This window comes from Mycobacterium europaeum, from assembly GCF_034555895.2.
Taxonomy (GTDB): Bacteria; Actinomycetota; Actinomycetes; order Mycobacteriales; family Mycobacteriaceae; genus Mycobacterium; species Mycobacterium europaeum.
Map to the genome: position 1 here is coordinate 739,068 of NZ_CP157315.1, position 57,671 is coordinate 796,738.

General features: G+C 69.0%; 45 protein-coding genes and 1 pseudogene (2 of these 46 cut by a window edge). 21 read left to right on the forward strand and 25 right to left on the reverse strand.

Features of this window, described 5'->3' with window-relative positions:
* Positions 1-520 carry the 3' end of an ABC transporter ATP-binding protein gene (locus U8D42_RS03655; RefSeq protein ID WP_322859195.1) on the forward strand. Its footprint begins 656 nt before the window's first position, so only the last 520 of its 1,176 coding nucleotides appear in the window; its start codon lies beyond the left edge, outside the window; its stop codon occupies positions 518-520.
* The gene (locus U8D42_RS03660) at positions 517-1,110 is read left to right on the forward strand and encodes a suppressor of fused domain protein (RefSeq protein WP_322859194.1); all 594 of its coding nucleotides are present in this window, start codon (positions 517-519) and stop codon (positions 1,108-1,110) included. Before U8D42_RS03655 ends, U8D42_RS03660 begins: the two co-directional genes overlap by 4 nt.
* A 14-nt stretch (positions 1,111-1,124) precedes the next feature.
* Here U8D42_RS03660 and corA read toward each other — a convergent pair whose 3' ends face one another.
* Positions 1,125-2,228: a magnesium/cobalt transporter CorA gene (gene corA / locus U8D42_RS03665; RefSeq protein ID WP_322859193.1), complete on the reverse strand. Its 1,104-nt coding sequence runs from the start codon at positions 2,226-2,228 to the stop codon at positions 1,125-1,127.
* A gap of 192 nt (positions 2,229-2,420) precedes the next feature.
* On the opposite strand from corA, the gene U8D42_RS03670 reads away from it, so the two are divergent.
* The 3 genes from U8D42_RS03670 (at position 2,421) to U8D42_RS03680 (ending at position 5,544) form a co-directional block, all read left to right on the forward strand.
* Positions 2,421-3,410, forward strand: a complete 990-nt coding sequence (locus U8D42_RS03670) for a malate dehydrogenase (RefSeq protein ID WP_322859192.1) — start codon at positions 2,421-2,423, stop codon at positions 3,408-3,410.
* 74 nt (positions 3,411-3,484) lie between these two features.
* Entirely contained in the window at positions 3,485-4,684 is a 1,200-nt protein-coding gene (locus U8D42_RS03675) for an NAD(P)-dependent malic enzyme (RefSeq protein ID WP_085241576.1), read from the forward strand.
* Complete coding sequence (locus U8D42_RS03680) at positions 4,681-5,544, forward strand: glycine betaine ABC transporter substrate-binding protein (protein WP_322859191.1); 864 nt, start codon at positions 4,681-4,683, stop codon at positions 5,542-5,544. Before U8D42_RS03675 ends, U8D42_RS03680 begins: the two co-directional genes overlap by 4 nt.
* A gap of 60 nt (positions 5,545-5,604) precedes the next feature.
* Here U8D42_RS03680 and U8D42_RS03685 read toward each other — a convergent pair whose 3' ends face one another.
* From U8D42_RS03685 to U8D42_RS03700, 4 genes are all read right to left on the reverse strand, one after another.
* A complete protein-coding gene (locus U8D42_RS03685) occupies positions 5,605-6,456 on the reverse strand; it encodes an SDR family NAD(P)-dependent oxidoreductase (RefSeq protein WP_322859190.1) in 852 nt (283 codons plus the stop codon).
* Positions 6,457-6,524: 68 nt separating this feature from the next.
* Entirely contained in the window at positions 6,525-7,352 is an 828-nt protein-coding gene (locus tag U8D42_RS03690; RefSeq protein WP_090421053.1) for an SDR family NAD(P)-dependent oxidoreductase, read from the reverse strand.
* A gap of 83 nt (positions 7,353-7,435) precedes the next feature.
* Positions 7,436-11,170 (reverse strand): multifunctional oxoglutarate decarboxylase/oxoglutarate dehydrogenase thiamine pyrophosphate-binding subunit/dihydrolipoyllysine-residue succinyltransferase subunit, encoded by a 3,735-nt coding sequence (locus U8D42_RS03695; RefSeq protein ID WP_322859189.1) that lies wholly within the window; start codon positions 11,168-11,170, stop codon positions 7,436-7,438.
* 192 nt (positions 11,171-11,362) lie between these two features.
* Positions 11,363-12,139 (reverse strand): hypothetical protein, encoded by a 777-nt coding sequence (locus U8D42_RS03700; protein ID WP_322859188.1) that lies wholly within the window; start codon positions 12,137-12,139, stop codon positions 11,363-11,365.
* Between the two features lie 222 nt (positions 12,140-12,361).
* Between U8D42_RS03700 and U8D42_RS03705 the strand changes: the two genes are divergently transcribed.
* The gene (locus tag U8D42_RS03705) at positions 12,362-14,296 is read left to right on the forward strand and encodes an MFS transporter (RefSeq protein ID WP_322859187.1); all 1,935 of its coding nucleotides are present in this window, start codon (positions 12,362-12,364) and stop codon (positions 14,294-14,296) included.
* A gap of 19 nt (positions 14,297-14,315) precedes the next feature.
* Here U8D42_RS03705 and U8D42_RS03710 read toward each other — a convergent pair whose 3' ends face one another.
* Together U8D42_RS03710 and U8D42_RS03715 are read right to left on the reverse strand one after the other, a co-directional pair.
* Positions 14,316-17,723 (reverse strand): TM0106 family RecB-like putative nuclease, encoded by a 3,408-nt coding sequence (locus U8D42_RS03710; protein WP_322859186.1) that lies wholly within the window; start codon positions 17,721-17,723, stop codon positions 14,316-14,318.
* 44 nt (positions 17,724-17,767) lie between these two features.
* Positions 17,768-18,364, reverse strand: a complete 597-nt coding sequence (locus U8D42_RS03715; RefSeq protein ID WP_322859480.1) for an LppP/LprE family lipoprotein — start codon at positions 18,362-18,364, stop codon at positions 17,768-17,770.
* A gap of 142 nt (positions 18,365-18,506) precedes the next feature.
* Here U8D42_RS03715 and U8D42_RS03720 point away from each other — a divergent pair, with 142 nt between their 5' ends.
* Positions 18,507-20,207 (forward strand): DEAD/DEAH box helicase, encoded by a 1,701-nt coding sequence (locus U8D42_RS03720; RefSeq protein WP_090421042.1) that lies wholly within the window; start codon positions 18,507-18,509, stop codon positions 20,205-20,207.
* Positions 20,204-21,346 carry an acyltransferase family protein gene (locus U8D42_RS03725; protein ID WP_085241567.1) on the forward strand — a complete coding sequence of 381 codons (1,143 nt, stop codon included), beginning with the start codon at positions 20,204-20,206 and terminating at the stop codon, positions 21,344-21,346. The genes U8D42_RS03720 and U8D42_RS03725 overlap by 4 nt, the downstream gene beginning before the upstream one ends.
* Positions 21,347-21,381: 35 nt before the next feature.
* Here U8D42_RS03725 and U8D42_RS03730 read toward each other — a convergent pair whose 3' ends face one another.
* The 5 genes from U8D42_RS03730 to U8D42_RS03750 all read right to left on the reverse strand — a co-directional run bounded on the left by U8D42_RS03730 (position 21,382) and on the right by U8D42_RS03750 (position 27,377).
* Complete coding sequence (locus U8D42_RS03730; protein ID WP_322859185.1) at positions 21,382-22,728, reverse strand: cation:proton antiporter; 1,347 nt, start codon at positions 22,726-22,728, stop codon at positions 21,382-21,384.
* A gap of 115 nt (positions 22,729-22,843) precedes the next feature.
* Positions 22,844-23,422, reverse strand: coding sequence for a TetR/AcrR family transcriptional regulator (locus tag U8D42_RS03735; protein ID WP_322859184.1), 579 nt, complete (start codon positions 23,420-23,422; stop codon positions 22,844-22,846).
* Positions 23,422-24,663, reverse strand: a complete 1,242-nt coding sequence (locus U8D42_RS03740) for a cytochrome P450 (protein WP_322859183.1) — start codon at positions 24,661-24,663, stop codon at positions 23,422-23,424. Before U8D42_RS03740 ends, U8D42_RS03735 begins: the two co-directional genes overlap by 1 nt.
* Positions 24,664-24,750: 87 nt before the next feature.
* Positions 24,751-26,118, reverse strand: a complete 1,368-nt coding sequence (locus tag U8D42_RS03745) for an FAD-binding oxidoreductase (RefSeq protein ID WP_322859182.1) — start codon at positions 26,116-26,118, stop codon at positions 24,751-24,753.
* A gap of 11 nt (positions 26,119-26,129) precedes the next feature.
* Positions 26,130-27,377, reverse strand: coding sequence for an MFS transporter (locus U8D42_RS03750; protein WP_322859181.1), 1,248 nt, complete (start codon positions 27,375-27,377; stop codon positions 26,130-26,132).
* 82 nt (positions 27,378-27,459) lie between these two features.
* Between U8D42_RS03750 and U8D42_RS03755 the strand changes: the two genes are divergently transcribed.
* The 3 genes from U8D42_RS03755 (at position 27,460) to U8D42_RS03765 (ending at position 30,616) form a co-directional block, all read left to right on the forward strand.
* Entirely contained in the window at positions 27,460-28,287 is an 828-nt protein-coding gene (locus U8D42_RS03755; RefSeq protein WP_322859479.1) for a uracil-DNA glycosylase, read from the forward strand.
* Complete coding sequence (locus tag U8D42_RS03760; protein WP_322859180.1) at positions 28,284-29,414, forward strand: FAD-binding protein; 1,131 nt, start codon at positions 28,284-28,286, stop codon at positions 29,412-29,414. Before U8D42_RS03755 ends, U8D42_RS03760 begins: the two co-directional genes overlap by 4 nt.
* 170 nt (positions 29,415-29,584) lie before the next feature.
* Entirely contained in the window at positions 29,585-30,616 is a 1,032-nt protein-coding gene (locus tag U8D42_RS03765; RefSeq protein ID WP_322859478.1) for an LLM class flavin-dependent oxidoreductase, read from the forward strand.
* Between the two features lie 4 nt (positions 30,617-30,620).
* Here U8D42_RS03765 and U8D42_RS03770 read toward each other — a convergent pair whose 3' ends face one another.
* The 3 genes from U8D42_RS03770 to U8D42_RS03780 form a co-directional block, all read right to left on the reverse strand.
* Positions 30,621-34,544, reverse strand: coding sequence for a bifunctional diguanylate cyclase/phosphodiesterase (locus U8D42_RS03770; protein ID WP_322859179.1), 3,924 nt, complete (start codon positions 34,542-34,544; stop codon positions 30,621-30,623).
* An 89-nt stretch (positions 34,545-34,633) separates the two neighbouring features.
* Positions 34,634-35,080, reverse strand: a complete 447-nt coding sequence (locus U8D42_RS03775; RefSeq protein WP_322859178.1) for a nitroreductase family deazaflavin-dependent oxidoreductase — start codon at positions 35,078-35,080, stop codon at positions 34,634-34,636.
* Positions 35,081-35,090: 10 nt separating this feature from the next.
* Positions 35,091-35,519, reverse strand: coding sequence for an HIT family protein (locus U8D42_RS03780; protein ID WP_322859177.1), 429 nt, complete (start codon positions 35,517-35,519; stop codon positions 35,091-35,093).
* 37 nt (positions 35,520-35,556) lie between these two features.
* Between U8D42_RS03780 and U8D42_RS03785 the strand changes: the two genes are divergently transcribed.
* Positions 35,557-36,957 (forward strand): amidase, encoded by a 1,401-nt coding sequence (locus U8D42_RS03785; protein WP_322859176.1) that lies wholly within the window; start codon positions 35,557-35,559, stop codon positions 36,955-36,957.
* Here U8D42_RS03785 and U8D42_RS03790 read toward each other — a convergent pair.
* The gene (locus U8D42_RS03790; RefSeq protein WP_322859175.1) at positions 36,952-37,446 is read right to left on the reverse strand and encodes a DNA-deoxyinosine glycosylase; all 495 of its coding nucleotides are present in this window, start codon (positions 37,444-37,446) and stop codon (positions 36,952-36,954) included. The two genes, U8D42_RS03785 and U8D42_RS03790, sit on opposite strands and share 6 nt — an antisense overlap.
* A gap of 137 nt (positions 37,447-37,583) precedes the next feature.
* Here U8D42_RS03790 and U8D42_RS03795 point away from each other — a divergent pair, with 137 nt between their 5' ends.
* Both U8D42_RS03795 and U8D42_RS03800 read left to right on the forward strand, forming a co-directional pair.
* The gene (locus U8D42_RS03795; protein ID WP_085241586.1) at positions 37,584-38,702 is read left to right on the forward strand and encodes an adenylate cyclase regulatory domain-containing protein; all 1,119 of its coding nucleotides are present in this window, start codon (positions 37,584-37,586) and stop codon (positions 38,700-38,702) included.
* A gap of 310 nt (positions 38,703-39,012) precedes the next feature.
* Positions 39,013-39,588 (forward strand): hypothetical protein, encoded by a 576-nt coding sequence (locus U8D42_RS03800; RefSeq protein WP_322859174.1) that lies wholly within the window; start codon positions 39,013-39,015, stop codon positions 39,586-39,588.
* Positions 39,589-39,653: 65 nt separating this feature from the next.
* On the opposite strand, the gene U8D42_RS03805 is transcribed toward U8D42_RS03800, so the two are convergent.
* Genes U8D42_RS03805 through U8D42_RS03815 form a run of 3 tightly spaced genes read right to left on the reverse strand, consistent with a single transcriptional unit; the run spans position 39,654 to position 43,500 of the window.
* On the reverse strand, positions 39,654-39,803 hold the full coding sequence (locus U8D42_RS03805; protein ID WP_322859173.1) for a hypothetical protein: 150 nt from the start codon (positions 39,801-39,803) through the stop codon (positions 39,654-39,656).
* A gap of 35 nt (positions 39,804-39,838) precedes the next feature.
* Entirely contained in the window at positions 39,839-41,737 is a 1,899-nt protein-coding gene (locus tag U8D42_RS03810) for an ABC transporter ATP-binding protein (protein ID WP_322859172.1), read from the reverse strand.
* Positions 41,734-43,500, reverse strand: a complete 1,767-nt coding sequence (locus U8D42_RS03815; RefSeq protein WP_322859171.1) for an ABC transporter ATP-binding protein — start codon at positions 43,498-43,500, stop codon at positions 41,734-41,736. The genes U8D42_RS03810 and U8D42_RS03815 overlap by 4 nt, the downstream gene beginning before the upstream one ends.
* A gap of 181 nt (positions 43,501-43,681) precedes the next feature.
* On the opposite strand from U8D42_RS03815, the gene U8D42_RS03820 reads away from it, so the two are divergent.
* A complete protein-coding gene (locus tag U8D42_RS03820) occupies positions 43,682-44,194 on the forward strand; it encodes a DUF3558 domain-containing protein (RefSeq protein ID WP_420845673.1) in 513 nt (170 codons plus the stop codon).
* Complete coding sequence (locus U8D42_RS03825; protein ID WP_085241553.1) at positions 44,191-44,736, forward strand: DUF3558 domain-containing protein; 546 nt, start codon at positions 44,191-44,193, stop codon at positions 44,734-44,736. The genes U8D42_RS03820 and U8D42_RS03825 overlap by 4 nt, the downstream gene beginning before the upstream one ends.
* A gap of 58 nt (positions 44,737-44,794) precedes the next feature.
* Here U8D42_RS03825 and U8D42_RS03830 read toward each other — a convergent pair whose 3' ends face one another.
* Positions 44,795-45,295, reverse strand: a complete 501-nt coding sequence (locus tag U8D42_RS03830) for a SixA phosphatase family protein (protein WP_142278401.1) — start codon at positions 45,293-45,295, stop codon at positions 44,795-44,797.
* Positions 45,296-45,300: 5 nt separating this feature from the next.
* Positions 45,301-45,601: pseudogene (locus tag U8D42_RS03835) on the reverse strand (HNH endonuclease signature motif containing protein); the annotation flags it as partial.
* A 125-nt stretch (positions 45,602-45,726) separates the two neighbouring features.
* Between U8D42_RS03835 and U8D42_RS03840 the strand changes: the two are divergent.
* From U8D42_RS03840 to U8D42_RS03850, 3 genes are all read left to right on the forward strand, one after another.
* Complete coding sequence (locus tag U8D42_RS03840; protein ID WP_322859170.1) at positions 45,727-46,878, forward strand: metallophosphoesterase family protein; 1,152 nt, start codon at positions 45,727-45,729, stop codon at positions 46,876-46,878.
* Positions 46,875-49,496 carry an AAA family ATPase gene (locus U8D42_RS03845; RefSeq protein ID WP_348636937.1) on the forward strand — a complete coding sequence of 874 codons (2,622 nt, stop codon included), beginning with the start codon at positions 46,875-46,877 and terminating at the stop codon, positions 49,494-49,496. Before U8D42_RS03840 ends, U8D42_RS03845 begins: the two co-directional genes overlap by 4 nt.
* A gap of 95 nt (positions 49,497-49,591) precedes the next feature.
* Positions 49,592-50,833, forward strand: coding sequence for an alpha/beta hydrolase (locus tag U8D42_RS03850; RefSeq protein WP_322859168.1), 1,242 nt, complete (start codon positions 49,592-49,594; stop codon positions 50,831-50,833).
* On the opposite strand, the gene U8D42_RS03855 is transcribed toward U8D42_RS03850, so the two are convergent.
* Genes U8D42_RS03855 through U8D42_RS03870 form a run of 4 tightly spaced genes read right to left on the reverse strand, consistent with a single transcriptional unit; the run spans position 50,823 to position 56,215 of the window.
* On the reverse strand, positions 50,823-52,454 hold the full coding sequence (locus U8D42_RS03855) for an ABC transporter family substrate-binding protein (RefSeq protein ID WP_085242741.1): 1,632 nt from the start codon (positions 52,452-52,454) through the stop codon (positions 50,823-50,825). The genes U8D42_RS03850 and U8D42_RS03855 overlap by 11 nt on opposite strands.
* A 25-nt stretch (positions 52,455-52,479) precedes the next feature.
* Complete coding sequence (locus U8D42_RS03860) at positions 52,480-54,318, reverse strand: ABC transporter ATP-binding protein (protein WP_322859167.1); 1,839 nt, start codon at positions 54,316-54,318, stop codon at positions 52,480-52,482.
* Positions 54,315-55,241 (reverse strand): ABC transporter permease, encoded by a 927-nt coding sequence (locus U8D42_RS03865; protein ID WP_322859166.1) that lies wholly within the window; start codon positions 55,239-55,241, stop codon positions 54,315-54,317. The genes U8D42_RS03860 and U8D42_RS03865 overlap by 4 nt, the downstream gene beginning before the upstream one ends.
* Positions 55,238-56,215, reverse strand: coding sequence for an ABC transporter permease (locus U8D42_RS03870; RefSeq protein ID WP_085242779.1), 978 nt, complete (start codon positions 56,213-56,215; stop codon positions 55,238-55,240). Before U8D42_RS03870 ends, U8D42_RS03865 begins: the two co-directional genes overlap by 4 nt.
* A gap of 191 nt (positions 56,216-56,406) precedes the next feature.
* On the opposite strand from U8D42_RS03870, the gene U8D42_RS03875 reads away from it, so the two are divergent.
* Entirely contained in the window at positions 56,407-56,898 is a 492-nt protein-coding gene (locus tag U8D42_RS03875) for a beta-class carbonic anhydrase (protein WP_085242780.1), read from the forward strand.
* A gap of 213 nt (positions 56,899-57,111) precedes the next feature.
* Positions 57,112-57,671, forward strand: the 5' portion of a protein-coding gene (cysD, locus tag U8D42_RS03880) for a sulfate adenylyltransferase subunit CysD (protein ID WP_322859165.1). Its footprint extends 370 nt past the window's final position; only the first 560 of its 930 coding nucleotides appear in the window; the start codon lies at positions 57,112-57,114; its stop codon lies beyond the right edge, outside the window.

A 57,671-nucleotide genomic window follows, 5' to 3' on the forward strand; every position in this document is an offset into this window, starting at 1 on the left:
GGACGAGCTCTACGAGCACCCTGCGAACCTGTTCGTCGCGGGGTTCATCGGTTCGCCGGCCATGAACTTCTTCCCCGCCACGTTGACACCCATCGGTGTGACGCTGCCCTTCGGTGAAGTGATGCTGTCACCGGAAGTCCAACAGGCGATCGCGCAGCATCCGGCGCCCGAGAACGTCATCGTGGGGGTGCGCCCCGAGCACCTGGCCGACGCCGCGTTGATCGACGGGTACCAGCGCATCAGGGCGCTGACCTTCGAGGCGAAGGTCGACCTCGTCGAGTCACTGGGCGCCGACAAGTTCGTGTACTTCTCCACCGGGGGCTCGGCGGCGCGGTCGGTGCAGCTGGAGGCGCTGGCCGCCGAGGCCGACGCGCACGAGAACCAGTTCGTGGCAAGGGTTCCCGCGGAGTCCAAGGCGGCGATCGGGCAGTCCATCGAGCTGGCGTTCGATACCACCAAGCTCGCCGTTTTCGACGCCGGCTCCGGGGCGAACCTGACCGTCGCGTCTGCGGATCAGTGAGCCTGCTCCTGGACCAGGTGCGCGCGCACCTGCGCCGTCACTTCGCCGACGTCGAGCCCGATTCGGCGAGCGTGACCTTTCTGGGCACCGAACCCATCGAGGTGTTGCGTTTCCGCGGCGGCGACGGGTTGGTGCACTACGTGTCACTGGGTTGTTCGCGCTACCCGATGACCGACCCGGCGCAGGTCATCGATGACCAGACTCGGGGCCCGCGCGCCGAAGTGGTGCTGCGCCTGCGGGATCCGGGGCCCGTCACCGGCATCGCCCGCAGTCTGGCGGTGCTGGCGGCGACACCGGCCGTCGAGGGTTTGGTGTTGACCGCCGACGCGTTGGTCGACCTGGGATCGCCGCTGTGGGCGCGGCCGGCGGGGCGCGTGCCGTTCACGGCGGTGTTGTTGGGCCCCAGCGACATCGAGGATCTGCCATTGGAGCCGCCGCGTGACCCGGTGCAGTTCCTGGCGGCGACGCCCATCACCGCGACCGAGGCGGCCTGGGTGCGGTTGAAGGGCGCCGAAGCCATGCGACAGGCGTGGCAGAACGATGGAGTCGACGTGCTGAACCCCGATCGGCCTGCGGCACAACCGAACTGACGGCCCTGCTTGCGTCAGAGCCAGTTGAGTCGTCGGAAGCTGAAGTACAGGCTCAGGCAGGCGGTGATCATGATGGCGACCACCACCGGGTACCCCCAGTGCCACTTCAGCTCGGGCATGAACTCGAAGTTCATGCCGTAGATGCCCGCGAACATGGTCGGCACCGCGATGATGCCGGCCCAGGCCGATATCTTGCGCATGTCGGAGTTCTGCTGCATTCCGACGCGGGCCAGCGCGGCCTGGATCAGCGAGTTGAGCATGTCGTCGTAGCTGGCGATGTGCTCGGCGACCTCGGAATGGTGGTCGCCGAGGTCGCGCAGGTAGCGACGCACCTCTTTGGAGATCAAGTCCTTGTTCTCCTGCTGGATTCGCAGAAACGCGCCGGACAGTGGGTTGACGCACCGGCGCAGTTCGACGACCTCACGCTTGAGCAGGTAGATCGGTTCGACGTCGAGCTTGTGGCCCGGGGCGAACGCCAGACCCTCGATGCTGTCGATGTCGGATTCGATCAGGTGGCTCACCTTGAGGTAGTGGGTCACCACCTCGTGGGCGATGGCGTGCATCACCGCGTACGGACCCAGGCGCAGCTGCTCGGGGTCGGCCTCCATCCGCTTGCGCAGATCGGACAGCCCGCCGTGCTCGCCGTGGCGGACGGTGATCACGAAGTCCTTGCGGACGAAAACCATCACCTCGCCGGTCTCGACGATCTGGCGGGCGGCCACCACCGACTCGTGCGGCACATACGCGACCGTCTTCAGCACCAGGAACAGCGTCTCGTCGAAGCGTTCCAGCTTGGGTCGCTGGTGGGCGCAGACGGCGTCCTCGACGGCCAGCGGATGTATCCCGAAAACGCCCGCGACTTCCTGCATCTCGGTCTGGTCGGGTTCGCGCAGGCCGATCCAGACGAAAGCCTCGTGTCCGAGCATCTCGATCTGGCGCACTTTTTCCAGGGCCATGGCGTAGCTGTATGTCCCGGGCAGGCGGTGGCCTTCGACGTAGACGGCGCAGTCGACCAAGGTCTCGTCGGGGGAGCGCGGCCGGGTATCGGGTTGCACGGGATGCGGCTCGTGCGCGAGCGGCCGAAGAGCCTCGGGCAAGGCGTCGAAACCCTGGAACACATCCACCTCCGATCGCAGCGCAGGTCTGACCGGCGGTGCTCCATGCTACGCGCCCCGGTTTCCCGAAGCGCGACGATCCGATGACGGGGCGAAGGCCGGGTGTCGGACCGGAGGTAGGCGGCCAGGACCGGTGCGCTAGTTTCGAGCCGAGACCCGATCCTGCATGACTATCTCCATAAGGAGTATTTCGACGTGAGCGCAAGCCCTCTCAAGGTTGCCGTCACCGGCGCCGCCGGCCAGATCGGCTACAGCCTGTTGTTCCGCCTGGCGAGCGGTTCGCTGCTGGGCCCCGATCGCCCGATCGAGCTGCGCCTGCTCGAGATCGAGCCGGCGCTCAAGGCGCTCGAGGGCGTCGTGATGGAGCTCGACGACTGCGCGTTCCCGATGCTGGCCGGCATCGAGACCGGTTCGGATCCGAACAAGATCTTCGACGGTGCCAACCTCGCCCTGCTGGTCGGCGCCCGGCCGCGCGGGCCGGGCATGGAGCGCAGCGACCTGCTCGAGGCCAACGGCGCGATCTTCACCGCGCAGGGCAAGGCCCTCAACTCGGTGGCGGCCGACGACATCCGCGTCCTGACCACCGGTAACCCGGCCAACACCAACGGCCTGATCGCGATGAGCAACGCGCCCGACATCCCGAAGGAGCGGTTCTCGGCGCTGACCCGCCTGGACCACAACCGGGCCATCTCGCAGCTGGCCAAGAAGACCGGCGTTGCGGTCACCGACATCAAGAAGATGACCATCTGGGGTAACCACTCGGCCACCCAGTACCCCGACCTGTTCCACGCCGAGATCAACGGCAAGAACGCGGCCGAGGTCGTCAACGACGAGGCGTGGATCGAGAACGACTTCATCCCGACCGTCGCCAAGCGCGGCGCCGCCGTCATCGACGCGCGCGGCGCTTCGTCGGCCGCCTCGGCCGCGTCGGCCACCGTCGACGCCGCCAGGGACTGGCTGCTGGGCTCGCCCGACGGCGATTGGGTCTCGATGTCGGTGATCTCCGATGGGTCCTACGGCGTGCCCGAGGGCTTGATCTCGTCGTTCCCGGTGACCACCAAGGACGGCAACTGGAAGATCGTCACCGGCCTGGAGATCAACGAGTTCTCCCGGGCCCGGATCGACAAGACTACCGCCGAACTGGCCGACGAGCGCAAGGCGGTCACCGAGCTGGGTCTCATCTGAGACCCAGCGGGCGTGGCCGGTGAGACGCACATCACCATTAGGCCTACTAATCGGTAGTCAGTACCCTGAAGCGCGTGTCCGACTTGGTTGAATCGATACAGACGCGCGCCGAAGCCGGTGCGATCACCGACGCGGAGATCTTCGAGGCACACGTAGGCGGCAAGCTTTCGGTAGGCCTGACGGCCCCGCTGGACACCCAGCGCGCCCTGTCCATCGCCTACACGCCGGGTGTGGCGCAGGTCAGTCGCGCGATCGCCGCCGACCGCGGCCAGGCCGCCCGGTACACCTGGGCGAACCGCCTGGTCGCCGTGGTCAGCGACGGCAGCGCCGTGCTGGGCCTGGGTGACATCGGCCCGGCGGCCTCGCTGCCGGTGATGGAGGGCAAGTGCGCCCTGTTCCAGGCGTTCGGCGGCCTGAACGCGATCCCGATCGTGCTGGACACCAAGGATCCCGACGAGATCGTCGAGACCCTGGTGCGGCTGCGCCCGACGTTCGGCGCCGTCAACCTCGAGGACATTTCCGCGCCGCGCTGCTTCGAGATCGAACGGCGCGTCATCGAAGCGCTGGACTGCCCCGTGATGCACGACGACCAGCACGGGACGGCGATCGTCGCGCTGGCCGCGCTGATGGGTGCCACCAAGTTGCTCGGCCGCGACATGACCTCGCTGCGGGTGGTGGTCTCCGGTGCCGGCGCGGCGGGTGTCGCGTGCACGAACCTCCTGCTGGCGATGGGTGTTTCCGACATCACCGTGCTGGACTCGCGCGGGATTCTGCACACCGGGCGCGACGACATGAACAGCGTGAAGAGCCTGCTGGCCCAGCGCACCAACCCCGACGGTCTGACGGGCAGCATGGCGGAAGCGCTGCGCGGCGCCGATCTGTTCCTCGGGGTGTCGGGCGGGGTGGTGCCCGAGGAGATGATCGCCACCATGGCGCCCGACGCCATCGTGTTCGCGCTGTCCAACCCCGACCCCGAGATCCACCCGCAGGTCGCGGCCCGGTACGCCGCGGTGGTGGCCACCGGCCGCAGCGACTTCCCCAATCAGATCAACAACGTGCTGGCCTTCCCGGGTGTGTTCCGTGGGGCGCTCGACGCCGGGGCGCGCCGGATCACCGAGAAGATGATGGTTGCCGCCGCCGAGGCGATCTTCTCGGTCGTCAGCGACGACCTGGCTTTCGACCGGATCGTCCCCAGCCCGCTGGACCTGCGCGTCGCGGATGCCGTCGCCACGGCGGTCGCCCTGGCCGCAGACCCCGCAGACATCGCGGGGTGAGAACCGGCCGGCTGGCGGCGTCGCTGCTCGCCGCCATCCTCGCGGTGGCCGGCTGCGGCACCGGCGACCACCGCCCGCGTCCGGAACTGGTGGTCGGTTCCGCGGCGGATCCCGAGTCGGCGTTGCTGGCCGGCGTGTACGTGGCCGCCTTGCGGTCCTACGGTTTCCCGGCGCACGCCGAGACGGCCGACGATCCGATGGCGCGCCTGGACTCGGGCGCGTTCACCGTCGTCCCGACCCTGACCGGGCGCGAGCTGCAGAGCCTGCAGCCCGGCGCGGTGGCGTTGTCCGACGCGGCGGTCTACCGCGCGATGGTGGCCGCGCTGCCCGAGGGCGTCGCCGCGGGCGACTACACGACGGCGGCAGAAGACAAACCCGTGCTGCTGGTGACCGGGTCCACCGCCGGGGCGTGGGGTGGCAGTGACGTCAGCGCGGACTTGAGCACGCTGCCCAAACACTGCGCCGGCCTGGTCGTCGGCGCCGTCACCGGGCGTCCGGCCCCCTCGACGGTGGGCACGTGCGGGCTCCCGACGCCGCGCGAATTCCCCGCTGAGACAACCATGTTCGCCGCGGTGCGGGGCGGGCAGCTGACGGCGGGCTGGACGACCACCGCCGACCCCGGGCTGCCCGCCGACCTGGTCGCGCTCGCCGACGGCAAGCCGGCACTGATCCGGGCCGAGAACGTGGTGCCGCTGTATCGGCGCAACGCGCTGAGCGATCGCCAGCTGCTGGCCATCAACGAAGTCGCCGGCGTGCTGGACACGGCCGCTCTGGCAGGCATGCGCCGCCAGGTGGGCGGTGGGGCCGACCCGCAGGCGGTAGCCGGCGGGTGGCTGGCGGAGCATCCGCTGGGGCGGTGAACCCTCAGGGCCAACGGACCCCGGCTCTTTTCGCGCGATTCCCGCGCTGATCGACCGGCGTCAGCGTTTGGGCATGAGCTTGTGCACCAGCTGCTGCACCCGGCTCATGATGGGCCCGCCCAGCAGCCGCTCGGGTCTCGAACCCGTCAGCCGCACCACCAGGTCCATGGCCTTGACGTCGGGGCCGACGAGCACGCGGGCCTTGTTCTTGGCAACGGCGCCCAGGATGACCTGGGCCGCCCGCTGCGGGGTGGTCTTGGCCTGTTGCTCCTCGAACAGTTCCGCCAGGCCGTCCTGGTCGAGGCCGTCGGCGAAGACGGCGTTGCGGGCGAAGCCGGTCTTGACCCCACCGGGGTGCACCGTCGTCACCCGCACCGGGTGGCCGGCCAGCACCATCTCCTGTCGCAGCGCCTCGGTGAAACCGCGAACGGCGAACTTGGCCGAAACGTATGCCGCCTGCCCGGGGGCCGAGAACAGGCCGAGCGCGCTGGAGATGTTGATGACGTGGCCGTCGCCGGAGGCGATCAGGTGGGGCAGGAACGCCTTGGTGCCATTTACGACGCCCCAATAGTCGACGTCCATCACCCGCTCGAGGTCCTTGAACCGGCTGTCCTCGATGGAGCCGACGAACGTGATGCCCGCGTTGTTGTAGATCTGGTTGACCCGGCCGAAGTGCTCGTGGACGGCGTCGGCGTAGGCCAGGAACGCCTCGCGCTCGGTCACGTCGAGCCGGTCGGCTTTGACCTCGGCGCCGATCGCCGTCAACTGTGCCTCCGTCTCGGCCAGTCCCTCGATGTCGACGTCGCTGATCGCGACCTTGGCGCCCTCGCGGCCCAGTTCCAGGGCCAATGCCTGGCCGATCCCCGAACCCGCGCCGGTGACGACGGCGACCTTGCCGGCGAACTCATGCATTGGTACTCCCTTGTGGCAGCATGACCGCGTTGAGGCTATCCGTTACGCGCGATTACCGCTACGGCGCGTCACGGCTTGGGCATCAGGCGGCCCATCACGGGCCCGAACAGCTGCTGATATCCCGGGCCCGTCAGCCGCACCAGGGCGTCCAACACCTTGGCGTCCGTGCCGACCAGCACCCGGGCCTTCTTCTTGCGCACCGCCTCGAGGATGATCTGGGCGGCCCGTTGCGGGCTGGTCCTGGCCAGCCGTTTGTCGAACAGGCTGGCCAGTTCGGCCTGGTCGAGCCCCTCGGCGGCCGTGGCGTTGCGGGCGATCGCGGTCTTGATGCCGCCCGGGTGCACCGTGGTCACCGCCACCGGGTGGCCGGCCGCCACCATCTCCTGCCGCAGCGCCTCGGTGAAGCCGCGGACCGCGAACTTGGCGGAGTTGTAGGCCGCCTGACCGGGCACCGAGAAGAGCCCGAACACGCTGGAGACGTTGATCACATGCCCGTCGCCGGAGGCGATCAGGTGGGGCAGGAACGCCTTGGTGCCGTTGACCACGCCCCAGAAGTCGACGTCCATCACCCGTTCGATGTCCTTGAACTGGCTGACTTCGACGTCGCCGGTGAACGCGATGCCCGCGTTGTTGTAGATCTGGTTCACCTTGCCGAAGTGGTCGCGGACCGCGTCGGCGTAGGCGAGAAACGCCTCGCGCTCGGTCACGTCGAGCCGGTCCGCCTTGACCTCGGCTCCGATCGCCTTCAGCTTGGCCTCGGTTTCCGCCAGGCCCTCGACGTCGACGTCGCTGATCGCCACCTTGGCGCCCGAGCGCCCCAATTCGATGGCCAGCGCCTGCCCGATACCCGAACCCGCGCCCGTCACCACGGCGACCTTGCCGGCGAACCCTTGCATGAGCACCCTTCCCTGTCGGCCCCCGTTGCGTCGAGGCTAGCCGGTACCGGCGGTCCCCCGTATCGGTGGGTGGGGCGACGCGATCAGCGGAACGCCGTGTCGAGGATCTCCTGCTGCTCGACCGCGTGCACCTTCGACGAACCCGACGACGGGGCCGACATGGCCCGCCGCGAGATGCGCTTGAGTCCGGTCAGCTTGTCGGGCAGCAGCTCCGGGAGCTCGAGGCCGAACCGCGGCCACGCGCCCTGGTTGGCCGGCTCCTCCTGCACCCAGAAGAACTCCTCGGCGCTGGGGTAGCGGTCCAGCGTCTCGTTGAGCCGGCGCTTGGGCAGCGGGGCGAGCTGCTCGATGCGCACGATCGCGACGTCGTCGCGGTTGTCCTTGGCCTTGCGCGCCACCAGCTCGTAGTAGATCTTCCCGCTGGTCAGCAGGATCCGCCTGACCTTGCTCCGGTCCCCGATGCCGTCCTCGTAGGTCGGCTCCTCGAGCACCGAGCGGAACTTGATCTCGGTGAAGTCCCTGACGTCGCTGACGGCGGCCTTGTTGCGCAGCATCGACTTCGGCGTGAACACGATCAGCGGCCGCTGCACCCCGTCGAGGGCGTGGCGGCGCAGCAGGTGGAAATAGTTGGACGGCGTCGACGGCATCGCGATCGTCATCGAACCCTCCGCCCACAGCTGCAGGAAGCGTTCGATGCGGCCGGAGGTGTGGTCGGGGCCCTGGCCTTCGTGGCCGTGCGGCAGCAGCAGCACCACGTTGGACAGCTGGCCCCATTTGGCCTCGCCGGAGCTGATGAACTCGTCGATGATCGACTGCGCGCCGTTGACGAAGTCGCCGAACTGCGCCTCCCACAGCACCAGGGCGTCCGGGTTACCCACGGTGTAGCCGTATTCGAAGCCGACGGCGGCGTACTCGGACAGCGGGGAGTCGTAGACCAGGAACTTGCCCCCGGTGGGCGTGCCGTCGGGGTTGGTCGCCAGCAGTTGCAGCGGCGTGAACTCTTCGCCGGTGTGGCGGTCGATGATCACCGAATGCCGCTGGGAGAAGGTGCCGCGGCGGGTGTCCTGGCCCGACAGCCGGACCAGCTTGCCCTCGGCCACCAGCGAACCGAGCGCCAGCAGCTCGCCGAACGCCCAGTCGATCTTGCCCTCGTAGGCCATCTCCCGCCGCTTTTCCAGCACGGGTTGCACGCGGGGGTGTGGGCTGAAACCCTCGGGCACGGCGAGGAACGCGTCCCCGATCCGGGACAGCAACGCCTTGTCCACGGCCGTGGACAGGCCCGCGGGCAGCATCTGGTCGGCTTCGACCGATGCGCTGGGCTGCACGCCGTGCTTCTCCAGGTCCCGGACCTCGTTGAACACCCGCTCCAGCTGCCCCTGGTAGTCGCGCAGCGCGTCCTCGGCCTCCTTCAGCGAGATGTCGCCGCGGCCGATCAGCGCTTCGGTGTAGCTCTTGCGGACCCCGCGCTTGATGTCGACGACGTCGTACATCGCGGGGTTGGTCATCGACGGGTCGTCGCCCTCGTTGTGGCCGCGCTTGCGGTAGCACAGCATGTCGATGACGACGTCCTTCTTGAACTTCTGCCGGAAGTCGACGGCCAGCTTCGCCACCCACACGCAGGCCTCGGGGTCGTCGCCGTTGACGTGGAAGATCGGCGCCCCGATCATCTTGGCGACGTCGGTGCAGTACTCGCTGGATCGCGAATACTCCGGTGCGGTGGTGAAGCCGATCTGGTTGTTGACGATGATGTGGATGGTGCCGCCGACCCGGTAACCGGGCAGGTCCGCCATGTTGAGCGTCTCGGCGACGATGCCCTGGCCGGCGAAGGCGGCGTCACCGTGCATCATCATCGGCACCACCGAGAAGGCCTTCTCGCCCCCGTCGTCGTGGGCGCCGTGGTTCAGCAGGTCCTGCTTGGCCCGGACCAGGCCCTCGAGCACCGGGTCCACGGCCTCGAGGTGCGAGGGGTTGGCGGTCAACGAGACCTGAATGTCGTTGTCGCCGAACATCTGCAGGTACACGCCGGTGGCGCCGAGGTGGTACTTGACGTCCCCGGAGCCGTGGGCCTGCGACGGGTTGAGGTTGCCCTCGAACTCGGAAAAGATCTGGGAGTACGGCTTTCCGACGATGTTGGCCAGGACGTTGAGCCGGCCGCGGTGCGGCATCCCGATGACCACTTCGTCGAGGCCGTGCTCGGCGCACTGGTCGATCGCCGCGTCCATCATCGGGATCACGCTTTCCGCGCCTTCCAGCGAAAAGCGTTTCTGCCCAACGTATTTGGTTTGCAGGAAGGTCTCGAACGCCTCGGCGGCGTTGAGCTTACTCAGGATGAACTTCTGCTCGGCCACCGTGGGCTTGACGTGCTTGGTCTCGACGCGCTGCTGCAGCCACTCCTGCTGCGAGGGCTCGAGGATGTGGGTGTATTCCACCCCGATGTGGCGGCAGTAGGCGTCGCGCAGCAGGCCCAGCACGTCGCGCAGCTTCTTGTATTCGCAGCCGGCGAAGCCGTTGACCTTGAACACCCGGTCGAGGTCCCACAGCGTCAGGCCGTGGTTGAGGATCTCCAGGTCGGGGTGGCTGCGGAATCGGCTGCCGTCCATCCGCAGCGGGTCGATGTCGGCCATCAGGTGGCCGCGGTTGCGGTAGGCGGCGATCAACTCCATCACCCGGGCGGTCTTGTCGACGATCGAGTCCGGGTTGTCGGTGCTCCACCGCACCGGCAGGTACGGGTTGCCCAGTTCACGGAAGATGTCGTCCCAGAACGCGTCCGACAACAGCATCTCGTGGATGGTGCGCAGGAAGTCGCCGGATTCCGCGCCCTGGATGATGCGGTGGTCATAGGTGGAGGTCAGCGTGATCAGCTTGCCGATGCCCAGTTCCGCGATGCGTTCCTCGCTGGCGCCCTGGAACTCGGCGGGGTATTCCATGGCGCCGACACCGATGATGGCGCCCTGGCCGTTCATCAGCCGCGGCACCGAGTGCACGGTGCCGATGGTGCCGGGATTGGTCAGCGAAATGGTCACGCCCGCAAAGTCTTCGGCGGTCAGCTTGCCGTCGCGGGCGCGGCGGACGATGTCCTCGTAGGCGGTGACGAACTGCGCGAACCGCATGGTTTCGCAGGCCTTGATGCCGGCCACCACCAGCGAGCGCTTGCCGTCTTTGCCCTGCAGGTCGATGGCCAGGCCCAGGTTGGTGTGCGCCGGGGTGACCGCCGTCGGCTTGCCGTCGATCTCGGCGTAGTGCCGATTCATGTTGGGGAATTGCTTGACAGCCTGCACCAGCGCGTAACCCAGCAGGTGGGTGAAGGAGATCTTGCCGCCGCGGGTGCGCTTGAGCTGGTTGTTGATGACGATCCGGTTGTCGATGAGCAGTTTGGCCGGAATCGCGCGGACGCTGGTGGCGGTCGGCACGTCCAGCGAGGCGGACATGTTCTTGACGACCGCGGCCGCGGCGCCGCGCAGCGTCTGCAACTCGTCGCCTTCGGCCGGCGAGGGAGTCGGGGCCTTGGCTTTGGCCGGCGCCGCCGTGGGGGCCGGGGCGCCGTTTCCGGCGGCGGGCTTGGCGGGCGGGGCGGGCTGGGCGGGCTGGGCGGGCTGGGGGGACGGCTGGGCGGCCGGCGCCGCCTTTGCCTGCGCGGCGGCCCGGCCGTCAGCGGTGGCGGTGGCGCTCGAGGGCGATTCGCCGGACGGCTCGGGGTTGTAGTCGACCAGGAACTCGTGCCAGCTCGGATCGACCGACGAGGGGTCGTCGCGGAACTTGCGGTACATCTCCTCGACCAGCCACTCGTTTTGCCCGAATGGTGAACTTATGTTGCTCACGACCGCCGTTCGCCTCAATTCCTCTGTCCTGCAAGCGCTTTAAGCAGCTGGTGCGTGGCGCCTGTGCGTTTGTCGACCCCGGATTGTGGAGCACGTCACATCGGTGTCGATGCTCAACCTATCCGCCCTATAAAGGCTAACCTTTCGCCGGCGATTCGCCAGGCAGACGGGGGTAGCTGGGCTGGCGGTTCGCTAGCCGGCTTCGTGGAACGGCGGCACCACGTGCAGGGCGCGGGGCCAGCGCGCCGGAGGGGTGCCGAACGCCCGGTTGGCGTTGCCGACGATCTTCTTGCCGGCGAAATAGTTGCCGACCGCCCCGACGACGATCCCGATGCCCACCGGCAGCAGCTTGCCGAACATCAGGGCGCCGCGGCGCAGGGTGTACCGCTTGACCCACGACTTGAGCAGCCGCGAGTTCAGCCGCGACATCGAGGACAGCGGCACGGCTGCCACGCTCTCGGAGATCCAGCCGCCGTTGGTGCGCGCGGGGCCGAACAGCTGGGCGACCGCGTCCTTGCTGTTGTCGCCGACCAGCACGGACAGCACCAGCGCCCGGCGCCGTTCCCGGTGTTCGGCGGGGACGTCGTGCACCACCGCGACCGCCAGGACGAAGAACGCGGTGGCTTCCAGGAACGTCACCGTCTCAGCGGCGGCAGCGGACAGCGCGCTCAGGGTGCCGATGCCGGGGATGGTCGCCGCCGCGCCCACCGCCATGCCGCTGGCCGTGACCGTGCCGACATACCGCTTCTGCAGCTTGGCCAGGACGTCGGCGGGGGTGCTGCTCGGGTGGGCGTTGCGCAGCCGGGACACGTAGGCCTCGGCCGCCGGGCCCTGGATCCGCGAGCTTCGCTCGATGACCTGGGCCAATGCCCGCGCGGACACCTTGGGCCGGCCGTCGGTGGGCGGCTCCTGATCCGCATGCGACATGCTGAAAAATCGGTTCGAAGACCGCTTCCGTCGGGCCCGCATCTTGCCTCTCCTGCGAATGGCGTGCTACCAGGCTAACGTGCCCGCTGCCGAACACCGACCGGACACGAAGCCTTCCGCCTGGTGTACCCAGGATCGGATCCGTGCCCGCCCCCGGTTTCCGCAGCGGCAATAATGCAGGCTGGATGTCGTGACGGTCCGGGCCGGTCGATGAGACCGGGGCGGTGCGGTCGCGCATCGTCGGAGCGGAAACGAGGTGGGCAGATGACCGCGGTGACGCCTCCGTCGGCCGGCGGGATGCGGGGCCCGGCGCACGTCACCAACCGGTGGAACTTCCTCACCCAGAATTCGCCGCATTCCCAGAAGCCCTGGAACGCCCTCTGGGCGATGATGATCGGCTTCTTCATGATCATGGTCGACTCGACCATCGTCGCCATCGCGAACCCGACGATCATGACCAGGCTGCACATCGGCTACGACACCGTGGTGTGGGTGACCAGCGCCTACCTGCTGGGCTATGCGGTCGTGCTGCTGGTGGCCGGTCGGCTCGGTGACCGGTTCGGCCCCAAGAATCTGTACCTGATCGGCCTGGTGGTGTTCACCGTCGCCTCGGTCTGGTGCGGGCTGTCGGGCAGCGCCGCCATGCTGATCTCCGCCCGGGTCGTCCAGGGTGTCGGCGCCGGGCTCCTCACCCCGCAGACCTTGTCGACCATCACCCGGATCTTCCCGCCGGAGCGGCGCGGTGTCGCGGTGAGCCTGTGGGGCGCCACCGCGGGGGCGGCCAGCCTGGTGGGCCCGCTGGTCGGCGGCGTGCTGGTCGACGGGCTGGGGTGGGAGTGGATCTTCTTCGTCAACGTCCCGATCGGCGTGCTCGGACTGGCGCTGGCGTACTGGCTCGTCCCGGTGTTACCCACGCAGTCACACCGGTTCGACGTGGCCGGCGTCGTGCTGTCCGGGGCGGGCATGTTCCTGATCGTGTTCGGGCTGCAGCAGGGCCAGGCTGCGCGCTGGGAACCCTGGATCTGGGCGATGATCGTCGCCGGCATCGGGTTCATGACGGTATTCGTGTTCTGGCAGTCGATGAACACCGACGAGCCGCTGGTTCCCCTGGCGATATTCCGTGACCGTGATTTCGGCCTGTGCAACGCCGGGGTGGCCATCATCTCGTTCGCCGCAACGGGGATGATGCTGCCGCTGACGTTCTATGCGCAGGCCGTGTGCGGGCTGTCGCCGACGCGTTCGGCCCTGCTGATCGCGCCGATGGCGATCGCCAACGGCGTGTTCGCGCCGTTCGTCGGCAGGATGGTCGACAAATACCATCCCCGGCCGGTCCTGGGTTTCGGCTTCTCGGTGCTGGCGATCGCGCTGACCTGGCTCAGCTTCGAGATGGCGCCGGGGACGCCCATCTGGCGGCTGGTGTTGCCGTTCTTCGCGACGGGCGTCGGGATGGCGTTCGTGTGGTCGCCGCTGACCGCCACCGCGACGCGCAACCTGCCGCCACGCCTGGCGGGTGCGGGCTCGGCCGTGTACAACTCCGTCCGACAGCTCGGCGCCGTGCTCGGAAGCGCGGGCATGGCCGCGTTCATGACGGCACGGATCGGCGCCGAGATGCCGCCGCAGCCGTCGGAAGGCGTCGGCGGCGCGGCGCGCGCCGGCCTGCAATTGCCCGGATTCCTGCGCGACCCGTTCGCGGCCGCCATGTCGCAGTCGGTGCTGCTGCCCGCGTTCATCGCGCTGTTCGGGATCGTGGCCGCCCTGTTCTTGGTCGGGTTCGCGCCGTCGGCCAGGGCCGACGGGCCGCCCGAGGCGATCGACGCGATCGACGACGATGACGAGTATGACGACGACGCGTACGTCGAATGCATCCTCGTGCGCGAACCGGAACCCGAGCCGGTGTCCGCGCCGCGCGCGGCCTACGCGCGCGACAGCCGCGAGCCCCCGGGTCGGGTCGCCCAGCCGGCGCCCGTCGACGTGGGGACCGGACCGATCGGACACGCGCACAACGGATCTCATGTCGACACCGGCCGGCGCTTGCGCCCGGTCACCGACCACTCGGAGCGCGCCTACCGGTCCGCGCCGCGGGATCGGCTCGCGCCGCCGGCGGAACGGCAGCAGAACGGTTCGGCGGGAGGCCGGCGTCACCGCCGCGATCCCGATGATGACCCGATTGGCGGCGGCCGCCACTCGTCCGGCAGCTAGGGCGGGCCGGCGCCGGCCGTCAGGTCGGCTCGGTCAACGCCAGAAACGCGCCCAGGTCGGTCAGGCCCGCGGGGGTGGTGGGCAGGTACTCGGTCAGCGACCCCGAACGCACGATGACGGCCGCGTATTGGGCCCGGCTGATGGCGACGTTGAGGCGGTTCCTGTTGAGCAGGAACGAAATCCCGCGCGGTACCACGTCCGCGGAAGATGCCGTCATCGACATGAACACGACCGGCGCCTGCCCGCCCTGGAACTTGTCGACCGTCCCCACCCGGATCCCGCCGAGCCCCGCCGCGGTCAGCCGTCGGCGCAGCAGCGCCACCTGGGCGTTGTAAGGCGCCAGCACCAACACGTCGGAGGCGGTCAGCGGCCGGGTACCGTGCTCGTCGGTCCACGGCGCGCCGAGCATGCGACCGATCTCCACGGCGATCGCGTCGGCCTCCTGAAGGCTCTCCGTCGAGTTGCCGTGGTGTCCGACGACGAGCGTCTGAACGCCGGGCCGGTATCCGGCGAGGTGCCGGGCGGCGGCGCACTCGTGGGAATGCAGCCTGCCCTCGTAGGACAGCGCCGAGACCGCGGCGCAGACCGCCGGGTGCATGCGGTACGAGCGGTCCAGGAAGTAGCCGCGTTCGTCGGGCAGGGTGCGCTGGCCGTCCACCAGCCAGTCGAGCGCCGACGTGTCGACCGGGTCGGGATGGGTTCCCTGGCTGACCTGCGGCAGCTGTTGAGGGTCGCCGAGCAGCACCAGGCTGGCGGCCGCGGGCGCGACCGCAATGGTGTTCGCCAGACAGAACTGGCCCGCCTCGTCGATCACCAATAGGTCGAGGCTGCCCGGCGGTATCCGGTTGGCGTTGGCGAAATCCCACGCCGTCCCGCCCACCACGCAACCCGCGGTGTCGGCGATGAACGCGGTGTAACCGCTGCCGTCGACCTCCCGCCAGCGCGGCGCGCCGTGGTCGTTACGTTTCTTCGCGACTCGCGCCGGGTCCAGCCCGGCGTCGATGACGCAGTCCAGCAGGTTCTCCACCGTGGCATGCGATTGCGCCACCACGCCGATGCGCCAGCCGTGGTCGGTTACCAGCCGCTGGATGACGCGGGCGGCGGTGTGCGTCTTGCCGGTGCCCGGCGGCCCATGCACCGCCAGGTAGGAGGAGTCCAGATCCAGCACGGCGGCGGCGATGTCGGAGACCGCGTCGGCGCCACGGGGCAGCGCGTCGCCGCTGCGGGTGCGCGGCGCGCGGCGCAGCAGGATGTCCACGACCGCGCTGCGGGGCAGCTGCGGCAAGCCGGTCGCGACGGCGGCGGCGGAGGCCTCGATCGACTCCCGCAGTGCGGTCGTGGGGATCGGCGGTCCGGGGGTGAGGGCGAACGGCAGCTGATGAAATGGCTTGCCGTCGTTGCCCACTCGTTCGACGATGGTCACCTCGGTGGGCAGCGCCGGATCGTCGGTCTCGACCACCCTGGCGCGTCCGGCCGCCCGCCGATCGGGATCGTCGGACATCCCGGGCGGGGCCGGGGGGTCATAGAGCGCGAAGACGTCGGCCATCAACTCGCCGCGCGCCAACCCGCCCCGCAGTCGCACCCGTCGCTGCGGCTTGCGAGCGCGGGGCGGGACGTTCCAGTCCACGCTCACCGACGCGTGCTCGGCGATGAAGACGTCGGTGTCGTCCGCCCACTCTTCGACGGGGAAGTTGAGGCGGTCGAAGTGCGCCCACCAGAACGGTTTGTCCTCGCGCCGGTGGTAGCCGCGCGCGGCGGCCAGCAACGCCACGGCCGTCTGCTCCGGCGTGCGCTGACCGACGGCCGCGTCACCGGTGAACGTCGACAAGGCCACCGCCAGCTGGTCACGGTCTTCGACGGTGTTGCCGTCCCGGACGGGCTGGGCGCCGACCGGTACCACGCCGGATTCGTAGGCCCGCAACATCAACCAGTTGCGCAGCTCCTGGGTCGAGCGGCAGTCGTAGTGGTTGTAGTCCTCGATCTCCTTGAGCACGGAGGCGGCTTCATCGCCGCGGCCGTCGGCCTGCAGGTCGCAATAGCGGGCGTAGGAGGTGATCGAACCGGTGGCGGTGGTGACGTCGCCGGCCCGCAGCTGCGCGCCCATGTAGAGCGGTTCGAGCGCCTTGAGGCTGAACGACTCCGCGCCCACGCGAATGCTCTTGCGCACCAAGGGGTAGAGGTCGACCAGCGTTCCGGTGCGCAGCAGTTCGTCGACCTGATCCTCGCCGACGCCGTAGCGGCCGGCGAGCCGCAGCAACGCGGTCTTCTCGTACGGCGCGTAGTGGTAGATGTGCATGTTGGGCCGGCGCTTGCGGCGCTTGGCGACCATGGTCAGGAAATCGCCGAGGGCCTTGCGCTCGTCCACCCGGTTGTGCGCCCACAGCGGGCGGAACGCGCCGGCGGGCCCGGCCTCCAGGACCCCGAACAGGTATTCCAGACCCCAGTCCTTCCCGTCGACCGTCCACAGCGGGTCGCCCTCGAAGTCGAAGAACAGGTCGCCAGGGTCCGGTTCGGGCAGCAGCGTCAGCGGCTGGGGGTCGACGATCTCGAAAAGCGGTGTGCCGGTTTCACGTTGGCGGACCTGGAGCTTCGCTTGGGCGGTCAGCTTGCCGACCGCGGCGGGTGCGAGGTCCGGCACGGGACCGGCATGCCCCGCCAGTGCGGGCACCGTGGTGATCCCGGCGTCGATCAGCTTGTCCCGCTGGCCCACCCGCATGCCGGCGACCAGCAGCAGGTCGTTGGCGGCGCGTAGCTGCTCGGTGCACAACGCACAACGGAGACAGGCGTCGACGCCCTCGTCGTCCCAGCGGACCGCGGTGCCGCCGGCGTGGTGCTCATCGAGGAGCCGCTGCAGTCGCGCGCGCTGGGAGCGGTAGACCGGGATGAGCTCGCGGACGCGGTAGCGGGCGGCGGTCCCGTCGCCCAGGTGCAGTTCGGCCTCGGGCGCCACCGGGACCCCCGAGGCGGCCAGCGCGTCGGCGTAGGCGGCGAGCTGCAACAGCGCGGTGACATTGGCCGAACGGGCCAGCTTGGTGTCGACGACCCGGTACTGCTCGTCATCTCGAACCAGGAAGTCGGCGAAGCCGACGAAGCGGCCGTCGAACATCGCCGCCTGATACACCACGGGTGCGCCGCCCGCGATGGCGCGCCGGGTCGCTTCGCTGGCCGCCGCGAAGCCTGCGGGCGTGTAGGCCGGGCGGCCGATGACCGCGACGCCGCTGCCGAACTCGCCGCGCAGCCGGTCCAGTTCGCGTCGCTCGTGGTCATTTCCGAGGGCCGCGGTCCGCTCGAGCAGGTCGTCCTCGGCCGGGGCGGCGGGGCCCCAGCCCAGCTTCGCGTCGAAATCGCGCAGCAGCGCGTACTCGCAGCCGGCCGCCGCGGCCAGATCCGACGCGCTGTACACGATGCTGTCGCCGGTGACGAACACAGCAGCAACTGTAGGGGAGGGGACCGACGCAAAGACGGTTCCGGCTAGCGGCCCGGGGCGTTACCGATCAGCTCGACGCCGTTGCCGTTCCAGTGGAACCGCACATCGGTGGTCAACCCGCTGATGCCGCTGGGGTAGGTCAGCGCCACCGTGTCGCCGGTGGTCTGCGCCGCGTCGACGCCGTTGAACCCGTAGGTGTCGGGGACCCCTTGCGGGATGAACTGCCCGAGGTGGAACAGCACCGCCCGGGTGGTGGGGTTGGCGGCGTTGGTGTTGGCCTTAATGATCACCGCCGACAGCTGGGCGCACTGGTTGTAGTTGCCGGCCAGCGGCTCCGGGTTCCAGCCTTGCTGGCTGCGCGGATCGCGCGGCAGCTCGGAGACCACCTTCGCGATGGTGGGCGAGGCGAGGTTGACCGCGCACGGGTCGGCCGGCGGGGCACTGCTGCCGGGCGCGGCGGCGCCGGAGGGCAGGGCCGGTGCGGTGATGGACGGGGTCTCGGTGGTCGTCGCAGCCTGCGGCGTCTTCGCGACCGTGGAGTCCCCCGACCCACAGCCGGTCAACGTCATGGCGACCAACGCGACGGCGGCGGAGCCGGTCAGTGGCTCGGTACGGCGGGGTAGCGACCACACATCGGGCACCGTACCGAAATCGCGCGCGCAGGTGTGACAGGCACGGCCGGGCCGGGCTGTGCTCATGATCACGGACCCGCAGCGCTCAGGCCCTGGCAAGCGGGCGGTTCCCCCACCGCTGCGCGCGCGATCACCACTAGACTCCCTGGCGATGACCACTCCGGACAGCTCGCCCGAGGCTGCCTCTCCGACGTTTGCCGACCTGCAGATCCACCCCTCGGTCCTGCGGGCGATCGCCGACGTGGGTTACGAGTCACCGACGGGCATCCAGGCCGCCACCATCCCGGCGCTGATGGCGGGCTCGGACGTCGTCGGGCTGGCGCAGACCGGCACCGGCAAGACGGCGGCGTTCGCGATCCCGATCCTGTCCAAGATCGACGTCACCAGCACCGCGACCCAGGCGCTGGTGCTGGCGCCCACCCGGGAGCTGGCCCTGCAGGTGGCCGAGGCGTTCAGCCGCTACGGGGCCCATCTGCCGAAGGTCAACGTGCTGCCGATCTACGGCGGCTCGTCGTACAGCGTGCAGCTGGCCGGCCTGAGACGCGGCGCGCAGGTGGTGGTGGGGACCCCGGGCCGGGTCATCGACCATCTCGAACGCGGGACGCTGGACCTGTCGCGGGTGGACTACCTGGTGCTCGACGAGGCCGACGAGATGCTCACCATGGGCTTCGCCGAGGACGTCGAACGCATCCTGGCCGACACCCCCGAGTACAAGCAGGTCGCCCTCTTCTCGGCGACCATGCCGCCCGCGATCCGCAAGCTGACCACCAAGTACCTGCACGACCCGTTCGAGGTCACCTCCAAGGCCAAAACCGCCACCGCGGAGAACATTTCGCAGCGCTACATCCAGGTCGCCGGGCCCCGCAAAATGGACGCGCTGACCCGCGTCCTCGAGGTGGAGCCGTTCGAGGCGATGATCGTGTTCGTCCGGACCAAGCAGGCCACCGAGGAAGTGGCGGAAAAGCTCAGGGCCCGAGGTTTTTCCGCGGCGGCCATCAACGGTGACATCCCCCAGGGGCAGCGGGAACGGACCGTCGCCGCGCTGAAGGACGGCGGCATCGACATCCTGGTCGCCACCGATGTGGCCGCGCGCGGGCTCGACGTGGAGCGCATATCGCATGTGCTCAACTACGACATCCCGCACGACACCGAGTCCTACGTGCACCGCATCGGCCGCACCGGCCGGGCCGGGCGTTCGGGGACCGCGCTGCTGTTCGTTTCGCCGCGGGAGCGCCACCTGCTCAAGGCGATCGAGAAGGCGACGCGGCAAACGCTCACCGAGGCGGAGTTGCCCACCGTCGAGGACGTCAACGCCCAGCGGGTGGCCAAGTTCGCCGATTCCATCACCGCCGCGCTGGGCCGTCCGGGGATCGACCTGTTCCGCAAGCTGGTCGAGGACTATGAGCGCGAGCACGATGTCCCGTTGGCCGACATCGCGGCCGCGCTGGCGCTGCACTCCCGCGACGGCGAAGAGTTCCTGATGGCGCCCGAGCCGCCGCGCGAGCGGCGCGAGCGGCACGTCGAACATCGCGAGCGTCCCGAACGGCCCAGGCACACAAGGTCTTTCACTACCTACCGCATCGCGGTGGGTAAACGGCACAAGGTCGGCCCGGGCGCGATCGTGGGCGCGATCGCCAACGAGGGCGGCCTGCATCGCAGCGATTTCGGGCACATCGCCATCGGCCCGGACTTCTCGCTGGTGGAGCTGCCGGCCAAACTGTCCCCGTCGACGCTGAAGAAGCTCGAGCGCACCCGCATCTCCGGGGTGCTGATCAACCTTCAGCCGGATCGGTCGGCGACCAAGCCGCGCGGCCGTGACGGCGGGAAGCCGCGCAGGAAACACCCCGGATGACCCTGTCCGAAGAACAAGACGCCCAGGGCGGGCTCGAGCAGACCGCCCACGTCGACCGGGTGGCGTCGCTGACCGGAATACGCGCCGTCGCCGCCCTGCTCGTCGTCGGCACGCACGCGGCCTACAGCACCGGCAAGTACACCCACGGCTATTGGGGCCTGGTCGGCTCCCGCATGGAGATCGGCGTGCCGATGTTCTTCGTGTTGTCCGGCTTCCTGCTGTTCCGTCCGTGGCTGAAATCCGCCGCCACCGGAGCGCCACCGCCGTCGCTGAGTCGCTATGCGTGGCACCGGGTTCGGCGCATCATGCCGGCCTACGTCATCACCGTGCTGTTCGCGTACGTGCTTTACCACTTCCGGCAGGCGGGACCCAACCCCGGGCACACGTGGCTGGGACTGGTGCGCAACCTGACGCTGACCCAGATCTACTGCAACGGGTACCTGGGTAAGTACCTGCATCAGGGGCTGACCCAGATGTGGAGCCTCGCGGTGGAGGCGTCGTTCTACGTGCTGCTGCCGCTGCTGGCATACCTGCTGTTGGTGGTCCTCTGCCGCCGGCGCTGGCAGCCCCGGCTCGTGCTGGGTGCGTTGGCCGGGTTGACGTTGGTCAGCCCGGCCTGGCTGGTCCTGGTCCACACCGACCACTGGTTTCCCGACGGCGCGCGGCTGTGGCTGCCGACCTACCTGGCCTGGTTCCTCGCCGGGATGATTTTGGCCGTCCTGCAGGCGATGGGTGTCCGCGGTTACGCCTTCGTGGCCATACCGCTGGCCGTCGTCTGCTATTTCATCGTCTCGACGCCCATCGCCGGCGCGCCGACCACCTCGCCGGCGACGCTGAGCGAGGCCCTGTTCAAGACCTGCTTCTACGCGGTGATCGCCGCGCTCACGGTGGCGCCACTGGCCCTGGGGGATCAGGGCTGGTATTGGCGGCTGCTGGCGACCCGGCCGATGGTCTGGCTGGGAGAGATCTCCTACGAGATCTTTCTGATCCACCTGATCACCATGGAGTTCGCCATGGTCTACATCGTTCGCGCCCACGTTTACACCGGCTCGATGCTGTACCTGTTTGTCGCGACGATGGTGCTGACGATCCCGTTGGCCTGGCTGCTGCACCGCTTCACCCGCGTTCGGCAGATCTAGCTGCCCCTCCCACGACACACAGGGTTGAGGTCCCCTCAGTCCTTGCCCTGAGCCTGCTTTGCCGGCTCCAGCCACTTGGACTGCGCGGCCTCGCGCAGTCGCTCCTCGGCGTTGGCGTCGACCCCGGCCATCGCCCGGCGCAGCAGGGGTGGGGCCATCAGCGAGGTGATAATCGCGACCAGCACGATCGCCGTGTAGGTGGCGCTGCTGATCACGCCGAGCCGCAGGCCGACCAGTGCGACGACGACCTCGACCACACCACGGGCGTTCATGCCGGCGCCGAGCGCCAGGCCCTCACGCCGGGTGAGCCGGGAGCTGCGGGCGCCGATGTAGGCGCCGGCGAACTTGCCGATGATCGCGATGGCCAATACGACCACGGCGGCCGACGCCACCGACGGGTTGGCCAGTGCGGTCAGATCCATCCGCAGGCCCGCGGTTGCCAGGAATATCGGCGCGAACACCCACATCACGCTGGTGCGCAACGAGGCCAGCCGGGCGGGCTCCCCGGCGCCGGGGGCGCCGACGAGCACGCCGGCGACGAACGCGCCGAAGACCGCCTCGAGGCCGAGCGACTGGGTGATCGAGGCGCCGGCGATGATCACCAGGACGGCGGTGACCACGGACGCGCCGGAGTCGCTGCTGCGTCCCGCGAGCCGGAACGCCCGGCGCACCAGCGGGCGGCCCGCGAGCGCGGCGAGCACGACGAAGGCGATCAGCAAGCCGACGGACAGGGTGACTTTCCAGCCGTGCACGCCGCCCACGGCCATCGCGGACACGACGGAGAGCAGGAACCAGCCGACCGCGTCGTCCACCATGCCGGCGGTCAGAATGAGCTGGCCGGTGTCGCGGTGGGTGAGGTTCAGGTCGGCCAGCGTCTTGGCGATCACCGGGATGGCGCTGACGCACATGGCGACGCCGAGGAACATCGCGAACGTCGGCCGCGTGGTTGAGCCGGCCATCATGGTGGCGGGCAGCAGGAATGCGACGCCGATGCCGAGCGCCAGCGGGACGAGCAGACCGGCAAGGCTGACCTTCACCGCGGTGGCGCCACGCCGGCGGAGGCTCTTCAGGTCGAGGTGCGCGCCGGTGATTCCGACCAGCAGCAGCACGCCGACCTGGCCGACGACGTCGAGCAGGTGCGCCTGCTCGGTCTGCGCTGGGAAGAGCCAATGCTGGATGCCGGGTGCGGCGTGCCCGAGTATGGATGGGCCCAAGACCACGCCGGCCAACAGCTCACCGACGACCGCCGACAGGTTCAGCTTGACCGCGAGCCTGCCGAGCACCGTTGCGAGCAACAGCAGCAGGCCGATCTGCAGCAGGAACACCTGAATCTGGTGTGGGGCGATTTGGGTGTTGGGGACGAACGTGGCCGCCAGGTTCATCGAGCTCTCCGACTCTGAAAGCGGTGGGCACAGAAGTTGCCGAACGAAAGTACCGCGACCTCAGTTTGCTGTCGCGTTGTGTGTCCACTCGCGCCCGGCCCTGCGGCGCAGCGAGCTAGCGACGGACGGCGGCCGGCGTCACGATCGGGACGACGAACTCTTCGATCATCGCCCGCTCGTCGGCGTCGTCTCGACCCGGGAACAGCAGCAGCGACGTGATGACCCGCACCACCCAGCGTGCCCGGCGCTTCACGATGGCGGGGTCTTCGGGCCCGAGCGAGCCGACGAGCGCGGCGGCCAGGGCGGTGATGACCTCGGATCGGCCGGCCACCTCGGCGCCGATCGGCGGCCGGGTGATGGCGAACCACGACGCCAACGCTCGGCTGCCGCGAACCATCCGCAGCGCGGCGGTGATGCTTGCGACCAACCGTTCCCGGGCATCGTCGATGCCGCCGATCTCCTCCCTGATTGCACGTCCGAGCCTGCGGGTCTCGCGATGCACGTAGGCGGTCCGCAGCGCTTCGCGGTTTTCGAAGTACCGGTACAGGGTCGCGCGGGAACAGCCTGCGGCCCTGGCGATTTCGTTCATGCCGATCGAGGCGTGGTCGCGCTCGGTGTAGAGCCGCTCAGCGGCGTCGAGGATGCGGTCCGCGGCCGCTTCGGTGCGGTGCGCGCCCAGCCAGTCGTTCGGCATCAGGACTTCACCCGGATCGGCACCGACACCGGGCGGCGCACATAACTGCCGCCCGACCAGACGATCGCGGACTCGTCGACCTCGAAATCCGGGCAGCGGGAAAGCAGCTCGGTCAGGGCGACCCGGGATTGCATGCGTGCCGCCGCCGCGCCCAGGCAATGGTGGGCGCCGTGGCCGAAGGTCAGGATGTTGCGGGGGCGACGGGTGACGTCGAGTTCGCCGGCGTCCGGCCCGTGTTGGCGCTCGTCTCGATTGGCCGACCCGTACAGTAGCAACGCTTTGCGCCCAGCGGGGATGGTGGTGTCGCCGACCGTCACGTCGCGGGTGGTGGTGCGGGCGAGTCCCTGCACCGGCGAAGTCAACCTGAGCAGCTCCTCGACCGCGTCGGGGATCAACCCCGGATCGTCGACGAGAAGCCGCCGCTGGTCGGGGCGTTGATGCAGCAAAGGCATTGAGCCGCCGAGCATTCCGGTGGTGGTGTCGTTGCCGCCGGTGACCATGGTGAATGTGAACGCCAGCACCGACAGGGTGCCGGTGAGGTCGCCGTCGGCTCCGACACCGGCGGCCACCAGATGGGAGATGGTGTCGTCGGCGGGCTCCGTTCGGCGCCGCTCGATCAAACCGGTGAAGTAGGCCATCATCGATCCGACCGCGTCGCCAACCGTCTCCAGTGCCCCGGCGACGCCGCCTTCGACGGTGTTGGCCGCGACGATCACATCGGTCCACCGGTCGAATTGCGCTCGATCCGCTTCGGGAACGCCCAGGTAGTGGGCGACCACCATCGACGGCAGCGGTTTGAACAGCTCGGTGACGATGTCGCCGCCGCCGGCCGCGCGCAGCCGCTCGATGCGTTCGACGACGAACTCGCGCACCTTGGGTTCCACCGCCTCCACCTGGCGAGGCGTGAAGCCACGCGACACCAGCTTCCGAAATTCGGTGTGCACCGGCGGATCCTGCATCACCATCGGTGGATTGTCCTGCAGACCAATCATTTCGAGGTCACCGTAATTGACCGTCAGCCCCTGCGCGGAGGAGAAGGTCTCGTGGTCGCGCGCCGCGGCCCACACGTCGGCGTGCCGGGACAGCACGTAGTAGTCGTGCTCGGGCCGTCTGGCCGGGACGACGTGGTGCACCGGATCGTGGTCGCGAAGCGCGCGGTACATCGGCCAGGGGTCGGGCCAGGTGTCGGCGGTGGCGAGCTCGAATATGACCGGCGCATTGTGAGACATAACCGCAGTCATGTCTCATTGGTACGACAATGAGACATCAATGTCAATGCTGGGGGGCCTCGGGTGTGCGCGCATTCGCAGACCCGGAAGAAGACGGCGCTAGATGCCCGCGCCCGGGTTCAGGATGCCGTGCGGATCCAGGGCCTGCTTGATGCGCCGGTTGAGATCCATCACCTCGGGGCCGAGGTAGCCGGCCAGCCACGGGCGCTTCAACCGGCCCACGCCGTGCTCGCCGGTGATCGTGCCGCCGAGCCCGACGGCCAGGTCCATGATCTCGCCGAAGGCGAGGTGAGCGCGCTCGGTCATTGCGGAATCCGCGGGGTCGTACACGATCAACGGGTGGGTGTTGCCGTCACCGGCGTGGGCGATCACCGAGATCGTCAGGTCACGCTCGGCGGCGATGCGCGCGATGCCGGTGACCAACCGGCCCAGCGCCGGGAGTGGGACCCCGACATCCTCGAGCAACAGCGATCCCTTCGCCTCGACCGCGGGGATGCAGAACCGGCGGGCGGCGACGAACGCCTCGCCCTCGTCGGCATCGTCGGTCGAAAACACTTCCGTCGCACCGTTTTCGGCGAATACCGCGGCCATGATCTCGGCGTCCTCGGAGCTCGCCCGTCCCCTTTCGTCGGAGCCGGCCACCAGCATGGCGGCCGCGCCCCGGTCCAGGTCCATGCGCAGGGTGTCCTCGACGGCGTTGATGGCGACCGAATCCATGAACTCCAGCATCGACGGGCGGAGCCGGGCGGTGACCCCGAGCACCGCGTCCACGGCGGCCTCCACCGACGCAAACGAGGCCACCACGATGCTGGACGCGTTCTGCTTGGGCACCAGGCGCAGCGTCACCTCGGTGACGACACCCAGCGTGCCCTCGCTGCCGACGAACAGCTTGGTCAGCGAGAGCCCGGCCACGTCCTTCAAACGCGGACCGCCGAGCCGGACCGCGGTGCCGTCGGCCAACACCACCTGCATGCCCAGCACGTAATCGGTGGTGACGCCGTATTTCACGCAACACAGTCCGCCGGCATTGGTGGCGATGTTGCCGCCGATGCTGCAGATCTCGAACGACGAGGGGTCCGGCGGATACCACAGGCCGTGCTCGGCGACGGCCTTCTTGACCTCGGCGTTGAACAGCCCGGGCTGACACACCGCGGTGCGCGTCACCGGATCGACGGCGATATCGCGCATCTTCTCCGTCGACAAGACGATGCCGTCGTCCAGCGCCGTCGCCCCGCCGGACAGGCCGCTACCGGCTCCCCGCGTCACCACCGGCACCCGGTGGGCGGTGGCCCAGCGCAACACCGTCTGCACGTCTTCGGTGCACCGCGGCCGGACCACCGCCAACGGTTTGCCGGCCGACGGGTCGAAGGCGCGGTCCTGGCGGTAGCCCTCGGTGACGGCCGGGTCGGTGACGACCATCCCGTCGGGCAGGCCGGCAATCAGCCCGGCCAGGGCATCTGGGCTCACAGCCTTTGATCCTAGGACCCGGACTCCCCGGCCAGCTCCGGAGCGCGGTCCAATTCGCGCAGCGACGGCAGCCTCACGGCGACCAGCCCGATCATCACGATCGGCACCGCCAACGCCAGGAAGGTGGCCTTGAGCCCGGCGGTGTCGGCCAGGGGTCCGGCCACCAGCAAGCCCAACGGGCCCGCGGCGTACATCAGGCCCGTCATCACCCCGACCACCCGGCCGCGCAGATGGTGCGGCGCGCGGGTTTGCATCACGTAGTTGTAGATCGGCTGGATCGGCCCGTAGACCAGTCCGGTCACCCCGCACAGCGCGAGGATCACCGGCAACGGCGGCAGGAAGGCGATACCGGCCGTCGCGGCGCCGAAGGTGAGGGTCGCCGTCAGCACGGCCGTGCGCCGGCGGGTGCGTTTGGACAGCACCGCATAGCCCAGCGCGCCCACGACGCCCCCGACCCCGAGCGCCATCAGCGCCCAACCCAGCTGGGCGGGCTGGTGCCGGTCGGCGAAGTACTTGGGGAACAGCACGCTTTCCATCGGCAGGTAGAGGGCGGTCACGGCCAGGTCGATCAGGCCGAGCGTCCGCAGCACCCGCAGGTTCCAGACGAACCGCAGCCCTTCGACGATGCCGGACATCAACCCGTCGGGCCGGCTCGCGTGGCGCGGCTTGCCGGCGCCCTCGAGGCGCAGTGCGCCGATCGCCAGGAGGGACAGCCCGAAGCAGCCCGCCGTGACCCACATCGTGTTGATGCCGCCGACCGCGGCGATCATCAAACCGCCGATGCCGGGGCCCAGGATGTAGGCCAGGTTGAGAATGGCCTCGTAGACGCTGTTGGTGCGGTCCAGCGACCAGGCGGCGCGGCCGGCGGCCTCGGGCAGCATGGACTGGCGCGCCGTCGCCCCGGCCGGGTCGAAAGCGGCCGCGCAGAAGGCCAGCACGGCCAGTTCGGCGACGCTGATGGCGTCCGTTCCGAGCAGCCACGCGGTCAGCGGGATGACACTGACCGCCGCGCCGGACAGCGCATCGGAGACGAGCGAGATCCGGCGGCGCCCGAAAAGGTCGACCGCGGTCCCGGCGACCAGGGTGGACAACACGAGTGGCAGCGTCATCGCGGCGGCCACGATGGACGCGTCCTTCGCGCTCTGATGGTGCTGCAACGCCAGCCACGGGAACGCGACTATCGAGATGCCGGTACCGGCCGTCGCCATCAGCGTGGCGAACAGGATCAGAAGCGCCGGGCCGCGGCTCGTATGGCTCATGGGTATTCGGTGCGAACTTAACGGCTGATCCGCGGCGCTACCACCGATTATTCGGGGACTTCAACCGTCGTCCACCGGATGGCTGCAGGATGTTGATGTGCTCGTCCACCCTCGTACCGGCCAGCCGTTCGATTCTCCGGTGGTCCCCGGCACCGGCTGGCCGGGCGATCCGGCCACCCCGGAGACGGAGGTGGCCGCCGACGCCGCACAGGTCGCCGCGCTGGCGCACGACGCCGCGTCGATCCGCGAACTCGACGCCGTGATCAGCGTCTGCCGCGCCTGCCCGCGCCTGGTCGACTGGCGCGAGGACGTGGCCGTGCTGAAACGACGTGCCTTCGCCGACCAGCCGTATTGGGGCCGCCCGGTGCCGGGCTGGGGGTCGGAACGGCCCTGGCTGTTGATCGTCGGGTTGGCGCCCGCCGCGCACGGCGCCAACCGGACGGGCCGCATGTTCACCGGCGACCGGTCCGGCGATCAGCTCTATGCCGCGCTGCACCGGGCCGGGCTGGTGAACCAGCCGACCAGCGTGGATGCGGCGGATGGCTTGCGGGCCAACGGGGTTCGCATCGCCGCGCCGGTGCGGTGCGCGCCCCCGGCCAACGCGCCGACGCCGGCGGAGCGCGACACCTGCTGGCCCTGGCTGGAGGCCGAATGGCGGCTGGTCGCCGAGCACGTGCGCACGATCGTGGCGTTGGGCGGGTTCGCCTGGCAAATCGCGCTGCGGCTGCCGGGCGCGTCCGCGATGCGCAAGCCGCGATTCGGCCACGGGGTCGTGGCGCAATTCGCGCCCGGCGTGCGATTACTCGGCTGCTACCACCCCAGCCAGCAAAACATGTTTACCGGTAGGTTGACACCAGCAATGCTCGACGACGTTTTTCGCGACGCGAAAAGGCTGGCAGGGATCAAGTGACCGACGTTCTGATTTCCGGCGCCAGCGTCGCCGGTGCGACGACGGCTTATTGGCTTGGGCGGCATGGCTATTCGGTCACCGTGGTGGAGCGCCACCCCGGGCCGCGGCCGGGTGGTCAGGCGATCGACGTGCGCGGGCCGGCGCTGGGGGTGCTGGAGCGCATGGGCCTGCTGGCCGCCGCCCAGAAACGAAAGACGCAAATCCGCGGCGCCTCCATCGTCGACCGCGACGGCAACGAACTGTCCCGCGACACCGAGTCGACGCCCACGGGCGGGCCCATCGACAGCCCGGACATCGAGCTCCTGCGTGACGACCTGGTCGAATTGCTGTACGGCGCAAGCCAATGGACGGCGGAATACATCTTCGATGACACCATCACCGGGCTGGACGACGACGGTGCGGCCGTCCACGTGACCTTCGAACGTGCCCCCGCGCGCAGCTTCGACTTGGTCATCGGCGCGGACGGATTGCACTCGAACGTGCGCCGGTTGGTCTTCGGCCCCGAGGAGCGATTCATCGAGCGGCTGGGCACGCACGCGGCGATCTTCACCGTGCCCAATTTCCTCGACCTGGACTACTGGCAGACCTGGCATTACGGGGACGCCAGCATGGCCGGGGTCTACAGCGCCCGCAACAACACCGAGGCCCGCGCCATGCTCGGATTCATGGACGCCGATCTGCGGATCGACTACCGCGACACGGAGGCGCAGTTCGCCGAGCTGCAGCGGCGGATGGCCGACGACGGGTGGGTGCGTCCGCAGTTGCTGGAATACATGCGCAGCGCACCGGATTTCTACTTCGACGAGATGTCGCAGATCAAGATGGACCGTTGGTCGGTAGGCCGGGTCGCGCTGGTCGGCGACGCCGCATATTGCTGCTCGCCGTTGTCGGGCCAGGGGACCAGTGTCGCCCTGCTGGGCGCCTACATCCTGGCCGGCGAGCTCGCGACGGCCTCCCACGACGGCACGGTTGATTACGGGCTCGGCTTCGCCAACTACCACAAAGAATTCAGCGACTACGTCAAGCGCAACCAATGGCTGGTCGTCGACAACATCCCGGGCGGGGCTCCCATACCGCAGGAGGTCTTCGACCGCATCGTCAGCTCGATCACGCTCAAGGACTACTGAGCCTGAAGCGCCTGGCGGTGATTGTGAAACGTGGGCTTTGATTGTGCAACGTGGGCGCAAGACCGGCCGGATTCCCGCCCCGCGTTCACACCCAAAGCCGTGAGCGCACGATCACTGCCGTGCCGCTGAGCCGAGGGAACGTTCGCGGGCCGCACGGCGTTGACGCGAACGTGCGTCTTTCCGTCCTCGATCTCGTCCCGGTGCGCTCGGATCAGACGAGCGCCGACGCGCTCGCGGCAACCGTGCAGTTGGCGCAGGCGGCGGATCGGCTGGGTTTCACGCGCTACTGGGTCGCCGAGCATCACAACATGCCCTCCGTCGGCGCCACCAGCCCGCCGGTCCTGATCGCCTATCTGGCCGCGCAAACCTCGCAGCTGCGTCTCGGGTCCGGCGGCGTGATGCTGCCCAATCACGCGCCGCTGGCGGTGGCCGAGCAGTTCGCGCTGCTGGAAGCCGCCGCGCCGGGCCGCATCGACCTGGGCATCGGCCGAGCGCCCGGGTCCGACCCGGTGACCTCCTATGCGCTGCGCGGCGGCCGCGGCGACGAAGACATCGAGAACTTTCCGGAATACCTCGACGACGTGGCGGCGCTGATGAGCGCGCGCGGCGTCGTGGTGCCGCTGCGCTCGGGCGACTACCGGCTCAAGGCCACCCCCGCGGCCGCCGGTGAGCCGCGCCTGTGGCTGCTGGGCTCGTCGATGTACTCGGCTCACCTGGCCGCCGCCAAGGGGCTGCCCTACGTGTTCGCGCACCACTTCTCGGGCCAGGGAACCGAGGAGGCGCTCGAGGTGTACCGTTCCCGGTTCAAGCCCAGCGCCCTCACGCCCGAGCCGCTGACGTTTTTGACGGTGAACGCCGCGGTGGCCGAAACCCGCGACGAGGCAACGGCATTGATGCTGCCCAATCTGCAGATGATGGCGAAGCTGCGCACCGGACAGCCCCTGGGGCCCGTGCCGCTGGTCGAGGAGGCCGAAGGCGCGGAGCTGACCGAACAGCAGCAGCGGATCGTGGAGAGCGGACTGCGGCGAGCCGTCCTCGGTACGCCCGCCGAGGCCGCCGAGCAGTTACGGGCGCTCGCCCAACGGTTCGAGGTCGACGAGGTGATGGTCAACCCGGTGGCCTCGGCTCGCCGCGGCACCGGTCCGGCAACCGCGCCGGCGCGGGTGGCGACGCTGGAACTGCTCGCCAAGGAATTGTTCTAGCCGCTCACTCCGGCACACCGGATTTCTGCGAATCGATGGGGCCCGCGACCGCGCTCCTGCCGGTGATCCAGCGCCGCAGTTCCTCCGGCGGCAACGGCGGGCTGTGCACGAAACCCTGGGTGATGGTGCAGCCGTAACGCCGCAGCGCGCTCAGGGTGGCGTCGTCTTCGACGCCCTCGGCGACGAGGTCGGCACCCAGGTTCTGCGCCAGGTCCACGGTGGACTGCACGATGGCCACCGATCGGGGATCCTGCGCCAACCGCGCCACGAATCGCCGGTCCAGCTTGAGCTCGTCGACCGAGACATCCTGCAGGCGGGCCAGCGACGACCATCCGGTGCCGTAGTCGTCCAGCGAGATGCGAACGCCGAGTAGCTGCAGGGCGGCGACGGTGTTGCGGGAGCGCTCCGAGTCGACGAGGGCGCTCTCGGTGATCTCGATGATCAGTGCGTCGGGGGGCAGCCCGTGGGTCCGCAGCAACCGTTCGATGGTGACCGCGAGGTCGAGGTCGAGCAGGTTCGTCGTCGACAGGTTCACCGCGACGGTCAGCGCAATGCCCTGGTCGCGCCACAACCGGATCTGTTCGAGGGTGAGGTTGATGGTCCGATTGGCCAACGTGCGCATCAAACCGGCGCGTTCGGCGGACGGGAGGAACTCCTCCGGCAACAGCAGCCCGCGGGCGGGGTGTTGCCAGCGCAGCAGCGCCTCGACGCTGTGCACGCTCCCGTCGCTCGCGTTGACCTTGGGCTGGTAATGGAGCGTCAGCTCGTCGCCATCGATGAGCGCGGCGCGTAGTTCCCGGATGAGGTTGGGATCGTGGTCGCGATCCACCTCGAAGCCGGACTCGTACACCGCGATCTTGCTCAGTGCGGACTTGGCGTACGGGATCGCGGCCTCCGCCCGATTCAACAGCTCCTGCGGGTGGTCGCAATGATCGGGGTACAGCGCGATGGCGACGCAGGCGTCGATCTGCACACTGATCGCGTCCAGTTCGAACGGGATGCTGATGGCCTCGAGTAACCGACTCGCCTGGGCCCGCGCGGCGGTGAGGTCGGATCCCACCCCGAGCAGGATGGCGAATTCTTCATCGCTCACGCGGGCGAGCAGGTCGTCGCGACGCACGTTGTGCGCGAGCCGGTTTGCGACGCGCCACAACAGCTCTTCGCCGAAGTGGCGACCAACCGAGGCGTTGATCTCCCGCAGCTTGTGGAGATCCAGCAGGAGCAGCGCACGACGCGACGACGTTCCCACGGGCGAGTCCGAAGCCGACAGCGCGGTGAGCGCCGTTGCCAGCGATCGCCGATTCGGCAGGGTGGTCAATTGGTCCGTCATGGCCTGTTTGTGGCTTTCGGCCAGCAGGCTGACATCCCGGAACGTCACCGAGAATCGCGCGGCGACGGCCACCAGGCTCAGGGCGGCGAGCGTCGATGCGAGCCGCGAATCGTGCCCCAGAATGGTGACGCCGAGTGCCACGACGGTGCACGTCACCGGAACGGCATAGGAGTCGAGTCCGCGCCGCGTTGCCGGTGCCGCCGATGACCCACGGGCCCAGCTGGCCATCGCCACCAACAGCGAGGACGCCGGCCAGAGCGCGTCGAGCGAGGTACCCACCCGGTATGAGCCCGCCGACGTCTGGAAGAGGTATGCCGTGTCCGCAACCGCGAAACCCACCAGCCCGGCGACCAGCAGGGCCCACCGGAACTCGCTGCGCCAGCCCAGGATCGGCAGCATGCCGACGGCCAGGGCCAGCAGCACCAAGTCGCCCCAGGGATAGATCAGGCCGACCAACACCGTCGCGGGCGTGCGGTCCGCGGCGGCGTGCATGGGTCCGGCCCGCAGCGCCGCGGCCAGCGCGGCCACGGCCAACGCGCACACCAGGGAATCGAGGCGTACCGGCATCGGTACCCGCTTCAGGCGGGCCCGCATCAGCAGCAAGATCCCGGCAAAGACGAACGGGTAGAACGCCAGGTACTCGGGATCGGCGACCGACGGCGACTGCGCGTTCGGCACCCACAACGCGTACACGACGTCACCGAGCGCCGAGAGCGCCATGCCCGCGGCGATCAAAGACCACGCCCGCCGGTCGGCTTTGAGGCGGTATGCGCGAACGGCGATCAGCCCGGCCGCCAGCAGGTTCAACGCCGAATACAGGGATTTGGTGAAGAAGACGCTGTGACTGGCAATCGGCGAGACGACGCTGGCCACCGTGAAGGAGACCACGCCGATGATCAAGGCCGCCAGGGCAATCCGGATTGGCGTCGGGGGCCAGCGGACGCCGTCGATCCCGCCCTGCGGTCGCGCGGGTCTTGACACGGCCACGTCGGCGGCCCGCCTGAGCATCGGCTCGGCGCTCCTCACGGCGGCCTCCACCGCCGCGGCGGCCGACTCGGCGGGCGGGATGGCCGGGAGGGAATAGGACAGGGGCAAATCGGGCACGAAGCTCCGAACACATTGGCCCCCTTCCCGTTTGGCCGTGTACATGGCCAGGTCGGCGTGCCGGAGGAGCTGCTCGACGGTGCAGTCCGACGCGGCGGTGGCGACGGTGAAACCGACACTCGGCCGGACCGCTATGGGAACCCCGTCGACCACGATCGGGGTGTTGAACGCGTCGAGGACCCGATGGGCCGTCCCGTGTGATTCTTCGATGGGACCCTCGAGGAGGACGGCGAATTCGTCGCCACCGAGGCGAGCGGTGACGCACTTGTCGCCCAGGGTGGTGGTGAGTCGTCCGGCGACCCGGACCAGCAGTTCGTCACCGGCCGGGTGGCCCAGGGCGTCGTTGACCGACTTGAAGTTGTCGAGGTCGAGGCACAACACCCCGATGGGCGCGATGCCGCAATCCTGCCGGGCGACGGCCTGTTCCAGCCGGTCAAGGAAATACGCCCGGTTGGCCAGTCCCGTCAGGCTGTCGCGAAACGCCTCCCGCGCCACCTCGGACAGCAGGCTCTGGTTCTCCGTCAACATGACGAACTGACGCACGAGCACCGCGGCGACGAGAACGCCCAGCGCGGCCAGCAACGGGCCGTGCGCCATCAAGCCCGCCACGTGGCCCATCCCCACCGCGGCGGCCACCAGCAACGGCAGGTAGGGAAGCCACAGCCGGGTACGCGACCGTATTTCGTCGGCGCGCGAGGGCGGCGACGGGACCTCGTGGACGCTCGACAGCGCGGCCAGCGCGATCATGCCCAGCCCACCCACTCTGCCCAGGTCCACGAGATCGCTGACCTGGTAGCTGCCGATCCCGCTCTTGAACACCATCGCGATGTCGGCGACGCTGATCATCAGCACGCCGCCGGCCAGCAGGTTGCGGCTCGGCGGGTCGCCGCGACGAACCCGCGACAACATCAAGATCGCGGTGGTCAGCAGGACGATGTCGTTGAATACCTCGGCGAGGGTCGTCACCCGCGAGCCGCTGTCCTGGCGCAGCTGCTGGTCGACGACGAAGACCCACGACACCACGAACAGCGACGTCGCCACGATGAGGCCGTCCAGCACCAGACGCCGCGGACTGTGGCGGGAAAAGCGCGACAACAGGACCAGCGACGTGAAGGTGCCGAACGGCCAGAGCAACAGGACGATCTCGGCGGCGGCGGGATGGGTGGCGTGGGCCAGTTCCGGACGCACGTCGTACACGGCCCAGATGACCTCGCCCGCCGCCCAGCCCAGCTGGGCCGTCACCATCGCCAGCCATCCGTACCTGTGCCGGCCGGCCGCGGACCGGGCCGCGTAGCCGGCGAAACCCGCCCCCGACAGCAGGCAGACCGCCAGCGCGATTTCATCGACCGGCCGGGTCGCGTAGACGCCCCGCCAGCCCCCGATCGAGGATGCGACCACCAGCGTGGCCGCCAGACCATACACGCCGACGACGAGCCAACCGACTCGCGGGGGCAGCCTGAATCGCCGCCAGGGATTGCCCGCCCAGGGTTGCATACCGCTCCAGCCGATCCGCGCCGTGCGATGACCAATCGAGGAGATCACCGCACGCTAGTGGAGAATAAACCCCCGCGCCAGGCTCGGGGTCAGCGCCGTGTGAGCACGACGACGGGAATCGGCCGCGACGTCTTCTGCTGGTAGGCGGTGTAGCGGTCGCCGTTGTTCTTGTTGACGATCTGCCACAGCCGCGGGTAATCGGCGTCGTCGGGCAGCACCGGGCGAGCGGTGACCGCAAAACGTTTTGGGCCGACGTTGATTTCCACGTCCGGATTCTTCCGCAGGTTGTGGTACCAGCCGGGCGCGCGCGGGTCGCCGCCCTTGGAAGCGACGACCAAATAGTCATCGCCGTCGCGCGCATAGGTGAGCGCCGCGGTTCGCGGTTGGCCGGTCTTGGCGCCCACGGTGTGCAGCAGCAGGCTGGGTATCAGCAGGAAGCGGTGACCGATCCAGCCGTTCGTCTTGCGATACACGCTGTCGTGCAGGCGCAACATCGGGGGCAGTACACGCTGTTCGACCCAGGACGGAAATGCCATCAGCCCAGTATTACTGGCTGGCGTCGATGCGGGCCAGCGCCGAACGCAGGATGTGCGCGGTGGCGTCCCGGTCGGGGTCGCGCCTCAGCAGCATCCCCTTGGCGACCGACAGCTTGTCGCCGTTGCGTCGGGGCAGCACGTGCAAATGAATGTGGAACACCGTCTGGAAGGCGGCGCTGCCGTCGTTGATGGCGATGTTGGTCGCGTCGGCCAATTCCGTTGTGCGGGCGGCACGGGCGATCCGCTGGCCGATGGTGATCATCCCGGCCAGCGTCTCGGGCGGGGTGTCGGTGAGGTCCACGGTGTGGCGTTTGGGGATGACGAGGGTGTGCGCTCGGGCGAACGGGCGGATGTCGAGGATGGCCAGATAGTCGTCATCTTCACAGATCCGGATGGCCGGGGCCTCCCCGGCGATGATCGCACAGAACACGCAGGACATGTCGCCCACGGTACTGGCCGGGGGATACGCTGCCGCAGTGGACGCTCGCGATGTGGCTTATGCCGGCGCGGCCACTCAGGCCCGGATGCTGGCCGACGGTGAGCTGACCGCGCCCGGGCTGCTCGAGATCTACCTGGAGCGGATCGCGCGGCTGGACAGCCAATTGCGCTGCTATCGCGTGGTGTTCTCCGACAGCGCGCGTGATGAGGCCGCCGTCGCGCAGGACCGCCTCGACGCCGGCGAGCGGCTGCCGCTGCTCGGGGTGCCGATCGCGATCAAGGACGACGTCGACGTCGCAGGCGAGGTGACGACGTACGGCAGCGGCGGACACCGGCCCGCGGCGACCTCCGACGCGGAGGTGGTCCGCCGGCTCCGCGCCGCCGGCGCCGTCATCCTCGGCAAAACCAATGTGCCCGAGCTGATGATGTTTCCCTACACCGAGTCGCTGGCCTTCGGGGCTACCCGCAATCCGTGGAACCTCACCCGCACGCCGGGCGGCAGCAGTGGCGGCAGCGCGGCCGCGGTGGCCGCCGGCCTGGCTCCGCTGGCGCTGGGCTCGGACGGTGGCGGCTCGATTCGCATCCCGGCGATCTGGTGCGGCCTGTTCGGTGTCAAACCGCAACGGGATCGGGTGTCGTTGGAGCCGCACGACGACGCGTGGCACGGGCTCAGCGCCAACGGCCCGCTGGCCCGGTCGGTGCTGGACGCCGCGCTATTCCTCGACGCGACGGCGACGGTTTCCGAAGTGTCCGGCCCGAGCGGCGAGTTCGCGGCCGCGGCGACGCGTGACCCCGGCCGGCTGCGCATCGCCTTGAGCACGAAGGTCCCCACGCCGCTGCCCGTCAGGATCGGCAAGCAGGAGCTCACGGCGGTCGAGCAGGCCGGCGCGTTGCTGCGCGACCTGGGCCATGACGTGATCCGCGCCGACCCCGACTATCCACCGTCGGCCATCATGACCAATTACCTTCCCCGCTATCTGCGGGGCATCAGCGACGACGCCGACGCGCTGGGGCATCCCGAACGTCTCGAAGCGCGCACCCGCAACCTGGCGCGCGCCGGCTCGCTGTTCTCCGATCGCCGGATGGTTGCCCTCCGCGAGGCCGAGGCGGCGGTGAGCGCCCGGATTCAGTCGATCTTCGACGACGTCGACGTCGTCGTCACGCCGGGCAATGCCACGGGCCCGTCCCGCATCGGCGCTTACCAACGCCGCGGCGCGGTGTGGACGCTGCTGGCGGTGGCGCAGCGCGTGCCCTACCAGCAGGTGTGGAACCTGACCGGTCAGCCCGCCGCGGCCGTGCCATGGGACTTCGACGGCGACGGCCTGCCGATCGGCGTCCAGCTGGTGGGCCGGCCGTTCGCGGAGGCGACGTTGTTGTCGCTGGCCGCCCAGATCGAGTCGGCGCGGCCGTGGGCGCACCGGCGACCGCCGGTGTCATGAAGGAAGGATTTCGCGCCAGGCGGCCAGCTTGACGCCCGGCCGGACGGCGTGGGCCGGGCTCGTCGACGGTAGCCGCCGGTAGTGAATCCGCTTGTCGGCCTCGGCCAGCCTGCGGTACAACTCGGCGGCCTTGGCGCCGTTGAAGTAGACGCGTGTGATGGCGGGGTACCGCGCGAACAGTTCGCCGAAGTCGTTGACCACCACGCTCTTGGGTTCGATCGCCGAATCCGCGCTGCCGGCCCGGCGGCACGCGCCCACCACGTCCCAGAGGGCCACGCCGGCCGATTGCAGGGCGGCCAGCCGCTTTTCGTACGGCGCCGCCGCGTCGAACCCGAACAGCTCGGCGGTGATCGCCCAGAACGCGTTTCGCGGATTGCCGTAGTACTGGCCCGCCTCCAGCGACTGGGGGCTCGGGAAGGAACCCAGGATCAGCACCCGGGCGTGCTCGTCGACGACCGGCGGGAATCCCCGCAGCAGCGGTGCGCTCATCACTGCCCATCATGGCGCGCATCTCGGTTCGCCGGCGTCGACCCGCTTCGCCCGGCTTCGCCGCGCTCGCGATCGATGGGGCCGATTTGCGTCGACCCGCTTCGCCCGGCTTCGCCGCGCTCGCGATCGACGCGGGCCTGTACGTTGGCGACGTGGACGGGGACCTGCTCGGCGGACTCGAGGGCAGCGCACGCGCTGAACGGGCGGAGCTGGTCGAGTGGCTGCTCGAGCAGGGCATCACCGCCGACGAGATCAGGGCCACCAACCCGCCACTGTTGCTGGCCACCCGCCACCTGATCGGTGACGACGGCACCTACGTGTCCGCCCGCGAGATCAGCGAGACGCACGGCATCGACCTGGAGCTGTTGCAACGGGTGCAGCGCGCGATCGGCCTTGCCCGGGTGGAGGATCCCGACGCGGTCGTGCACATGCGGGCCGACGGCGAAGCGGCCGCCTACGCGCAGCGTTTCGTCGAGCTCGGCCTGGATCCCGAGCAAGTGGTGCTGGTGGTCCGGGTGCTCGCCGAAGGTCTGTCGCGCGCCGCCGAGGTTATGCGCTATACGGCGCTTTCGGCGATCATGCGGCCCGGGGCCACCGAGCTGGAAATAGCCAAGGCGTCAAAGGCTTTGGTCGGCGAAATCGCGCCCGAGCTCGGTCCGATGATCCAGCACATGCTGTTCATGCAGCTGCGCCACATGATGGAGACCGAAGCGGTCAACGCGGCCGAACGCGCCGCCGGCAAGCCGCTGCCGGGCGCGCGCCAGATCACCGTCGCCTTCGCCGACCTCGTCGGCTTCACCCGGATCGGTGAAGCGGTGTCGCCGGAGGAACTGGGACATCTGGCCAATCGACTGGCGGTCCTGGCCCGAGACATCACCGTCCCGCCGGTGCGATTCATCAAGACGATCGGCGACGCGGTGATGTTCGTCTGCCCCGACCCGCTGCCCATGCTCGACGTGGTGGTGAAGCTGGTGGACGCGGTGGACACCGACAACGACTTCCCGCGGCTACGGGCGGGCGTGGCCTCCGGCATGGCCGTGAGCCGGGCGGGCGACTGGTTCGGCAGTCCGGTCAACGTCGCCAGCCGGGTCACCGGCGTGGCGCGTCCGGGCACCGTGCTCGCGGCGGATTCGGTCTGGGAGACGGTGGGGGACACCGGCGAGTTCAACGGATCGTTCGCAGGTGCGCGCCGCCTCAAGGGCATCAAAAACGAGGTCAAGCTCTTCCGTATTCGCCGGGGCGACGGCGGAAACTGAGTCGCAAAGCCGGCCGACATGGGCAGGCCCGGACGACTCTGGGGGCGTGGGCTCCGTCATGCGCGGGTCCTACGCGGCCGGTCTTCTACCCTGACTTCCGGCGCTTTGAATTGGTCGTATCCGGGCCTGCTTCGCTACCAAAAATACAACGCCGAACAGCCCATATCAACGGGTCTTGCGCACTTAAACACAGCTTTCGCGGACGGAGGTCGGCGGCTTCGTCGCCCACCGCGCGCCTGCCGTCGCCTCGCGGCGTTCGCCGCCGGTGAACGCTGTTCCCTAACATATGTAACGGTGTAATCATGTAATGATGAAATCTCATCACACGCACGGCCGGCGCTACGGCCGCCCCGGTGGCTGGCAGCAAGCTCAGCAGCCCGACGCCAGCGGCGCCGCGGAATGGTTCGCCGGGCGCCTGCCCGAAAGCTGGTTCGACGGGGACCCAACGGTCATCGTCGACCGCGAGGAGATCACCGTCATCGGACGGCTGCCCGAGCCCCAGGGCCCGGAGCAGGAGACCGAGGCGCGCGCGGAAGGGCGCGCCTCCCGGTTCCGCGAGGAATCCCGTTCGGAGCGAATGCACATCGCCGACGAGGCGCAGGATCGCTACGGGCGCAAGGTGTCCTGGGGCGTCGAGGTCGGTTCCAAATCCGGCACGGAACGAATCCTGTTCACTCACATCGCGGTACCGGTGATGACGCGGCTGAAGCAACCCGAACGGCAGGTGCTCGATACGCTGGTGGATGCCGGTGTCGCCCGGTCTCGCGCCGACGCGCTGGCGTGGTCGGTCAAGCTGGTCGGTGAACATGCCGAGGAATGGCTGGCCAAGCTGCGTAGCGCCATGTCGGCGGTCGACGACTTACGCGCCGAGGGGCCGAACCTTTAGCCCCAGGCCGGTGCCCTTACCCGCTGAATCGTAACGAGTTGTCCCGGTTGGGTTTTGACCATATCTCACCCGCCGTAGTTGGTCCACCAGGTGTGCAGGTCCTCGAGCGCGGGCGGATCCCCGTAGACGTCGCAGAGCATGAGTTTGGCCTCGTTGGTCCAGATCACGTTCGGATGGTTCTTGTAGGTGCCGCACGCGATCATGCCGGCGGTCACCGCCGGGGTGGTGTCGTGGTGCCAGCCGCAAGGTGCTATGCCCGTGTCATGGCGTAGTAGGCGCCCCGGCGGGCCAGCAACTCGGCATGGCTGCCTTGCTCGACGACCCGGCCGTCCTCGACCACGACGATGCGGTCCGCGTCCCGAATAGTCGAAAGACGGTGGGCGATGATGAAACTCGTGCGGTCTCGGCGCAGCTCCGACATGGCGCGGGCGATGAGCGCCTCGGTGCGGGTGTCGACCGAACTGGTCGCCTCGTCGAGGATCAACAGCCGGGGCCGGGCCAGGAAGGCGCGCGCGATGGTGATGAGCTGCTTCTCGCCGGCGCTGATGTTGCCACCGCCACCGCTGACCCGTGTCTGGTAGCCGTCCGGCAGGGTGTGCACAAACCGGTCGACGTAGGCCGCCTTCGCGGCTTGCACCACCTCGTCCGCACTGGCGCCGGGCCGCCCGTAGGCGATGTTCTCCGCGATCGTCCCGTCGAAGAGCCAGGTGTCTTGCAGGACCATGCCGATCCGCGACCGCAGCGACTGCCTGCTCACGGTCGTGATGTCGACGCCGTCGACCAGGATCCGGCCGGAATCGACGTCGTAGAACCGCATCAGCAGGTTCACCAGTGTGGTCTTGCCGGCGCCGGTGGGCCCGACGATCGCCACCGTGGTTCCGGGTTCGGCCACCATCGACAGGTCGTGGATCACCGGGGTGTTCGGGCGGTAGCCGAAGCTGACGTGCTGGAACTCGACTCGGCCGGTGAGGGCCGCGTGCGGCCGCGGCACGGCGCCCGCGGCGTCGGGTGATTCCTCGGGTTCGTCGAGCAGATCGAATACCCGCTCGGCGCTGGCCACCCCGGACTGCAGGGTGTTGTACATCCCGGCCACCTGGCCGAGCGGGCTGTTGAACTGCCGCACGTATTGGATGAAAGCCTGGATCCCGCCGAGGGTGATGTGGCCGGTGGCGACCTGCAGGCCGCCCACCACGGCGACGGCCACGTAGCCGAGGTTGCCGATGAACCCCGTCGCCGGCGCCACAAGGCCCGAGAAGAACTGGGCGCCGAAACTGGCCCGGTACACGTCGTCGTTGCAGTCGCGAAACTGCGCGCGCGCCGCGGCCTGGTGGCCGAACGTCTTGACCACCGTGAAGCCGCTGTACGTCTCCTCGATATGGGCGTTGAGGCGACCGATGCTCGTCCACTGCGCCACGAACAGGCGCTGGGCGCGCCGCGCGATCGCGCGTGTCGCCAGCAGGGTCAGCGGCACCGTAGCGACGGTGATCAGGGCCAACAGCGGCGAGATGGACACCATCATCGCCAGCACGGCGACCACCGTCAGGATCGACGTCACCAGCTGGCTGATGGTCATCGACAGCGACGACTGCACGTTGTCGATGTCGTTGGTCACCCGGCTCAGCAGCTCACCGCGTTGCCGGCCGTCGAAGTAGGACAGCGGCAGCCGGTGGATCTTGTCCTCGACGTCCGAACGCAGCGCGACCATGGTGCGCTGCACGGTGACGTTGAGCAGCCGCGCCTGCGCCCAAATCAGCAACGCCGAAACCAGATACAGGCCCAGCGCCAGCGCCAGTGTTCGCGCCACCGCGCCGAAGTCCACGCCCTTGCCCGGCACCACGCTCATCCCCGACAGCAGGTCGGCGAAGGTGCCCTCGCCCCGCGCGCGGGCCGCGGCGACGGCCTGGGCCTTGGTGATGCCCACGGGCAGCTGTCGCCCGATGACGCCGTTGAACAACAGATCCGTGGCGTGGCCGAGGATGCGCGGGACGATGACCCCGATCACCGTCCCGGTGACCCCCAGGCCGATCACGGCGACGCTCAGCCGGCGTTGCGGTGTAAGCCTTTTCACCAGCCGGGTGGCCGACCCCCAGAAGTCACGAGACCGGCCCGCGGGGGCCGGCGCCACACCGCGAGTCACCGCCGCGGTCATGGCAAGCCCCCCGCGTGGCCCGATCCCACGGCGCTCACCGACTGCGAGTCGGCGAATTCCGCGTAGGTGGGGCAGTCGGTGAGCAACGATTCGTGGGTGCCGGTGCCCACCAGTCGTCCGTTGTCGATGACGATCACCTGATCGGCCTGGGCGGCGGTCGAAACCCGTTGGGTGACAACGATGACGGTCGCCGCGGCCGCTACCTGTTGCAGCGACGCGCGGACCCGCGCGTCGGTGTGCACGTCGAGCGCGCCGAACGAGTCGTCGAAAAGATAGATGGCGGGGCGGCGGATGACCGCCCGGGCGATCGCCAGTCGTTGCCGCTGACCGCCGGAGAAGTTGATACCGCCCTGGGCCACCCGCATCCGGAGCCCGTCGTCGTGTGCGCGCACGAATCCGTCGGCGTCGGCCACCCGCAACGCTTCCCACATCTTGTCGTCGGTCACCACCTGGTTCGGGGTCGCGCCGATGCGGAGATTGTCGGCCACGGTGCCGGAGAACAGGTAGCCGCGTTGGGGAACCAGCCCGATCGCGGACCACAGCCGCTCGGTGTGGTAGTCGCGGACGTCGATGTCGTCGACCAGCACGGCGCCGCCGGTCACGTCGTAGAGCCGGCAGATCAGCGACACCAGCGTCGACTTGCCCGACCCGGTGCTGCCGACGATGGCCGTGGTGGTGCCGGGACGTGCGGTCAACGAAACATCTTGCAGCACCGGGCGGTCAGCGCCCGGATAGCTGAAGGTGGCGCCGTCGAGGCGCACCACCCCGGTGATCCCGCCGGGCGGGAACGCCGGCCGCTGCGGATCGGTCACCGCGGCCCGGGTGGAGAGCACCTCGGTGATCCGTTCGGCGCACACGGATGCTCGCGGCAGCACCACTAGCGTCATGGTGGCCATCAGCACCGCCATGAGGATCTGGGTGAAGTAGGCCAGGAAGGCGGTCAGCGAGCCGACCTGCATCTGGCCGCGATCGATGCGCAGCCCGCCGAACCAGATCAGCGCGACGCTGGACACGTTGACGGTCAGCGTGGTCACCGGCAGCATCACCGCCTGCCAGTTGCCGGCGGTGAGCGCGGTGTGCGACAGCGCGGCGTTGGCGCGGGCGAATCGGTCGCGCTCATAGCGTTCGCGGGCGAACGCACGGACGACGCGGACGCCGGAGAGTTGGTCGCGCATCACCCGGTTGATGCCGTCGATCAGGCCCTGCATCCTGCGGAACAGGGGCAGCATGTGCGACATCACCCAGTAGTTGGTCAGCGCCATGATGGGAACGCTGACCAGCAGGAGCCAGGTCAGCGCGGCCTCCTGGTGGATCGCCATCAGGATTCCGCCCACGCACATGATGGGCGCAGTGACCAGCACGGTGCTCGATATCTGAACCAGGTATTGAATCTGGCGGACGTCGTTGGTGCTGCGCGTCAACAGCGTGGGCGCGCCGAAGCGGGCGGTCTCATGCTCGGAGAAGGTCGTGATGTGTTCGAACATCGCCGCGCGCAGGTCGCGACCGAAGCCCATCCCGGTTCGCGACCCGAAGTAGATCGCCCCGACCGCGCACAACACCTGCAGTCCGGTGACCGAGAGCATCACCATGCCGAGCCTGACGATCGTGGACGTGTCGCCCTTGGCGACGCCCTCGTCGATGATCGCGGCGTTGACCGTCGGCAGGTACAGCGACGCCAGGGTGCTGGTTGCCTGGAGCACCATCAGCACCGCGACCAGCCGCCGGTACGGCCGGATGTACTGGCGCAGCAGTGCCAGGAGCATTTCGTAACTGTCGCACACGGCGCGTCTGGCGGCGTAACTGAAACGCCTGCTCAGGCGCGTCGGTGGTTGACCCGGTGAGCTGCCGCTACAGTGCATCGTGTGGACCGGGAGCAGGCTGAGCAAGAGCAGGGTAGCGGTGCGGCGTAACGCGAGGGCGCTCGCCGTAGCGGCGTCAGCCTTGATGATCCTGGTGCCCGCGGTTGCCGCGTGCTCCGCCTCCGGCGGCAACAAACCGGGTGCGACGTCCTCGTCGGCGCCCGCGAACTCGGAGGGCCATCACGGGCCGATGTTCCCCCAGTGCGGGGGCATCAGCGACCAGACCGTGGCGGAACTGACCAAGGTGACCGGCCTGATCAACACCGCCCGGAACTCCGTCGGCTGCCAGTGGCTGGCGGGCGGCGGCATCCTCGGTCCGCACTTTTCCTTTTCCTGGTATCGCGGCAGCCCGATCGGGCGTGAACGCAAGACCGAGGAGTTGTCGCGCGCCAGCGTCGACGACATCAACATCGACGGACACGGCGGATTCATCGCCATCGGCAACGAGCCCAACCTCGGTGACTCGCTCTGCGAGGTGGGCATCCAATTCCAGGACGACTTCTTCGAATGGTCGATCAGCTTCAGCCAAAAGCCCTTCCCGCCGCCATGCGACATAGCCAAGGAACTGGCACGTCAGTCGATTGCGAACTCGAAATGACCAGAAGAAGCGTCCGCGCAGTTGTAGCGATCTTGATCACCGCGCTGGTGTTGACCGGATGTTCGCGGTCCATCGCCGGCAACGCCGTGAAGGCCGGGTCGGGCGGCGTCCCCCGCAACAACAACTCCCAGCAGCAGTATCCGAACCTGCTCAAGGAGTGTGAGGTGCTCACCAGCGACATCCTCGCCAAGACGGTGGGTGCCGACCCGCTCGACATTCAGAGCACGTTCGTCGGCGCGATCTGCCGGTGGCAGGCGGCCAACCCTGCCGGGCTGATCGACATCACGCGGTTCTGGTTCGAGCAGGGCAGCCTCAGCAACGAACGCAAGGTCGCCGACTTCCTGAAGTACAAGGTCGAGTCCCGCAACATCGCCGGGATCGATTCGATCGTGATGCGCCCGGACGACCCGAACGGCGCATGCGGAGTCGCCAGCGACGCCGCGGGCGTGGTCGGGTGGTGGGTCAACCCCCAGGCGCCCGGCATCGACGCCTGCGGGCAGGCGCTCAAGCTGATGGAGCTGACCCTGGCCACCAACTCCTAGGTCAGCGCGGCGACGATGCGGCCCGCGAAGCGGGGCGAGGAGGAGCCGGGCAATCGGACTAGCGCGGGATTTCGAAGGCGATCAGCGCGGCCCGGCCGAGCTCGAGGTCTTTCCATGTGAACGGCACCGTCAGCACCGCGATCGCCGACGTCGGGAACTTGGCCGAGATCCGTTCGGCGGCAGCGGCGTCGGTGCCAGTGCCGGCCAGGCCGAGAGCCAGGCCGGACATCGTCGGCTCGTGACCGACCACCAGCAGCGTCTGAACGTCGTCGCCGACCGCGTTGATCTCTTCGATCATGGTGCCGGGCGTGGCGCCGTAAAGCCGCTCGCGGTACCGCACCGGGCCGTCAATGCGGGTGTTGGCCAACGTCTGACGCGCACGCGTCGCGGTGGAGCACAGCACGGCGTCGATGGCTGGAGCGTTGGCGCGCAGCCAATCGCCGGCGAGTCCCGCTTGCTTGACACCGCGGGGCGCCAGCGGCCGGTCGTGGTCGGCGACCCCGGGCGGGTAGTCAGACTTCGCGTGACGCATCAACAGCAATGTGCGCGGATCTTCCACGCGAGTCACGCTAACGCCTGGGCCGCGTCGTCGTCATCGTCGTCGTTGCGGAGGAGGAGTTTTTCTCCGGTGGTGGTAGGTGTTGGTGCGGGGTTGGCCGGTGTCTTGGTGGGGTGGGGGGATCCATTCGGTGTCGCCCTTGGTGTTTTTGCGGGTGGTCCAGCCGTCGGGTTCGAGCATGCGGTGGTGGGGTCCGCAGGCGAAGGTGAGGTTGTCGATGTCGGTGCGCCGGCACGGGGTCCAGTCGGTGACGTGGTGGACTTCGGAGAGGTAGCCGGGCACGGTGCAGCACGGTGCGGTGCAGCCGCTCAAAAAATTGCCGCAAAATAGCCGCTCGGAGACCTGCCGATCGAGGTCCCGCGTCTTGTCGGTGCGCGGACATAAGCTCGCGATGCCCTGGTAACCACGCAGTCCGAAAGGGGGCCGCCGACATGCGATTCCTGCACACTGCCGACTGGCAGCTCGGCATGACGCGGCACTTCCTCGCCGGGGACGCCCAGCCGCGCTACTCAGCGGCCCGGCGCGACGCGGTGGCCGGTCTGGGAGCGCTGGCCGCGGAGGTGGGCGCCGAGTTCGTCGTGGTGTCCGGCGATGTCTTCGAACACAATCAGCTTCCCCCGCGCGTCGTCGGGCAGTCCCTGGAAGCCATGCGCGCCATCGGGATTCCGGTCTACCTACTGCCCGGCAACCACGATCCGCTCGACGCCTCGTCCGTGTACACCAGCGCGCTGTTCACCACCGAACGTCCCGACAACGTGATCGTGCTCGACCGGGCCGGCGCTCATCAGGTGCGGCCCGGGCTGGAGATCGTCGCCGCCCCATGGCGATCCAAGGCCCCCACCACCGACCTGGTCGCCGAAGTCGTCGAACAGCTGACCCCGGAACCGGTCACCCGGATCCTCGTCGCGCACGGCGGGGTCGACGTACTGGACCCCGATCGTGACAAACCCTCCCTGATCCGGCTCGCCGCCCTCGACGACGCGCTGGCGACCGGAACCGTGCACTACGTCGCACTGGGAGACAAGCATTCCCGCACCCGCGTCGGCGACACCGGCCGGGTCTGGTACTCCGGGGCACCGGAAGTCACCAACTTCGACGACGTGGAATCTGACCCCGGCCACGTCCTCATCGTCGACATCGACGAGACGGACCCCCACCGCGCCGTCACGGTGGAATCGCGGCACGTGGGCCGCTGGCGGTTCGTCACCTTGCACCGACAGGTCGACACCAGTCGCGACATCGCCGATCTCGACATGAACCTGGACCTGATGACCGAGAAGGACCGCACGGTGGTGCGCCTGGCGCTCACCGGGTCACTGACGGTCACCGACCGCGCCGCGCTCGATGCCTGCCTGGACAAGTACGCGCGGTTGTACGCCTGGCTCGGCCTGTGGGAACGCCACACCGATCTGGCGGTCATCCCGGCCGACGGCGAATTCAGCGATCTCGGTATCGGTGGATTCGCCGCCGCGGCGGTCGACGAGTTGGTGGCGACCGCACGCGAGGGGGACTCCGAGACGGCCGTCGACGCGCAGGCGGCCCTGGCGCTGTTGCTCCGCCTCACCGATCGGGGCGCCGCGTGAAGTTGCACCGCTTGGTCCTGACGAATTACCGCGGCATTGCGCACCGGGAGATCGAGTTCCCCGACCACGGCGTCGTGGTGGTGTGCGGGGCCAACGAGATCGGCAAGTCGTCCATGATCGAAGCCCTCGACCTGCTGCTCGAGTCCAGGGATCGTTCGACCAAGAAGGAAGTCAAGCAGGTCAAACCCACCCACAGCGACGTCGGCTCGGAGGTCAGCGCCGAATTAAGCTGCGGCCCTTATCGATTCGTCTACCGCAAACGCTTCCACAAGAAGTGTGAAACCGAGCTGACGATTAAGGCGCCGCACCGCGAACAGCTCACCGGCGACGAGGCGCACGAACGCGTCCGCGCCATGCTGGCCGAGACGGTGGACAGCGATCTGTGGCACGCCCAGCGGGTGCTGCAGTCCGCGTCGACCGCCGCGGTGGACCTGTCGGGCTGTGACGCGCTGTCCCGCGCGCTCGACGTGGCGGCCGGCGACACCGGGGCGTTGTCCGGCGCCGAGCCGCTGCTCATCGAGCGAATCGACGCCGAATATGGCCGCTACTTCACCCCTACCGGGCGCCCCACGGGTGAGTGGGCCGCGGCGATCACCCGGCTCGCGGACGCCGAGGCCGCGGTCGCGGAGTGCGCGGCGGCGGTTGCCGAGGTCGACGAGCGGGTGTGCCGGCATGCCGTATTGACAGAACAGGTGGCCGAGTTGTCGCAGCGGCGCATCGCCGCTCGCCCGCGTCTGGCCGCCGCTCGCGAGGCCGCGGAACGGATCGACGAACTCACCGGCCAGGCGCGCGAGGCCGAGTTGATTGCGGCCGCCGCGGCCGCGACGAGCGCCGCGGCCGCAGCCGCCCACCACACACGACTGCAACTGCTCGCCGAAATTGACTTCCGCACGGCGGGTGTCGCTGCCGCCGAGACCCAGGCGCAACAAGCGGCCGACGAGCACGCCGGCGCGCACGTCGAAGCCGAGGCCGCCGACGTCGCGGCCCGCGGCGCCACCGAGGCGCTCGAGGACCTGCATCGCCGCGCGGAATCCGCCCGCCGCACCGTCGCTGAGCTGGCCGACCGCGAGGAAGCCGACCGGTTGAGCGCCCGATTGGCCAAGATCGAGGCCATCCAGCGGGACCGCGACCAGGTGTGCGCCGCACTCGCCGATATCGCCGTCACGGAACAGCTGTTGCGGCGAATCGAGGACGCCGCCGTCGCGGTTGATCGCACCGGCGACCAGCTGGCGTCGACGTCCGCGGTGGTCGAGTTCACCGCTTCCGCGGACGTGGAGCTCTCCGTGGGCGGCCAACGGGTTTCGTTGGCCGAGGGGCAAACCTGGTCCGTCACGACCACCGGACCCACCGCGGTCCAGGTCCCCGGCGTTCTGACCGCCCGGATCACCCCCGGCGCGACGACGCTCGATGTCCAAACCAAACACGCTGCCGCGCAAGAAGAGCTGGCTGCGGCGCTGGCAGAGGGCCGGGTAGCCGACCTCGCCGCCGCCCGCTCGGCCGATCAGCGTCGGCGCGAACTGCAGGGTAGCCGCGACCAGCTGAGCGCCACCCTGGCAGGCCTCTGCGGTGACGACGAGATCGACCAATTGCGCTCGCGGCTCGCACAGCTGCGCGCCGGCCAATCGGCCGGGGCGGAACCGGCGGCCGCGGACATCGACGCCGCCCGCGCAGAACTCGATGCGCTCGAGGCCACTCGCGTGGCCGCGGTGGCCGATTGCGACGACCACCGCCGGAACGCCACCGCCGCCGCCACCCGGCTCACCGAGTTGGCCACCCGCGCAACCGTTCTCCAGAACACGCTGGAGACTCAACGCGGCGAGCTTGCCGCGGCCGCCGACAGGCTGGCCCGGGAGCGGGCCTCGGCCGCCGACGACGATCTCGCGTCGGCGGCCGACGCCGCGCTGCAAGGGGCGCGGGCCGCTGAACTTCGTCACACGGAGCTCGCCGACGGCTTGGCGGCTGCCAACCCGGACGCGGTGCGGGCCGAATTGACCGCTGCCACACAGGAATCAGAGGAACTGCGCGAGCGCTACGAGGAGGCCGCCCGCGCGTTGCGCGAGGTCACCATCGAACTCTCGGTGTTCGGCAGTGAGGGCCGGCAAGGCAAGCTCGACGCCGCGGAGTCCGAACGCGAGCACGCCGCCGGCGAGCACATCCGGGTCGGCGGCCGGGCCCGCGCCGCGAGGCTGCTGCGCTCGGTCATGACCCGGCACCGCGACACCACCCGACAGCGGTACGTCGAGCCCTATCGCGCGGAGCTGCAACGGCTGGGCCGCCCGGTGTTCGGGCCCACCTTCGAGGTCGACATCGACAGCGACCTGTGCATTCGCAGTCGCACGCTCGACGGCGTCACGGTGCCCTACGAATCCCTGTCGGGCGGGGCCAAGGAGCAGCTGGCCATCCTGGCGCGGCTCGCGGGCGCCGCCCTGGTCGCCAAGGAGGACGCCGTGCCGGTAGTGGTCGACGACGCGCTCGGCTTCACCGATCCCGACCGGCTGGCCAAGATGGGGGAGGTATTCGACACGGTCGGCACGCACGGCCAGGTGATCGTGCTCACCTGCAGCCCCGACCGGTATGACGGCGTCAAGGGCGCGCACCGCATCGACCTCAGCGCCTAAACCCCCGCTGAGTAACGTCGACGCCCCGGTGTGGGGCGCTGCGGTGGTGGCCGCCGACGGTCCCGGCAGAATGGGACCATGGCGGGCCGACACCGATGACGATGAATGCGAAACGGCGCCGCGTGCAGGAGAAGCTCGCGGCATTGCCCGGTGTGCGGCCCGTGCGCCGGCCGATCTCCCCGGATAGCCGCGAAGAGTTCGACCTGTACTACGTGCGCACCGGCCGGAAGTCGGCGCACCCGCTGGTCATCATCCCGGGAGGCCCCGGGGTGGCCTCGGTGCAGTTGTACCGGGGGCTGCGGCGCCGCGCGGCCGCGGCCGGCCTGGACGTCATCATGATCGAGCACCGCGGAGTGGGCATGTCCCGCCACGACGACGCCGGGGAGGATCTGCCGCCCGAGGCGATCACCGTGAACCAGGTCGTCGACGACATCGCCGCCGTACTCGACGACGCCCATGTCGACTCGGCCGTCATCTATGGCGCCTCGTACGGCACGTACATCGCGTCCGGGTTCGGCGTGCGCCATCCGGGCCGGGTGTGGGCGATGGTCCTCGATTCGCCGCTGCTGTCGCGGCATGACATCGTGATCGTTCGTCGCGCGATCCGTCGGCTCCTGCTCCGGGGAGACAGCCGCGAAACCGCGGCGCTGGCACCCAAAATGCGCAAACTCGTCGACGCGGGGGTGATGACCGCGGCGACCACCCAGGTGGTGGCGACCATCTACGGCTACGGCGGCGCCGACCTGCTCGAGCGGCAACTCGACCTGCTGCTGGATGGCCGAAAGCTGTTGTGGTGGGTGATTTCCCGCTTCGCCACCCTGAGCAACCTGCCGTATCGCTACGAGGAAGACTTGGTGAGCCGTATCGCGTTCCGCGAGCTGAACTACGCGGCCGAACCCGACGGACTACCGCTCGACCCCGCCGTGGCGGAACGCGAAGCGCGCACCCAGACGGCGACTTTCGAGGACGAGCCTTACGACCTGGTCGCCGAGATGCCGAATTTCGGCTGGCCTACCGCCGTGGTTTCCGGCGGCCGCGACCTCATCACCCCGCCGGCGGTCGCCGAGCGCGTCGCCGCGCTGCTGCCGAACGCGGTGCTGTTGAAGCTGCCCAGCATGGCGCACAGCGCACTGGACTTTCGCGAGCCCGCCGCGATCGAGATCGCGCGGGCGGTGTGCCGGGGCCAGCTCGGCGGGCTGGCCGCGAAAGCGCCGGCGCTGGACGCGCTTCCGCCGCGCCCGGAGCTACGCCTGCTGTGGAAAGCGATCGCGGTGGCCGCCCGCGTCGAGGGCGCCCTGCCGATCCCGGCGCGGCTGCGCCGGATCATCAGCGCATGAACCCGATGGCGGTGTAGCGCAGGTCGCCCAGACCGGCCGCGCCGAAATTGGCCAGCGTGCTGCGGACCGCGACGTCGCCGGGTGATTGCGTCAGCGGCAGGCTGAACCCTTCGGCCCAGATCAGCTTGTCCAGATCGTTGGCCAGCGCCTGCGCCTTGCCGGGATCGAGTTCCTGCAGGGTCCGCTCGATCGCCGCGTCGATCTGCGGGCCGCCGATCTTCCCGAAGTTGCTCTCCCCGCCCGACAGGTAGATCTGGGTCAGCGCCGACAGTGGGAAAGCGTCGCCGAGCCAACCGAATTGGGCGATGTCGAAATCCCCGACGTTGATGTAGTTGGTGAAGAACCCGCTGCCGGCCCTGGCCACCAATTCCAGCTTGACGCCGATCTGCGCCAGACTGTGCTGCGCGATCTGGGCGAACTGCCGGCTGCCCTGGGCGTCATAGAACAGATCGCGGATGACCAGCCGGCGACCGTCCTTCTCTCGGAATTGACCGTTCACCTTCCAGCCCAGCGCGTCGAGCTCCCGCTTGGCCTCCTCCGGGTCATACGGGACGACCGCGCTGTTGTCCTGGTAGCCCGTCTGCCCGGCGACATAGATGTGGTTGCCCAACGCCACCGGATCACTCGTCAGGCCGTATTGGACGACCTTGGCGATGGTGCGGCGGTCGATGCCCTTGGCCACCGCCAGCCGCAGCGCCTTATCGGCCAGGATCGACCCCGGGGCACCGTTGAACGTGAAGTGAGACCATGCCGGGGCCGGCGCGCGCCGGATCGAGATCCCCTTCGTGCGCTGCGCGATGGTCAGCTGGTCGACGCTACCGACGCCGGACGCGTCGATGGTGTTGTTCTGCAGGGCCGGCAGCCGCGCGGCGTCATCGAGTACCAGATAGGTGATGTTGTCCAACCGCGGTCGGGCGCCCCACCATTTCGGGTTGCGGGACAACACGATCCGCTGTGTCGTGCGGTCCAGCGACGTGATGATGAAGGGACCCGCCGACGGTCCGGGCCCGTCGAGTTGTCCCTTGTTGAACGCCTCCGGCGTGGCCGTCATACTCCGGGGCAGCAGCATGCCGTTCCCGGCGAACATGCCGCGCCACTCGGCGTACGGCTTGGCGAAGGTCATGACGGCTTGCCGGTCGTCGACACCCCGGGTGACCGACGCGACACGGTCGGCGCCGCTGGGCCCGGCGATCTCGAACGTCTTGTCGGCGCCGCTCAACGCGTGGACCTGGCTGGCGATGTCTTCCCACGTGATCGGTGTGCCGTCGGACCACGTCGCGCGTGGGTTGATCGTGTAGGTCACCACCTGCGGTGCGGTCCCGGTGAGCTCGACGCTGGTGAAGTAGTCGGTGTCCACCGTGGTCGAGCCGTCCGCGCCGATGATGAACGCCCGCGGCAGGGTGGCCTTCATCATCGCGGCGACCTCGGCCGAGTTGCCGTCGATGTGCAGGATGTTGAAGTTGGGCGGGAAGTCGCTGAGTGCCAGCCGCAGGCTGCCGCCGTCTCGCAGGGTGGCGGGGTCCTGCGGGTTGATATCGCTGGTGGTGCCGATCTCGGCGTGATGGCCGCTTTCCGGCGCCAGGTTGATGGCCGGCGAGCAACCGGACACCACCAGCGCCATGACGACGATCGCCGTCGCGACCCGCCTAGACACGTCTGCCCGGATCCGGTTGTGGCACGGCGCCCAGCAGGCGCCGGGTGTACTCGTGCTGCGGGTTGCCGAACACCTGCTGGCTGTCACCGTGCTCGACGATCGTGCCGGCATACATGACCACCACCCGGTGTGCGAGGTGTCTGACCACCGAAAGGTCATGGGAGACGAACAGATACGACAGGCCGAACCGCTCTTGCAGGTCGAGCAGCAGGTTGATGATGCCGGCCTGAATCGAGACGTCCAGGGCGGAGACCGGCTCGTCGAGCGCCAGGATCTTCGGCTGCAGCGCCAGCGCCCGCGCGATGCCGATGCGCTGCTTCTGCCCGCCGGAGAACTCGGCCGGGTATCGGGCCGCGTCCGCCCGGCGCAACCCGACGGTGTCGAGCAACTCGGCGACGCGCGCGTTGGTCTCGCTCTTGCCGAAGCCGTTGGCCAGCAACGGCTCGGCGAGGAGGTCGGACACCGGCAGCCGGGGGTCCAGTGAGGCCACCGGGTCCTGGAACACCACCTGGATGTCGCGGCGCAGCACCCGCCGTTGCGACGCGGTCAGGGTTGCGACGTCCGTGCCGAGCACTTCGATCGAGCCCGCCTGCGGCGCAACGAGTTCCAGGATCTCGTGCAGAGTGGTCGACTTGCCCGAGCCGGACTCGCCGACGATACCCAGGGTGCGGCCCTGCCGCAACTCGAAACTGACGCCGTCGACCGCGCGGACCTCACCGACGCTGCGGCGCAACACCACACCCTTGGTCAGGGAAAAGGTCTTGACCAGATCGCGCACCCGGACCACGACCGGCGAGTCGCCCGATGCGGTCGCATGCGCCTCGGTGTTGACCCCGTAGATTTCCTCCGCGGTGCGTCCGTCGACCTGGTCGGTGCGGATGCAGGCCGCCCCGTGATCGGCGCCGACGGGCAGCAGGTCCGGTTCGGCCGCGCGGCATTCGTCGATGACGAGCGGGCAGCGCGGCGCGAAGGGGCAGCCCGGTGGCAGTCCGACCAACGAGGGGGGCGCGCCCGGGATGGGCACCAGCCGGGTGCCCTGCGCGGCGTTGAGCCGCGGAACGGAGCCCAACAGGCCGACGGTGTAGGGCATCTGGCGATCGCGATACAGGTCGTAGACCCCGGCGGATTCGACGACCCGGCCGGCGTACATCACCAGCGCCCGGTCGGCGAACTCCGCGACCACGCCCAGGTCGTGGGTGATGATCAGCACGCCGGCGCCGGTGATGTCGCGCGCCGTCTTGAGCACCTCGAGGATCTGCGCCTGCACGGTGACGTCCAGGGCGGTGGTGGGTTCGTCGCAGATCAGCAGGTCGGGGTCGTTGGCGATCGCGATCGCGATGACCACCCGCTGGCGTTCGCCGCCGGACAGCTCGTGCGGGAACGCGCGGGCACGCCGTTCGGGCTGAGCGATGCCGACCAGCTCGAGCAGCTCCACCGCGCGGTGGCGGGCGGCCTTCTTGCCCACGCGCGGTTGGTGGATCTCGATCGCCTCGGCGATCTGGTCACCGACGGTGTAGACGGGCGTCAGCGCCGACATCGGGTCCTGGAACACCATGCCGACCGCCTTGCCGCGGAACCGCGACATCGCGTCGTCGCCCAGGCCCAGCAACTCGGTGTCGTGCAACCGCACCGAGCCCCGCACCCGCGCGTATTCGGGCAGCAGGCCGACCACCGCCATCGCCGAAACCGACTTGCCCGAGCCGGATTCGCCGACCATGGCCACGACTTCGCCCGGGGCGACGCTGTAGCTGACGCCGCGCACCGCGGTCACCGGCTCGCCGTCGGTCGGGAAACTGACGGCCAGGTCGGTCACCTCGAGCAGCGCGGTCATCGGGCGCCGCCCCGCAACATTCCGCTGCCGGGGTCCAGCGCGTCGCGCAGGCCGTCGCCGGTCACGTTGGCGCACACCAGGATCAACACCAGCACCCCCGCCGGAAACAAGAAGACCCACGGGAACGTGGTCGCGGACTGGGTGCCGTTGGCGATCAACGTGCCCAGCGACACGTCGGGCGGCTGGATGCCGAAGCCGAGAAAGCTCAGCCCGGTCTCGGCCAGGATGGCCGAGGCGACGTTGAGGGCGGCGTCGATGATCAGGATCGAGGCCACGTTGGGCACCACATGGCCGAGGATGATCCGGCGGCTCGACACCCCCATGTACCTTGCCGCCCTGATGAATTCGCGTTCACGCAGACTCATGGTCATGCCACGCACCATGCGCGAACTGATCATCCAGCCGAAGCCGGCGAGCAGCAAGACGAGCATCAGGATGTTGGCGGAGCTCTTGGTTCGCGGAGTGACGATGGCGATGAGGATGAAACTGGGCACCACCAACAACAGGTCGACCAGCCACATCAGCGCCCGGTCCCGCCAGCCGCCGAAATAGCCCGCGATCGAGCCGACCGTGGCGGCGATGCCGGTCGAGATGACGGCGACGCACACACCGATCAGCATCGACTTCTGCATGCCCCGCAGGATCTGGGCCAGCAAGTCCTGCCCCAGCGCGTTGGTGCCCAACCAGTGCCGGCTGTTCGGCGGCTGCAACAACGCATCGAAGTCGAGGTCGTCGTAGGAATACGGCAGCACCCCCGGCAACGCGTAGCAGCCGACGAACAGCAGCACCAGCAGCGTCAGCGACGCGACGGCCAACCGGTTACGGGCGAACCTGCGCAGCACCAGGGTCCGGCGCGAGGTGAACTCCGACGCTTTCGGGGACGAGATTCCCTGAGCGCCGTCCACTTTGGGCTCGGCCGTCATGACACCCGCACCCGGGGATCGAGGGCCGCGTAGAAGACGTCGGAGAGCAGGCCGGCCAAGAGCACGACCGTGCCGGAAAACAGCGTGATGGCGGCGATGATGTAGGTGTCCTGCGTCGCGATGCCCTGCACCAGCCATTCGCCCATGCCGTGCCAGCCGAAGATCTTCTCGACGAACACCGCGCCGGTCACCAGGCCCGCAACCCCGTAGGCGAACAGGGTGGCCAACGGTATCAGCGCCGTGCGCAGTCCGTGCTTCACCAGCGCGCGCCGGCGGGTGAGCCCCTTGGCGCGCGCGGTGCGGATGAAATCCTGGCCCAGGACGTCGAGCATCGCGTTGCGCTGGTAACGGCTGTACCCGGCGGCCGCGGCCAGGGTCAGGGTCAGGGTGGGCAGGATGAGATGCCGCAGCCGGTCCACCAACTGGTGCCAGGTCCCGCCGTCCACGCCCGGCGAGGTTTCTCCGGTGTAGTCGAAAAGGTGCACGCCCAGGGCCCAGTTCACCCGCAGCGCGCCGAGGATCAAGAGGCTGGCGATGACGAACGTGGGGGTGCTCAGCACCAGCAAAGCCACCATCGTGACGAGGCGGTCGCTGAGTCGGTACTGGCGGATGGCCCCCCACGCCCCGGCGACGATGCCCAGGATGGTGCCCGCCAACGACCCGACGACCAGGAGCCGCAGGGTGACTCCGACGCGCCGCCAGAGCGTGGCGCCCACGGGCTGCCCGGTGACGGTCTTGCCGAAGTCGCCGCGGACGGCGTGGGAGGCCCACCGCGCGTAGCGGATGGGTATCGGCTTGTCCAGATTCAGCGCGTGAGCCTTGGCGTCAATCACCGACTGCGGCGGCCGCGGACTGCGCTGCATCAGGCTGTCCAGTGGGCGGAAGGCCACCGACGTCAGACAAAACGTGAGAAACGATGCGAGCGCCAGCAGCACGACGTAGTTGAGCAACCGGCGCGCCAGGAAACGAATCATGCCCGACCGCACCGCCCGAACCGCATTGGGACAGGTTAACGATCCCGGCCGGCACCGGCCCGCTTCGGCGGCCCCCAATCCTTGAGATCTCGCTGATTTTCATGCGTCAATGAACGACGGTCCGTTGTTAACATCGCCGCGGTACCGATGCAGGTGGCAAATCAGTGCTGCGACCGTTCGAGGAGGCTTGCGTGACGGTTACCGAGGATTTCCTGGCCAACAACGCCCACTATGCGAGCAGCTTCCACGGCCCGCTGCCGATGCCGCCGGGAAAACATGTGGCGGTCGTCGCCTGCATGGATGCCCGGCTCGACGTGTACCGCGCGCTCGGCCTCAACGAGGGCGAGGCGCACGTCATCCGCAACGCCGGTGGGGTGGCCACCGACGACGTCATTCGCTCGCTGGCCATCAGCCAGCGGTTGCTGGGGACCCGGGAGATCATCCTGATTCACCACACCGACTGCGGCATGCTGACCTTCACCGACGACGACTTCAAGCGCGCCATCCAGGAGGAGACCGGCGTCAAGCCGCCCTGGGCGGCCGAGGCCTTCCCCGACGTGGCCGAGGACGTCCGGCAGTCGCTGCGCCGCATCGAGGCCAGCCCGTTCGTCACCAAGCACGTGTCCTTGCGGGGATTCGTCTTCGATGTCGCGACGGGGAAGCTCGAGGAAATCAAGCTCTGAGCCACCTGGCAGTTCGGCCGCGGTAGTTCGTCCGCGGTCATTCGTCCGTGGTAATTCGTCCCCGCCTCGCGACCGGCCCGCTCGGCGCACCGCTATCGGGGCCTCCGGGTTGACCACAAAGCGGTCCGACTTGACACAGCCGGCGTTAGCTGGTGCTATGGCTAGCAAAGTTGCCAAAGATGACCGATTCTGCCAGGTTTACCCGAGGAAGCCATGACCAGTGATCTGAAGGCGGCTCCCGCCGCCGGCCAGTACGAGTTGAGCCATCTGCGCTCGCTGGAGGCCGAAGCGATCCACATCATCCGCGAGGTGGCGGCCGAGTTCGAGCGGCCGGTGCTGTTGTTCTCCGGCGGCAAGGACTCCATCGTCATGCTGCACCTGGCGCTGCGGGCGTTCCGGCCCGGGCGGTTGCCGTTCCCGGTGATGCACGTCGACACCGGCCACAACTTCGACGAGGTGATCGCCACCCGCGATGAGTTGGTCGCCGAGCACGGGCTGCGCCTGGTGGTCGCCTCGGTCCAGGAGGACATCGACGGCGGCCGCGTTGTCGAGCCGAGGCAGGGGCGCAACTCGATCCAGACGGTGACGCTGCTTCGCGCCATCCGGGAGAACAAGTTCGACGCGGCGTTCGGCGGGGCGCGCCGCGACGAGGAGAAGGCACGCGCCAAGGAGCGGGTGTTCAGCTTCCGCGACGAGTTCGGCCAGTGGGACCCGAAGGCGCAACGGCCCGAGCTGTGGAACATCTACAACGGCCGGCACCACAAGGGCGAGCA

What these genes read in the sequence shown, in the direction of transcription:
- U8D42_RS03740 (WP_322859183.1), bottom strand. Translation starts at nt 24,663, where the DNA reads ATGACTGCGGTTATGTCTCACAATGCGCCGGTCATATTCGAGCTCGCC.
- U8D42_RS03790 (WP_322859175.1), bottom strand. Translation starts at nt 37,446, where the DNA reads ATGAGCGCACCGCTGCTGCGGGGATTCCCGCCGGTCGTCGACGAGCAC.
- U8D42_RS03750 (WP_322859181.1), bottom strand. Translation starts at nt 27,377, where the DNA reads ATGAGCCATACGAGCCGCGGCCCGGCGCTTCTGATCCTGTTCGCCACG.
- U8D42_RS03855 (WP_085242741.1), bottom strand. Translation starts at nt 52,454, where the DNA reads ATGGCGCTGGTGGTGTCCGGTTGCTCGCCGGCCATCAACCTGGCGCCG.
- U8D42_RS03690 (WP_090421053.1), bottom strand. Translation starts at nt 7,352, where the DNA reads ATGCAAGGGTTCGCCGGCAAGGTCGCCGTGGTGACGGGCGCGGGTTCG.
- U8D42_RS03770 (WP_322859179.1), bottom strand. Translation starts at nt 34,544, where the DNA reads ATGCAACCCTGGGCGGGCAATCCCTGGCGGCGATTCAGGCTGCCCCCG.
- U8D42_RS03720 (WP_090421042.1), top strand. Translation starts at nt 18,507, where the DNA reads ATGACCACTCCGGACAGCTCGCCCGAGGCTGCCTCTCCGACGTTTGCC.
- U8D42_RS03820 (WP_420845673.1), top strand. Translation starts at nt 43,682, where the DNA reads ATGATCCTGGTGCCCGCGGTTGCCGCGTGCTCCGCCTCCGGCGGCAAC.
- U8D42_RS03860 (WP_322859167.1), bottom strand. Translation starts at nt 54,318, where the DNA reads ATGACCGCGCTGCTCGAGGTGACCGACCTGGCCGTCAGTTTCCCGACC.
- U8D42_RS03705 (WP_322859187.1), top strand. Translation starts at nt 12,362, where the DNA reads ATGACCGCGGTGACGCCTCCGTCGGCCGGCGGGATGCGGGGCCCGGCG.
- U8D42_RS03865 (WP_322859166.1), bottom strand. Translation starts at nt 55,241, where the DNA reads ATGACGGCCGAGCCCAAAGTGGACGGCGCTCAGGGAATCTCGTCCCCG.
- U8D42_RS03870 (WP_085242779.1), bottom strand. Translation starts at nt 56,215, where the DNA reads ATGATTCGTTTCCTGGCGCGCCGGTTGCTCAACTACGTCGTGCTGCTG.
- U8D42_RS03685 (WP_322859190.1), bottom strand. Translation starts at nt 6,456, where the DNA reads ATGCATGAGTTCGCCGGCAAGGTCGCCGTCGTCACCGGCGCGGGTTCG.
- U8D42_RS03800 (WP_322859174.1), top strand. Translation starts at nt 39,013, where the DNA reads ATGAAATCTCATCACACGCACGGCCGGCGCTACGGCCGCCCCGGTGGC.
- U8D42_RS03850 (WP_322859168.1), top strand. Translation starts at nt 49,592, where the DNA reads ATGACGATGAATGCGAAACGGCGCCGCGTGCAGGAGAAGCTCGCGGCA.
- U8D42_RS03730 (WP_322859185.1), bottom strand. Translation starts at nt 22,728, where the DNA reads ATGAACCTGGCGGCCACGTTCGTCCCCAACACCCAAATCGCCCCACAC.
- U8D42_RS03700 (WP_322859188.1), bottom strand. Translation starts at nt 12,139, where the DNA reads ATGCGGGCCCGACGGAAGCGGTCTTCGAACCGATTTTTCAGCATGTCG.
- U8D42_RS03725 (WP_085241567.1), top strand. Translation starts at nt 20,204, where the DNA reads ATGACCCTGTCCGAAGAACAAGACGCCCAGGGCGGGCTCGAGCAGACC.
- U8D42_RS03735 (WP_322859184.1), bottom strand. Translation starts at nt 23,422, where the DNA reads ATGCCGAACGACTGGCTGGGCGCGCACCGCACCGAAGCGGCCGCGGAC.
- U8D42_RS03815 (WP_322859171.1), bottom strand. Translation starts at nt 43,500, where the DNA reads ATGCTCCTGGCACTGCTGCGCCAGTACATCCGGCCGTACCGGCGGCTG.
- U8D42_RS03825 (WP_085241553.1), top strand. Translation starts at nt 44,191, where the DNA reads ATGACCAGAAGAAGCGTCCGCGCAGTTGTAGCGATCTTGATCACCGCG.
- U8D42_RS03840 (WP_322859170.1), top strand. Translation starts at nt 45,727, where the DNA reads ATGCGATTCCTGCACACTGCCGACTGGCAGCTCGGCATGACGCGGCAC.
- U8D42_RS03780 (WP_322859177.1), bottom strand. Translation starts at nt 35,519, where the DNA reads ATGTCCTGCGTGTTCTGTGCGATCATCGCCGGGGAGGCCCCGGCCATC.
- U8D42_RS03775 (WP_322859178.1), bottom strand. Translation starts at nt 35,080, where the DNA reads ATGGCATTTCCGTCCTGGGTCGAACAGCGTGTACTGCCCCCGATGTTG.
- U8D42_RS03810 (WP_322859172.1), bottom strand. Translation starts at nt 41,737, where the DNA reads ATGACCGCGGCGGTGACTCGCGGTGTGGCGCCGGCCCCCGCGGGCCGG.